Genomic DNA, 48538 nt, shown 5'->3' with positions numbered 1-48538 from the left:
AAGAAACAAGAATTGAACAGTTTTATGAATATCTGCATTTAATAACAATGGTTTTATTAATTGCAAATATGCCGTTATCGGCACAAATGTATTGAAAATAATTTTAAATTTATTGATGTTGTTCCTGTAATGTGGTATAATATAAATAGATGTTAGGAGTGATTTTATGAACTATTTATCTGTATCGCAAATGGCGAAAAAATGGAATATGTCCGAGCGTGGTGTTAGAAAATACTGTGCCGAGGATAAAATACCCGGTGCATTCCTAACGGGTAAGACTTGGAATATTCCCGAAAACGCAGAAAAACCCAAAAGAAAAAATAAAAAAAGCAATGAGCATCAAACATTGCTTGAACGATTGAAATCAGAGAAAGCATCTTATATTTCCGGCGGAATATATCATAAAATACAGATTGAACTTACCTATAATTCAAATCACATTGAGGGAAGCAAGCTTACCCACGACCAAACGAGATATATTTTTGAAACCAATACAATCGGAGTGGAAAATGATGCACTTAATGTTGATGACATTATTGAAACGGCAAATCATTTCAAATGTATCGATATGATAATTGATAATGCAAAATATAAGCTCACAGAAAAGTTTATAAAACAGTTACATTATACTTTAAAATCCGGTACATCTGATTCAAGAAAAGATTGGTTTAATGTGGGCGAGTATAAAAAGCTTCCCAATGAAGTCGGCGGAAAAGAAACCGCAAAACCAGAAGATGTTGCAACTAAGATTAAAGCACTTTTAAAAGACTATAATCAAAAAGAAGAGCATACGCTTGAAGAAATCATAGACTTTCATTATACTTTTGAAACAATACATCCGTTTCAAGACGGCAACGGCAGAGTCGGAAGACTTATTATGTTTAAAGAATGCCTGAAAAATAATATTGTTCCGTTTATAATTGATGAAGATTTAAAGATGTTCTATTACAGAGGTCTGTCCGAATGGAACAATGAAAAAGGTTATTTGACCGATACCTGCTTTACGGCACAGGATAAGTTCAAAAAGTATTTGGATTATTTTAAGATACCGTATATCGAGTAATACAAAATAGCGATTTATAAATTTAGGAGTTTACTTATGAATAAAAAAATTGGTCGTAATGATCCGTGTCCGTATGGAGGTGGAAAAAAATATAAAAATGTTGTGTTGACAAAGATTTAGATACAGACGTGGGTGCGGACATAGCCTTGGATTATCAGCATAAAATAGTCCAAGAATATGTCCGCACCCCCGACTCAAATCTTGAATTTTCACAATGGACACAGCTTTTTGAAAACGAAATGCTGCTTGCTGCACTCATAGACAGAGTCACCTTCAGATCCTTCGTTCTGAACATGAACTGTAGCTCATCTTACCGTATCGACTCGACTGTGAATCACGATTAGTGGCTCAAAATTTTTTTATCACAACTGGCTCACTTTTTTATTAGCGAGGTGGCTAAGTTTTTTATTGACAAAGGCAAAAAAGCTGTTGATTGCTGATAATGCAGCATTAATTGTAGCTGTTTTATACATATTCATCAGTGCACTTTTGTACTCGAGTACCGTATTTTTATTTATCTTGCTTTTACCTATAAATTCTATAAATCTTTTAACATTTCTTCTATATCCTTCGATTGTAGAATTTGATTTTTCCTCATCTATCAAATACTGCGTAAAAGCTCCTATTTTACCTTTTAATTCTTCTCCATCTATAATTTTGCTGTTATTCATTTAACTCACATCTCCAATCATACATTTTATTTTACAACTTTTCTTATCAAAATATCAGTATATGTTTTATTATTTTACATTTCTTTAAAAAATACACTTAACTCAGTGGCATTTTCTTGGTTTGAAGATGTGTCGCAAACAAAAAACAAGTCTTGCAAAAGACTTGTTTTTACTATCAAATGCTCTTTAATAATTCAATTTAATCAACTACTAACGCTTTAGCCAACGCCTCAAGCTGTGCTCTGCTCATCAATCGCCGATTTAACATGTACCTCTTCCTGAATAAATGTGAGATTTTTCGATGATGAGAGCTATGCCATACCGTTCTATACAGCATACTGACCTTCAAACAATTCAATATCATAGTCATTTACTCCCACATATTTTATATCTTTTGTTATTTCCATCTTAATATACTCAATCCTTTTTTTATTGATTTATAATCGCATTTATTGTAGGCGCATTTTTTTCATCCCAAAGCATTATCTTTGATGATTCACCGTCTTTAAGTGTCAAAGGTGCAAATATGAATACGCTGTTTCCACCTACCATGTTAGGTTTCATTTCCTCCAATGTTCCAAGTAGTTTATTGTCCTTGTATATTGCACGATAAAGTTTTAATTCAGGCATTGTAACATTTTCTTTTGCCATGACTGTAACTGTTGTATTGCCTTGTTCATCAATAAGTTTTGTGACATCTACCTTATTTTTGAACGCGTCCAAAACCTCAAGGTTTTCTACAATACTTTCTTTACGCCACTTAGCATAGAAAACTTTATCTCCTATTGCTCTATCCGAAATTTCAGTGAGAGCTGTACCTGTAAATTCAGCATTATCATACCAACCTTCAAACTTATAGCCATTCTTTGTCGGCACCGGTAATGTTGCGGTTGTTCCATATATGTAACTTGAAATAGGTGTTTCTACAAATACTCCACCATCTGTATTAAATGTAATGGTATATTGCTCTGCTACCCATTTTGCATAGTATGTTTTATCTCCTGTTGCCGCCGCAGAAATTTCAGTAACCGTAACACCTGTAAATTCAGCGTTATCATACCAACCTTCAAATTTATATCCTTTCTTCGTCGGCACTGGTAATGTTACAGCAGTTCCATATGTGTAGTCTGTTACATTTTCTCCGATAGTACCGTCATTCACATTCAGTGTTACTTGATATACTCTTGAAGTCGAAGTATATGTCGCTGTATATGTTGCCGGACCTGTTACACTTGTCAATTCCGGAACCCATTTATCAAACACATATGTGTACCTGTCGTCTTGTTCCTTTGTCGGAGTTGCTCCTGCATACACTGGCATTGTATCCTTTTCCACGTCTCCACTTTGCAATACTGTTCCGTCTGCATTTTCAAATGTAACCATATACTTATCCGGCTCATTTTTAGTCCATTTCGCATAGAATATCATGCTATTGCCTGTTTCAGGAACTTCTTTTATAGTAATTTCTGTTATTGGTGTTCCTGTAAATTCAGCATTATCATACCAACCATTAAAATGATAATCTGCCTTTGTTATATCTTCACTAGTTGGGAGCTTGACAGTAGTTCCATATTCATAACTTGTTATATTTTTATCATCTGCAATGGTTCCACCATGTGTATTCAATGTCACTTTGTATGTATCCGCTATCCACTTTGCATAATATGTCTTAGCACCGATTTCATTAGTTCGTATTGTTTTCACTGATTCACCGCTAAAATCAGATTTTTCATACCAACCGCCAAATTTGTAGTGAGCTTTTGTTGGTGTTGGTAGTGTAGCACCAACTCCATATGTGTAGCTAGTCACATTTTCTCCATCTGCAATAATTCCATCATTAAGCTCATAACTGATTGCATATGTTTCAGCTATCCATTTCGCATAATATACCTTATCACCTTCTGAATCAGCCGTAATCATTGTAACTTTATTGCCGGTAAAATCTTTATTTTCATACCAGCCTTCAAATTTATAACCCACTTGAGTTGGTGTTGGAAGTGTTACGACTGTTCCCTGTGTATAATTAGTTATATTATCACTCTCGTTTGCCAAAACGCCTCCATTTGTATTTAATGTCACATTATATACAGCATCTAATATTGTGATTTCACCACTTGCATCCATATATCCGTTATGTTTTACTGTTACCTTTATTTTGTCCCCTGATACCTTATTAGCAAAATTTTCGTGTTTTACTGTAAGTATCAGTTCATTTTCAACCTTCTCGATTTTATATTTATCTGTTGCCAATGCCGTCGAACTGTCATCAATATAAACACTAAATCCAGTATAATCTTCTCCTGTAAAACTTGTAGGTGTAACAACAAATGTAGCATCCGCTATTTCGTTAGCTTTTATGATATTATTCTTTCCAGTCAATGTCATTGTCTTGTCTTCTTCTTTGACCATATAATGGAATGTTGCCGCTTTTTCTGCGCCTGTCGCACCTGATTTTGCAATAAAAGATCCTTGTCCTACTGACTTTCTCGGTCTGAACTTGAATGTTGCAGTATTATCTTCACCTATTGCTTTTTGTGCGACATATTGCACCGTCGCATTACTAATATCTTTATTATTTGAATTAGATAAAAACGAAGCATATACCGATTCCATTTCGTCGCCCTTTACCGAAACTGTTACTTGTAGCATTTGTTCAGGAGTAAGCTGTATATTTCCGTCTGTCGGCTCAAAAGTTGCAACAACCTTATCATTTTCCAATACAGATATCCCCTTAATCTCTACGTTATTCGCCGCCAAAACATTGAATGAACTGCTCAACATTGAAGAAATTATCATTCCTGTCAATAATTTTTTAACACTCTTTTTCATAAAATTACACATCTTCCTTATGGTACATATATTGATATTTCATTTTCCAATGCATTAGTTGATACGTTTGGATAAAGTTCTTGAACTAAAGATAGTGGTATATATATTCTGCCATTTATTTCAATGGCATGCTCCTTTCCATTCCACAATGCTGAATTTATATATATTTTATCACCTTTAATAGAAACTTTAAGATTTTTGTTTTCACCATAAGCACAAGCAGTGGCTTTTTCTGCATTCCACTCTACCTTCATGTTTGTCGCCTCTGCAAAGTATCTCATCGGTAACATCCACATTCCATCAACAACAAATGGTACAGCATCAGTTGATATAACTTCACCATTCACCTGAACATCTGACTTCCTGAGCGAAAATACCATACTCTTATTGACTGATACCTGTTCCAACACAAGAGGTTTATTATATGCTCCAACTTTACCATCTATCCCCTCAATATTATAAAACGGTTCTGTTGTTTCGTTGTATGTATTTACAGAAATAGAATCTTCCACAAATCGTATTGGATAATAGTCAAATGAATTCCATAACGCATTAACATTGTTTGCAATTAGTATAAATCGGCATAAAGTACCATCATATTTAATTAAATCTTTATCATCGTTGTAACTTATATGTATTACACCATTTTCAACTGTTGCATGAATTTTAGAACTGTCCTTGATTAATGTATTTTCATCAGTAATTATAACAACCTCTCCGTTATTGTTAGTAAGCACATTAAATACATTATCATCATATTCAAAATCAAAATTCAATCCACATATACTGCCTTTATCTTGTGGAATTGCTAAATCAACATTTTTTAAGTTTATGCCTGTTAATACATCTCCTGTTATGTCGTCCATAATAGCCGGTTGAAAAAACAGTTGCAATTTGTATTCTGATGTTTTTGCAAGAGCAACTGTTGAAAGCAACAACAAACTCACTACAATGCTTAATATGATTCTTTTTATTTTCATTATATCTCCTTATCATAGATTTATTTTTCAAAAGTTATATTTTGCTACTCAATTCCATTTCTGCACTGCACCGGTCATTGCATCAAGCTCTACATCATATTCAAAGCCATCAACATAGATTTCAACACCAATAACTGTTTTGCCTCTTTCATAATCGTAACTTGCTTTTTTCGCTAAAATCTTGTTTGTATCTATATTTTTTTCAGCAACAACAATTTCTATTGCCTTGTCTAAAGAAATTACTCCGTTTAAATTAATATATGAATTTACTCTTTCATCCTTCGAATTCCATTCAAGCACATTTCCACTCACTGCATCTATTTTTGCATCATATTCTGTGCTTTTTGTATCTATTTCCACTTCAACGATATATTGTCCATGATCATAATCATAATTTGCATTTTTTGAATACAAGTCGTTTTCCGAAACTCCAGCTTTGTTTACCACAATTTCTATTGCTTTATCAAGTGTTATTTTCGTGCTATTTGTAATGTCATATCCTCCTTGTGACGGTTGTGATGTCTGTCTTGGTACCGGTGTTTGTTTACTAATATCACCATTTACGATTTTATCAGCATCTGTTACTGTAGAATTTGTTTTATCCACAATATCTATAGTTTTTGTGTCTTCATACCATACAACTTCTTTGTTGTTCAATTCAGCAATAGCTCTAACCGGAAGATACGTTGTTCCTTCATAAAGCATAGGATATACAGTTTCACCATCTACACTTTTTAATGTTTGAATCTGTCCATTTGTCTTTATTACAAAATCACCTCTAATTTCCGATTGTACTTTTTGTACAATCCCATTTGCCGATACTCCTATAGCAATACCTAGTGTAATTGCCCCTAATGTAGTTAATAAAGTTACCTTCTTAATCATAATAATACATCTCCATTTCTATTAATCTCTATCAATTTTCCACTTATAGAATACTCCTGTCTGAGCATCTATCTCTGCCTCATATTCTACATTGTCTTGCATAAACTCAATTTCATATTTCCATCTTCCATCTTCAAAATCCAACTTTGCTTCTTTAAAATATACTTGCTCAGATACACCTGCCTTCTGTAACGCTATATCTTTTGCCTGTTCAAGTGTTATATTCAATTCTTTATTTTCATCAGTTTGTTTTTGTTGAATATGGTCTGAACTATTCTGCGTCGAATCTTGTTTTCCAGGTTCTCCTATCGTATTTGTAACTGTCGGAATATTTATGCGATGAAATATCATATTGCCACCTTTCTTTTTTCTACCATTCTATCTCTGAACACTCAGGAGATATATTCTCAAAATTATCCCATAGAAATGCTTTATAGCGTATATTTTCTATCCTTATCCATCCTGATGGCAATGTCACTATTTTTTCTTTATTCTCATCAAAATTTATAGATTCAACATAAAAATCTTTTAATTCTTCATTTTCGGACATGGTGATAATTAACTGCTTTATACCACCATTTCCTCTTACCTTAACTTGTCCTTCATCCATAAACTCAATAGAATTCTGATTTTTTTCATCGTTTTTGGTAAATACCTTTATTCTCACTGCCTGTGATGGTGTCCAACCTCCGCGGTATACATAAGATTCCCCCTCATTTTCACTTAGCGTTATGTACGCGTTATTGACTTTAACAACAACTGCAAATGTACTGCCTTTTTTTACTTCTACAGGTTTATCAAGTTCAATGCAATTAAATCCACCATATTCAAGATAAACTGTCTTTGTTGTTTCAAGCTTTGCATTTTGAGGATTAAAACTTCCGTCTTGTACATCGCTATAAACTTCAACCGTACAATCAGTATTTTCTCCAACAATACCTACACCTACTGCCTTAATCCATTCATTTTCAGTATCTCCTTTGACTTTAAATACATTGGCTGCCTGTTTAATTTTCAAAAGACTTCCTATGCCACTATCAGTTGCTGACGCATCATAAAAATAGTTATTATCATACTTATCATTCATTACATAATCAAAAGCATATATCTGTTCACAGGTTACTTCATAAGACAGATAAAAGTAAGGCAACGAAGAATAGCTGTTCTTGACCAACCACCCTCCGTCAGTTGTTGTTTTGCTCGGATAAAAATTTTCTGCCGGAATGGTATCATCCCATCCGATTATAGTACAAGCATGCGGTGAACTTCCGCTTTCTTCGCTTGGATTATAATAATATGCTTCTCTCACATTATTATACGAAAATGTAACTGCACCATATTTGACTATAGCTCGTTTCATTTTTTCTCTTGCCGCCGCATCCTTATTAAGATTCTTACCATCAACAGATATTGCACTTTCCAACTTATAGGCGGCATTACTCCAACCATTCACATTATACGCCTTATCGGATTTAACAGGCCCACACCATGTAGAAAGCAAAGCCGCGGCATATTTAGTTCCTCCACCTGCATAGCTCCAATTTCCTGAACTGCTTGTTATTTCACCAGTTGTATTATTAAGAGGGTCACTTCCTCGATTATGTCTTGCATATCCAATCTGTTGTGGGGAAAGTGATAGAGAACTCTTATCTACACTTTTATCAATACCACTTCTAAGTATTGATGTCTCTGATGCACTTGCTGTAGAATACGCCCAGCAAAGCGAAGTATCCCCTTGATCTCTAACCGGAGTAACAATGCCATAATCCCTCGAGTCAAATTTTGATTGTTTCACTAGTTTTGATATGTCACTATTTCGCAAATCCTCCGCTGTTTGTGTTGCATCAGCAGCTGTTGATGACATTAAAAACAAGGAAATGCTTATGGCACAGGTTAAAATATTTTTTATTTTTAACATCACTATTTCCTTCTTTCTATTTCATAATGTTAAATCTCTTCTGGCTTGCATAATGGCTTTACATTTTCTAAATTTTCAAATATAAATGCTTTTATCCTAACTCCATTTGATACTTTATTTTCAGAAACTGAAATACTCTCTGTTTCTTTTACTGTGTAATTTTCATTTGTTATTACATTTGCGCTGTATATTCTTATCTTCTTCAACTCATCACCATTGTATTTTGCAATCATAACAGTTGATTTATTTGTTTTGGTTGGAATCACTGCTTTAGCCGAAAAACTGTCGGCATTTATCGTTGTTACAGAATTTCCGGTACTATCCGTTATAGTAATTAACGAACCGTTTCCTTCTTCAGAATTTTCATTAGAATTAGGAGCTGTTATATATGTATGCCCTGCTTGTGCAATTCCGGACTCGCCTCCGAATCCTCCTGCTGTTTCAAATGCAGTTGTTCCTGTCACACTTCCTGTAATAGTCAACATATCAGAATTTGAAATTACGATTGTTCCGCCACCATTAAAATCAGATACGACAGGTCTATATATATTTTTCAAATTTAGCTTAGCACCATTATGAACATTTATCTTGAATCCGTTTTTCGCAGCTGTAAGTGATTGTAATTCTATTGTTCCACTTTCAACTGTCAGTTCAGAAATATTACTTAGTTATTCAACTTCCCGAAACTGCTCTTTTCCGACTGCACATAATGGGCAAACCCAATCTTCCGGCAACTCTCCCCACGCTGTACCTGGTGCAATGCCACCATCAGGATCACCCAGTTCCGGATCATATATGTATGCACATACTTCACATTCATACTTTTTTATCAATCTACACCCCTTTCTTTATTTATTATGTTATATATTGAAAAATCATATATCGCATTAAGTATTTAACAACTATATCTACCGCAATTCCAACATATTATCGAAAGATATGAGTCATTTCTTCCACATCTTTCGAATATAAATGAAAAGCAAATTAGCAAAATTATCGTTGGGTACGATATAGCATTGCTACAATTTGAGCACGATTGCAATCCATATCCGGCTCGAATTTTCCATTGCCTGTACCGACTGTGATACCGTTCTTCGTCGCCCATGATACAGCCTTAAAGTAATAACCATTACTATTTACATCATTGAAAACGTCTTCTCCGGTTTCAAACGGTGATCCTGCCTCACGATATAGGAACGCAACCGTCTGTCCTCGAGTTACATTTTCATTTGGTGAGAATGTTGTATCGCTTGTACCGACTGTGACACCTTTTTCAACAGCCCAAAGAACTGCTTTATAATAATATGCACTGTTATCCACATCTCTGAAATCACACTTCGTAATCTTTGGTTCCGGACTACCTGCTACTCGCCATAGGAAAGTCACCATCTGTGTGCGTGTGCAAATCACATCAGGACTGAAAGTATCTTTTCCACTACCTTCTGTTATGTTATTCTTAACTGCCCACTGAACGGCATCAAAGTACCAGTCACCCTTCTTTACATCTTTAAACTCGATTGATTTTTCAATTTCTGTTACAACATCTTTCGCTAGCTCAGTGTCAAACTTAGCCGAAACCGTTACATTGCTAGATGGCATAATGAAAGTATAAGTGCCATCAGACTGCTTTGTAACTGCAAATTCCTTATCATTACTATCTTTGACTATTACAGAATCCAATACATAACCATTGTTAGGCTTTACAATGACTGACACTTTCTTACCATTTGAAGCACGGCTTGGATTGACTGAAAGAGAACCATTTGTAATCTCTGGTGACACTTTGATATTATATGTAGAACTACCAGAGCTCCCCGAACCGCCTGAACTTGGCTTTCTGGTTACTACAGGTATGGCATTCTCTGTAAATGTCCATACACCGGTAAACTTTACTGTTGTTCCTTCTACTGTTGCAGTCCAACCGCTAAATGTCCACGTACCGTCTTTGTCATTCTTCTTAACTGTAGACGTTGAGTTCTCATCATATTTCTGATTTTTCACCGCCTCTTTGGCTTTTTCTATGTTTTCGTACTTTGTATCATCTTTAGGCAATGTTACATCTGTTGGATAATCGCTTCCCCAATCATAAACTACGGTGTATTTGACAGATTCCTTAACATTGATAATTGCCATAGAGCTTGTGACACTGGCAGTTTTTTTACCTGTTGCATCTGCCTTGGTGTTAGTAGCAATTACATAATAGTAATAGGTTCCCTCTTTGCTCGTATCCGGCACAAATGTCTCGCCGTTCTGACCGTCTATGGCTGTTCCGTTGAAGTTGTCTGCCTTATCAGATTTATACCACTGATAAGATAGTACACCATTATCACTGACAGTAGCCTTGCCGTCCAACGCTGTAGCTTTATCACCAATCTTATATTCGTCACTCACCAATTTAATGTTGGTCGGAGTATCCGCATCTACCACCGGTGCATCCGGAGTAAACGTCCACATACCATTAAACTTAACTGTTGTTCCTATCAATGTTGCAATCCAACCTGAGAACTTCCAAGTTCCACTCTTGCCGTCTTTCTCAGCTGTCGAGGTTGATGAACTTGTATACTTGCCATCCATTGCAGCTTTAGCCTCTTCCTCGCTCTTATATGTCTTACTGTCAACCGGCAACATTTCACCAGTCGGGAAATCAGTACCCCAGTCATATGTAACAGTATAAGTAATAATTGGAGTTGCTGTAAATGTCCATGCACCAGTAAACTTTACTGTTGTTCCTTCTACTGTTGCAGTCCAACCGCTAAATGTCCACGTACCGTCTTTGTCATTCTTCTTAACTGTAGAAGTTGAGTTCTCATCATACTTCTGATTCTTTACCGCTTCTTTTGCATTTTCGATACTGTCGTATTTTGTATTATCTGTAGGCAATGTCGTGTCTGTCGGAAAATCTGTTCCCCAGTCATACTCCACTTTATATTCAACAGGTAGTTTGCCAGATGGATCCTCATAATAGCAAATAATGTTCAGACCATCATCACCAACAATCTTTCCCAAACCTTCTGCCTTAACAAATTTGTATCCATACAGCTCCTCAGGCGGTTCAATATCCATCTTTGTACCAATCGGAACAGGGATTACAGCAGTCTGTGTATTTGGAACTGCGTTGCTATCCTCAAGCTGATAGCTAATTGTAACATTTGCATAATTCTGTGTCTCTGTGTTATCATCAGCCAAAGTTTTACCCATTTTGTCTATTACTGAAAACTTAATAGTGTCCCCATCCTTCAAGTCTGCATTTTCCGGAATCTTATATATAAGAGAGCAATTCATAAGACCTGAATCAAATTCCGTACCACTATAGTTTCTCATCCCCTTGATGTAGAAGTTTTCCTTTTCATCCCAGACAGGAACGGTAAAAGTTTGCTCCTTTAAAATTTCCTCACCATTTTCTGTGACGGCCCTTGTCCCATCCTCATGTTCCACCCACAGTTGTAGTGTAATCTCTTGTTCTTCAATACCCGAGAGATTCTGAGCGATTGTCCTTAGTTCAACCTCCTGACCTTTCATATCTTTGGTAAACTTATTTTTGCTTGTTCCACTCAAAAGACGTTGTGCCCGATCGCTCGCATAGGCCAAATATCCATAATATTTAGCTTCAGTATAAGCTGAATAATCCTCAAAAGGATTTTTGTAATTGCCGGTATACAACTTAACCTCCGGGATTGCTATATAGATGTCATCCGTATCTTTAATCAACTGGCTCATGACTTTAAATCCCTGCAACTGGCACACATCACACAGTTCCTGATTTTGCGTCCTCATCATACACTGCCAGCTAGAATTAACCATGTTACTTGAGTCCGAAGTATTACTATCGCGGCAGGTATATGTTTTTCGAAAGCCTAGCATATCTTTCCATTTTATTGTTATAGGACTTCCCCTTAGCCCTGCTATATTTAACGACTGTTTATCTTGCTGTTCTGGCATTGTATATGCTCCACCATATGCATTATACTCATCGCCAAGATGTAGCAGACCATGGCCCAATTCGTGAGCCAAAGTATATTCAGATTGTATATTATCTACCGTTGCAGTAACATAATGTAGACCAACATCAAGATTATTCATTGATGCTCCTCCATATTGTCCACTGTTTACCAGTACAACGAACTGACTGATGTATTCATTGACATAATAATAAGGAGCATATTCGTCGCCTATTGTTATTTCATTAGGATTTGTTTTTTCTTTGATATGTGCATCGTGAATTTTTTCAATAAATGCAGGTCCAATACAACGTGTGAGAATCTGGTTTTTCAGCACACTCTTATAAAGTGATATCATTGGGCTTCTACTAGTTGTTGACATTGTTATATCAAAGAATGTGTTTTCACTGGCAAACCCACTGGTCTTTGATGCCGTGCAGAGAGCATAAACATTGAATCTATCTGCCATACTACGGTAAGGCTCATGTTTCAAAACACCTGCCCATATTCGCTTAACATCATTTATAAACTTCTGCTGCTGATCTTTAGTGTAGCCCTCACCACAAATGACGATAACCATGTTTTCCAAATCGCTACGTGTCTTTTGAATCACTTGCACTGGTATGGTCGAGTTTGCATACTCGCCATCCGATGAGTACCATGGGCCAAGATTTAGTTGAATACTCTGATCTGTATCAATATCCCAGTCTCCATCTCCACCTTCCTCATCAGGTCCTGAAATACTAATGTCATCTCCGGGTTTATCTGCAGCATCACCGACATAGGGTGAATTCACTTCGCCATTTCCTTCCGAAACGATATAATAATCTGTATCGAGATAGAATGCAGGACGAACACCGATATGTCCAAAGTACGGTGCAACACGATAAATATTTCCATCAGTTTCCACATACCTCATATCATGATTACAATCCGTAATCGGAGTACGTAGCCAATATGACCACCTGATCCCATCCTTATTCTTCGCAAGATAGTAATTTCCCAGTATGTTACTGTTATTATAAATTGTGTTTAGTTGTTTAACATCAGGCAAAAACACCTTGTCTATAATATTTTCATAATACGCCTTTTCAAAGCCATATGCTACTGACGCAATATCTGTATTATACGGAAGATCAGATCCCGGTCCTGCTATATAACCAGCACTATACTCCGGATGAGACACAATAGAACGCTGTGTCACAGTTTTGATAGCGGCTATTTCAGCTTTACTGAAACCATTTAAAAATCCGGCTTTTTTGTCATATTCACTTCCATATCCAACGTAATCACTCTTCGGTGGATTGCCACAAAGCCAATCTACCTTGCCTGCATCAGCATCTGAGTTAAGCCACGAACGCATATTGCTATCCCTCCAGTGGTTGGAACCGTAACTACTTCTAAAACTATTACGGCTATGGGATCTTGTCGCACTGTTCTCGCTGGTTTTGGCATCATATGGCATACTTCCCAACACCTTATCCATAAGCATTAGCGGACCGTTGTCATCTATGTCCACACAACGCCACAAAATTGGTTCATTCTCATATGTACCTAGTTTAATATAATCTCCAATTTTGATATTCGGTTTTGTTCCCTCCGCCTTAGCAATTAAAGGGCATAAGCTCAATACCATAACAACAGAAAGTAGCAAAGACAGAGTTCTGTTAATTTGTTTATTTTTCATTTTTACGCCTTCTTTCGTATAATATATTTGTAATAAAATCATATAAAATCTTTGTTGTATAATAAATCATTTATATTTCAGCCGCTTTGCAAAGTGGTGAAATATCCTCTAAGTTATTCCATAAAAGTGCTTGAATTTTATTTGATCCGATATTCAGTGTTGACACTGTATTCCATTTATTATTTGAATATTTTTTCAGTTCGCATTTCCCTTTGAAATCGACAAAGAGTACATATACTTCATTGTTAAATATCACTATTGCTCCATTTCCGGCAGACGTTGAACACTTACCAAGATTCGTCCACTTATCTCCACTATACTTTACTACAGTTGATGACGAAAAGTCCTGCGCAAGTACATACATGTTATTTTTATCCGCTGTTGTTTTTACTTCCGATGCCATAATGTTTGACAATAGATTACTTCCGTCTGAATTTGAAACTGATTGCCACATATCCATATTGTCATAATCCGGAAATTCAATACTAAATTTAATTGAATCCGCCGTCTGCTCTGTTACTTTAATATGTATACCGGAATTTCGACCGTCTGAATAACAGATAGCATTATCTGTTATTGTTTTATACAAATCAAGACTTCCTATTTCTTGCCTTGTTGCAAGATATTGCGACAATCCTACCTGTGCATTTCTAATTTAACCTGCTGATGCTGTAATACTTGTATCATTTGTACGATACACATAGATATAATCATTACCTCTCAGATTACCCTCATCCTTATATGTCGGATTTACTCTATATACAATAATACCATCTGCAGGTGCTGTCTGGTCAAATGTATCAAACTTATATCTTTCTCCCTTTTTACGATATTCTATAGCAAAATATTCAGTCGGAGAAAACGGAGTTTTTACCTTTATCGCCTGTCTCTTATTTTCATCCTTATATGCAGCCGATGCCTCATACAACGTATATTCACCATTCTGTGGTTGAATTTCATCAACTTTCGTCCATCCAATCACTTCACGAGTTACTGCCAGAGGCCAAGGTCTTCCTCCCGGAATACACATCGGATCCCATATTCCAACCGGTGTGTCACTCGCCTCAGATACATAACTTTGACGCTAATAATCCGGTACTCCGAATGTATGTATTCATGTGCTGCTGTATGAATATTAAATCCATAATAACCTGATGTATCGCTAAATGTTGTTTTTATCAAATTATATGGTCCTATTCCTTTTCCTGCGAGTTTCGTATCATTTCCTGCATTTGTCGCATGTGATACAAAATGTCCATAAGACTGTACCGATGCTATAATCATAAGATTATCTACAACACCGTCATTATCTTTATCTATCATCTTTCCGTCAAGATTCGGATACTTTGTGTTCAACTGATTTGCAATTTCTTTAATAAGCTGTATTTCCTGTACAGAACCTTTGTATTCATCAACCGTTTTATCCATAGTTAAATAATACACTGTACCATCATTACTATTTGTCTGAGGAAATACAGACTCTACCATATGTTGTCCACCGGACATATCTCTCAAATATTCTTTAAATGAACCCCCAGCAAATGTGTCATTTACACCGTTAAACTTACGTATTAAACTTTCCCAATATGTTCTCGGTGCATTTGTTATGGTGCTATTATACGGTTTATTAAACCCAGTGCCGTTATCACCTTGTGTATCACCATTAAACCTTACTAATACTACTACATTTGCAAATTCACCAATAGCACTTGCAGCATGCATTGGTCCTGTAATAAATGAACTACCTATAATTCCTACGGTGGTTGCAGTACATATTTTTCGATACCATGAATATATACTGGCACGGCTGTAACCAATATCTCTTGATACATATTCTACACCTTCGCCAATAGAAAAGCAACACTTAATTGCATCTAATTTTAAACTTGTATCAGGAATACGAGGATGATTAGGTGCATTAATGATTTTTTCCTTAATTATATATGGTTTATCAAGCGAACCATGATAATTTGTTTTTTTCTGCAAGTTTTCTTTCATACCATCGGTACAGGGTACTACTTGATGGATATTCCAATAAATTTATGACCGCTTGGACAGAACCTAAGCGTTCATATTCTTTTTATGCAATTTCTATCTGTTCTTATGTATACATTTATTTTACTACTTTAGGAGTCCAAGAATATGTCCTCACCTCCTACTCACATTTATCAATAATAATATTTCAAGCAAAAATTTATAATTTTCAATGTCTATAAATTGCATTTTCACACACGCTATATATACCCCAAATCTGTTTGAATGAGTCAAAATTGCTTCACCGAATCTTTGGAAATGTACTACTTCACGCTGGCGCAAGAATTTAATTACTTCATTAACGTCAGGGTCATCTGACAATTTAAGTATGTTATCATATACGGCACGTGCTTTTTGTTCCGCAGCCAAGTCTTCATAGAGATTTGTAAGCGGATCACCGGTTACGGCGATGCTTGCGGCGTTAAAAGGTGAGCCTTGTGAGCTTTGTGGGAACACTGACGCACCGTTATCCGAATAATACTCCCACGAGCCCATTTCGCTCCACTCTTTAGGCGGAGCATTTTTTGAAAGCTGTGCAACAAGTGAGCCGACAATTTCCAAATGAGCAAGCTCCTCCGTACCTATATCCGTAAGCAACCCCTTTGAAACTTCATCGGGCATAGTATATCTTTGCGACAAATATCTAAGTGACGCGCCGAGTTCACCGTTTGGACCGCCGTATTGAGTTATAACCACATTTGCAAGACGTGGATTTGGTTTTGAAACCTTTACCGGAAATTCAAGAAATTTATTATAACTAAACATTACTTATTAGCCTCCTTTTCCCACGGCCACGGATTATCAAGCCAGTTAAACTCATCCTGCATAGCGGTTGAAAACTGGTTTAGCGGGCCGAATTTTTCTTCATATTCACATTTCAATTCCTTGGTTTTCTTAACAAGTGCCTGAAACATTCTGAATGCCTTTTTATCGTCCGAATGGGTATCAAGATACAAAAGCATATCATAAGCGGCAAAATTACTGCACTGAATTTTTTTCAGCATTTCAACTCTTGAACATTCCATCACATACCGCCTCCCCACTGTTTACAAACCTTACCGTATTCACACATATTCAAATCAAGTTCAGGGAATATCGTACCTTGCATAAGCCCTGTACAATCATCATAAACTTCTTCCATTTCCTGCACAGGAACATAACCGTAGCCGACACAACCGCACTTCGGATAAGGGCAGCTCGGTTTATTTGATTCTGACATTTATAACAACTCCTTTTTTCAAATTCGGATTTACATATCCGTAATATATAGTATGATTTTATACCAATAAAGGTGAAATTTATTTACATATTCTTTGATTTAAGTTATAATAATGAAAAAGGAGTGAATGAATATGAAACGATTACTTATAGTAGTAGATTACCAAAATGATTTTGTATGCGGAAGTCTTGGTTTTGACAAAGCAAAAGAGCTTGAAAAAGGCATTTTAGAAAAAATCGCCGAATACCAAAATGACGAAATAATATATACTTTAGACACTCATTTTGACGACTATCTCACCACAGCAGAGGGTAAAAGTCTGCCTGTTCCCCATTGCATTAAAGGAACCGTCGGTCACAAGCTTTACGGCGGATTAGCCGACGCTTTAAAAGGCAATCTATGTTTTGAAAAAAATACATTCCCATCGCTTGAAATGGCAAAGTATCTTGAAGGCAAAGACTTCGATACAATAGAGCTTTGCGGACTTGTGAGCAACATATGCGTACTTTCAAATGCCGTTATGGCAAAATCGGCTTGTCCGAATTCCGAAATAATTGTCGACTCATCTCTTACCGCCGCGGCAGACGAAGAAATACATCAAAAATCGCTTGACGTTATGAAAGGTTTATTCATAAAAGTACTTTAAAAATCAGAAAAAAACATTAAATATCAGAGTATTTTTTTTAACATATTGCATTTAAAATTCGGTCATAGTATAATCAAAATGGATATTTTTTGTATGTGAAAGAGAGGAAATGAAATGGCAAAAGCAATAATAAATACAGCAAGAAATCAAGGAAAGATAAGCAAATATATTTACGGTCAATTTGCCGAACATCTTGGCAGATGTATATATGAAGGATTATATGTTGATGAAAATTCGGACATACCTAACAAAAACGGTATGCGTTGTGATGTTGTAAACGCTTTAAAGGAGCTTGAAATACCGGTATTGCGTTGGCCGGGCGGTTGTTTTGCGGACGACTATCACTGGCGTGACGGTATAGGCGAAAAATCACAGCGTCCTTATATGGTTAATACAAATTGGGGCGGTGTTATCGAAAACAACCACTTCGGTACACACGAATTTTTTGAGCTTTGCGAACAGCTCGGAACAGAGCCGTACATATGCGGAAATGTCGGCAGCGGTACTGTACAGGAAATGCGTGACTGGGTTGAATATATGACATTTGACGGTGATTCACCGCTTGCAAACGAACGCCGTAAAAACGGTCGCGAAAAGCCTTGGAAGTTAAAATTCTTCGGTGTCGGCAATGAAAACTGGGGTTGCGGCGGTAATATGCGTCCCGAATATTACGCCGACCTATACAAGAGATATGCAACATTTATAAGAAACTACGGCGATGAGCCAATCTACAAAATTGCAGGCGGTCCAAACGTTGACGATACTCGTTGGATGGAAACATTAATGCAGAATATCCGTCATATGACAGAGGGTATTTCTCTGCACAACTATACTTTTGAAAGTGCTTGGGAAAACAAAGGCAGTGCAACCGAATTTGACAATGACGGTTGGTATAAACTTATGGCTAACGCTATGAAGATGGACAAAGTTATAAACGTTCACACTGCAATTATGGACAGATACGATCCGGAAAAGAAAATCGACCTTATCGTAGACGAATGGGGCAACTGGTTTGATGTTGAAATCGGAACTAATCCGGGATTTTTATATCAGCAGAATACTATGCGTGACGTTATAAGCGGTATGCTTATACTTCACATTTTCCACAAGCACAACGACCGTGTTAAGATGGCTAACATTGCACAGATGGTGAACGTACTTCAGGCAATGATTCTTACGGACGGTGAAAAAATGGTGCTTACACCTACATATCACTTGTTCAGAATGATGAAAGGTCATATGGACGGCGAAAGAGTTGACGTTGACTATGACTGCGAAGAACAGGGAATCAACGGCTTGAAGTTCCCTAAAATCAGCATTTCCGCTTCAAAGAAAAACGGTGAAATGACTGTTTCAATCTGCAACACAAGTCTTGACGGTGACGAAGATATGGAGCTTGATTTGCGTGACGGTGAATTTTCTGTTGCAGACGGAGAAATTCTTGTATCGGAGCATATGAACGACTGCAACACATTTGACGCACCGAACACTGTTGAGCCGAAAAAGTTTGATGTATCACTTGAAAACGGTAAACTTTCATTCAAGCTGCCTAAAATGAGTGCTTGTGTAATAACATTAAAGTAATGGCAAAATGTAAACGGTGCGGATTAAAAACCGTTCTTTCCGAAGACGATATTCAAAAAATGGTTGAGCAAGTCACTTCAATGAAAAGTGTACGGCTTGTAAGCAGTGATGTATATGAAAACAGATTTGATATTTGTCAAAACTGCGATGATTTTATGTACGGCTCAACGTGCGGTGTATGCGGCTGTGTTATGCAGGTAAGAGCGAGATTATCGGACGGCAAATGTCCGAAGAAAAAGTGGTAATATGAGTAAGTATATTTGTGTATTTTGTGACGAACGAAAAGAGAGCGACACCGCTCACCTTATAAACGGTAAAATCGGCATATGCCGTCACTGTTTTGAAAATCTTGACAAGACGGCATACGCCTCACCTTATCAAGGTACGGAACATATCGCTTTCACAATGTCACCCTTTGAATACACAAAAAGTATGCGTAAAGTTATACTTGATTTAAAATTCTCAAATTGCAAAGCCTATGCAAAATTACTTGCCGATATGATGAAAAATTATCTTGATTCATATGATATATGGGATACATTTGATTATATCGTTCCGGTGCCTCTGCACAAGAAACGTTTAAGGGAACGCGGTTACAATCAATCCGAACTTATAGCAAAAGAAGTTGCGGAGTATTTAAAAATACCTATGCGTACAGATTTGCTTATCCGCACAAAAGCAACTAAAAAACAAAGTTCACTTGTACGAACGGAACGTGTTACAAATGTTCAGAGTGCATTCAAATGCACAGAAAAATGTGACGGTAAGAAAATATTGCTTTTTGACGATATTTACACCACTGGAAACACCGCTCAGTCTTGTGCAAGAGAATTGGCGAATAACGGTGCTGAACAAATATGTGCTTTGACGCTTGCAATTCACGTTCAAATAAAATTACCTATAATTGCGTATTAAAAACAAAATATCCGTTAAAAATAGATATATATTACATCAAGAAAGAAAGGATTTCTTATGAAACATATATCTAAACGAATATCGGTAATTTTATTGTCAACAGTGATATGTTGTGTGTTTTGCGAAAGTACCGTTTTCGCATTGTCAAAGATAGGCTCGCAAGGTCAGGAAGTCACAAATATTCAAACAAGGCTTAAGTCTTGGGGATATTACAGCGGAAGTGTTGACGGAATATACGGTTGGCGTACCGCCAATGCGGTGAAAGAATTTCAGCGTAAGAACGGTCTTACCGCCGACGGTATCTCAGGTCCTGCAACACTTTCAAAAATAGGTTTGCCGACAGGCTCATCATCAAGTTCATATTCTAATGATACAACACTTCTTGCAATGGTTATAAACGGTGAAGCAAGAGGTGAAAGCTATGAGGGGCAAGTGGCAGTAGGTGCTGTTGTTTTAAACCGCGTACGTCATTCCTCGTTTCCGAACACAATCGCAGGAGTTGTATATCAACCCGGTGCATTTACCGCCGTTGATGACGGACAGATTAACAAAGCGATACAATCATCTTGCTATAATGCCGCGCGTGACGCTTTGAACGGCTGGGATCCGACAGGCGGTGCAATATATTACTACAACCCATCCACAGCAACAAGTTCATGGATCCGTACAAGACCTATTATTAAAACTATCGGAAAACACGTTTTCTGTAAATAAGGAGAATAAATTATGTCTGCAAAAGCTATTGTATTGACTGTTCTTATTGTAATATTTCTGCTTTTGGTCGTTATAGACGGCCGCAGAAAATTAAAGAAGAATAACAATAATGATAATGATTAAAAAAGACTGTCGGCGATTTTTTGCCGACAGTCTTTTATTGTTTGGTTTCTATTCTGAAAACTTCCACTTTATCGTCATACCACGCACTTACGCCGTCAATATATGACGCTATCGCGCTGACTTCCATAACGAATTGTCCGCTGTCCGAAATATACGGCTCACCGTCCATAAGATTTTCATTTCCGTTTACACGTAAATGAGTACGTCCGCACTCTGCCGTAACGACATATTCACCGCTTTTCAGTGTAAGTATTTTTTCGTCCGAATTATATTCAAAGTCGAAATGTTCGCTCCACTCGGTTTTAAGACGTTCAAGAATACAAATCACCGCACCCCATATACGACCGTTTTTATTAAGGCTTCTTACTCCCCTTGTATCAGGCTCTTGACCGTTCACAAGTATTTTGCAGTAAGGCTCGGATTCGGGAATGTACTTAATCTTATCGATTTCTTCTATCGCCTCAAATTCCGCTCTGTCTGCGTCATTTTTGCAATCTTCGTATATTCCGTCAAACGTACATTCCGTAAGAGTATAATTTTTAGTTTCAACACTTTCAAATTTAATTTCCGCCGTTATGCCGTTCATATTCGCCTTTAGCTTTAGCTTTCCGACATTTTCTGTCGAACGAATAAACACTCTGTTCGTACCGCACTCGGCATAGACGTAATTTTTATGTATAACACTCTCGTACTTATCTCCGAAATCAAATTTACCGCTGTTATATCCGCCCAAGAATACACCGTCACCGCTGAATTCAAAGTCAATTTTATCATAACACAACGGACAAATATCGCCGTTTTCATCGGTTACTTCAATATCAACGTATGCAACGTCATTGCCGTCAGCTTTAAGTCCGTTTGTATCGGTGTGAAGTGTTAAGTGAATTTGTGACGGTTCACCGACTGTTTTAATCGTGTCATTTGCAACAAGATTGCCGCCGCAGTCATATCCGTATGCGGTTATCTCACCGCTTTCGGTTATGTCGATATTCGGAAACGGGAACACAAATGTGTAAATCGTTTTATCGCACACCCCGACTTCTCTGCCGTTGACTTTTAAAACAATTTTCGCAATATCATAACTGCCGATTACATACACCGTCTTATTATGTGCGTCACGAAAATTCGTTTCGCCTGTTTCTTCCCAATATGTGCCGTTGAACTTTTTCACATTGTATTTATAATTGTCACCGTCAGCTTTAGGATAATTCCGGTGACCGAAAATTTTAACCGCACTTTTCGGTGACTGCATAACGCGGAACACGTCGAAGCTCTGCTTTTTATTACGCACTGCGTCAACTCTGCCACTCATTCTTGCGTTTTCACTGTACGCCTGTCTGCCGTGTTGTGCCGAATCTGTCCAGCACAAAGCCGCACAACCGCTGTAATAATCCTTTTTTGACGCACCGCCTATTCTGTCATTGAAAAATTCGCCATAGCCTTTAGCCGAAGCAAGTGCCAAGTCCTCCGACGTCATATCGTAAAAATCAATACCTACCTGCTTACGGCCGCCCTTTCCGCCCCACTTTGTCTTATAATCAAAATCAGGCGGTGAAAAATCGTCCCATATTCTTCTCGGTGCTTCTTCACGCAAATATTCAGTTTCCATAATCGGTCCATGCTCGGCGGTAAATCTTGCGGCATGGCGGTTAAGCATAGTTCCGACAAATTCGGATTCTTCTATAACGTCCTCTGTATTCAATGTACGGCAACCCATAAATCTTCCGCCGCTTGGGTCAAGTTTTTCTTTAATCGCACGCATTTCAGCCATATGCTCTTTATTTATCGAATTGTTGCCCGCCTCCCAAAACAGGATTGACGGACTGTTTCTAAACGCAATTATCACATCACGCATAAGTTCAACTCTTTGTTTCCACTGTCTGCCGAAATTCTCACGTTCTTTGTCACCTGCAGGTTGTGTACACACAATACCGTGACGGTCAAACGAACGAACATCTGCTTTTGAGCCTGCAACGTGCATAAAGCGAATGTGGTTTGCATTACTTTCTTTTATAAGCATTGCGTCAACGTCTTTCAGCCATTCGGGTGCAATGCCGATTGTCGCCCATTCATTCGTTGCCCTTTGTGCGTAACCCCTAAGCCAAACAGGAACATCATTCAAAAGCACGCCCCTATCCTTGTCGTAACCGACCTTTCTGAAACCCGTTTCGATAACTTCACTGTCGCACAATTCGCCGTCCGCAAAAAGTCTTACTTCCGCTCTGTACAAAAACGGATTGGATATGCTCCAAAAATTCAGCTTTGTTGTATCCGAAACGGCACTTACTTCCGTTACGTTAAGCGACTTTGTAACCGTTTCGCCGAGTTTGCTTTCATCATTAACCGCTGTATAGTGCTTTCTCCCGTCAGGCAAAATCTCCGCAATATATGCGTCTGTCGGCGTTATTGACAACGGCGGTATTTTAGCACTTGTTGAATTTACAACACATTCGTCCGATTTAAAACGCATTACTTCTTCGCCGTCAATATTTTTTACGATTATCTCAATATATGCCTTAACATCTTTTCCGCTTTCGTTTCTGATTTCCGACTCAACATTTATTTTCGACGTACCGTTTTGTATATCAAAATCACTGCCGTAAATATATGTACCCTTTGTCATAAGATTGCTGTAAAGCGGCAAAGTCAAATGCACCTTTGGTTTAAAATGAATTTTTACAGGTCTTGTTATACCGCCGACAGACGGATTGAAGTCATTGCAATTCCAGAAATATCCCACACCCTCACACGCTTTATCGACCTCTTTGTCCTGCGGAAACAAGTACGAACCAGGTATAACGTCAGGCTTGTTCGGTGTTTCTGCAATACAAAAATCCGTTTCACGCGTGGCGGTGTTGTCAGTCGCAACAGCGATTAAATTCGGTTTATCGTAATCGATAAACGGCGTCAAATCAAACCCAAACGGTGCAACACCGTTTTCGACATATCCGACCATTTTACCGTTTACGTACAAATAGCACGTCTGACGTATTCCCTCAAATTCGATAAGTACCTTTTGACCGCAATATTCTTTCGGAACGGTCAAATAATTTCTGTAAAATGCCGCAGTACGTTTTTGACCGCTGCCGGCGTCCTTTATTCTGTCACGAAACAAATCGGTATCGTTAAACGTATGCGGAAGCGTTACTCTCTCCCAATTTTCTTCTATATAATCAAGTTCATAAAAACAGCGTCCGTTTTTATCCTTATGCTTTTCAAGTGCTTTTTGCATAGGAAACTCATCCGCAAGCAGGAAATGCCAGCCGTGATGAAAACAGAAAACTTTACCCTCTTTCATAAACAAAATTCCTCCATTATAATGTTATTTCTATTTTACCACATCACACACATTTTTGTTATTCAATAATTGTCTTTTAAATTGCAAAGATTGCTTTTTATGTTGAATGTGGTAAATCTATATGATATAATTTAAGAAAACTTGATTTAAAGAGGCGAAAACATATGGATTATGTAACTTTAGGAAGGACAAAAATTAAAGTCTGTAAGAACGGATTCGGTGCATTGCCGATACAACGTATAAGCTTTGATTCCGCAAAAGAAATACTTCTTCATGCGTATAACAGCGGAATTAATTTTTTTGACACCGCACGTTTTTACACAGACAGTGAAGAAAAAATCGGTTATGCGCTGTCTGACGTTCGTGACAAAATATACATTGCCACAAAAACCGCCGCACAAAATGCCGATGATTTTTGGAAAGACCTAAATACAAGTCTTAACAATATGAAAACGGATTACATAGATATTTACCAATTCCACAATCCGTCATTCTGTCCGAAAACGAATGACGGTACAGGACTTTATGAGGCAATGCTTGAGGCAAAAGCACAAGGCAAAATTCGTTTTATCGGTCTTACAAATCACCGTCTTGCAGTCGCACAAGAGGCTATCGACTCCGGACTTTACGACACAATTCAGTTCCCGTTCTGCTATCTTGCAACGGACAAAGATATTGCGATAGTTGAAAACTGTAAAAAGAATAATCTCGGTTTTATAGCAATGAAAGGACTTTCGGGCGGTCTTATAACAAATTCCGCCGCCGCTTATGCGTTTATGGCACAATATGATAACGTACTTCCTATTTGGGGTGTTCAGCGTATGAGTGAGCTTAACGAATTTTTGAGTTACAACACAAACCCACCGTCTGTGACAGGTGAAATTAAGGAACTTATTGATAATGACAGAAAAATGCTTGCAGGCGAATTTTGTCGCGGTTGCGGATATTGTATGCCTTGTCCTGTCGGTATAGAAATAAATAACTGTGCAAGAATGTCACTTCTTCTAAGACGTTCACCGTCCGAACTTCAGCTTACTCCGGCTGTTCAGGCTAAAATGAAAAAGATAGAAAATTGTCTGCACTGTAATCAATGTAAATCAAAATGTCCTTACGGACTTGATACCCCAAAACTTTTGGAGGAAAATTATAAAGATTACGTTGAAATTTTAAACGGAAAAGAATTTTAAAAAAAGCGGTTTGCTTGCACATAACCGAAAAATATGATATATTATAAACAGCCTAACGGCTCGGATATTGAGTTTGAGCGGTAGGCGGTTGTTTCGGAAAGGATTCAGCTATGAGTGAAACAACGGTACAATTATTGTTGATTTTGCTTATTGTATGGGTAATAAAGAAATAACCGCCCTACTGGCATAGGGCGGTTGAATGTAGATTTCTTCTACTAAAACCAAACTACATGAGTAGAAACAATCGTTTTACTGCTCCTACTCTCTATTTGAATTATAACACTTAACAAATGTCATGTCAAGCACTGTTACAGTGAAAAATCCTCAGGATTAAAATTCGTTTTCAATTTACGCATACGTCTTACATGACGTTTTAAAATATCGTATTTGAATTTATCACAAGCGGTATCGGTAACGGACACCGCTTGTTTTTTTATATCACAATACATTTCATCTTCGCTTTTTTTATGTGCCATCTGACAGACGGCACACACTTTATTTATATTTTGCGAATATATCATTGCACATACAACACCCTTTTATAAATTACATACTTTCAACAGTTTCAATTCCAAGCAAGCCCAATGCTGTCTTTATAACCTTTGTTGTTGCGTCAACTATTGCAAGACGTGCTTTCTTTGTTTCTTCGTCAACATCGTCTTTCATAATAGGATTGGTGTTATAGAATTTGTTGAATGACTTTGTAAGATTTGTAACGTATCTGTTTATATAGAACGGCTCGTTCTTGTCTGCCGCATCTTTTACCGCGTCACCGAATCCGTTAATTTGCTTTACAAGCGAATATGCCTCATCAGATGCCGCTTTTGAAAAGTCTGCGTTTGAGTAATCAATACCCTCTGCTTTTCTCAAAATACTTCTGCCGCGCGCATAACCGTACTGACAATACGGAGCAGACTCGCCCTCAAAGTCAAGCATAGTATCCCAACTGAATATAATATCCTTTTCACGCGAATTTTTAAGGAATGTATAAAGTATTGCGCCGATACCGATTTTCTTTGACGCGTCCTCGATATCCTCAACATTTGAGCCGTTTTTCTCGATAATTTCCTTAGTCTTTTCGATTGATTCGTTTAAAACGTCCTCAAGGAATACAACGTCACCGTGACGTGTTGACATATTCTTACCCGGAAGTTTTACAAGACCGAAACCAACGTGAACACAATCATCTGCCCAATCCCAGCCGGCTTTTTTCATTACGGCAAATATCTGCTTAAAGTGAAGTGACTGCGGAATACCGACAACGTATATATTTTTATAGAAATCATACGTTCTGTGACGATATAGAGCCGCCGCAATATCACGTGTTGCGTAAATTGTCGCACCGTCCGATTTAAGCACGATACAAGGCGGTATATTAAGCTCCGACAAGTCAACAACCTGTGCGCCGTCACTTTCGGTAAGCAATCCTTTGTCACGAAGTATATCGACAACTTCGTCCATTTTATCCGAATAGAATGCTTCGCCGTTATATGAATCAAACTTAACGCCAAGCATATCATATACTCGCTTGAACTCAACAAGACTTATATCTCTGAAATATGTCCACAGAGCCGTTGTTTCCTCGTCACCGTCCTCAAGTTTTTTGAAATATCCTCTTGCTTCATCGTCAAGTTCAGGGTGCTTTTCAGCTTCTTCGTGGAATTTTACATATATCTTTAAAAGCTCGTTTATAGGGTCTTTTTCGATAACCTCTTTAACACCCCATCTCTTGTAAGCACATATAAGCTTACCGAACTGCGTACCCCAGTCGCCAAGGTGATTAAGCGACTGAACGTCATATCCAAGGTGCTTGTAAATCTTTGAAAGTGAATTTCCGACAGCTGTTGAGAAAAGGTGACCGATATGGAACGGCTTTGCTATATTCGGTGACGAATATTCGACAAGCACAGTCTTGCCCTTACCCATATCCGACTTGCCCCAATCCTCGCCTGCGTCAAGTGCAGAAGAAACTGTTTCGGAAATAAACTTTTCACGGTTTAAAAAGAAGTTTAAATAACCGCCGGCAGCCTGTGCTTTTTCAATCATATCGTCACCCGACATTTTTTCGGCAAGCTCCTGCGCAATAATAGGAGGTGCTTTTCTCATAACCTTTGCAAGCGGAAAGCACGGAAATGCGATGTCGCCCATTTTTTCATCAGGCGGAACTTCGACGGATTTTTCCACAACTTCTCTTTCAAGTCCTGTTATATCAACAATTTTTTCAATTATATGTTCTTTAAAATCCATTATCTTTACTCCTCATTTATTAAATCACTTGTTATTATAACATTTAAACAGTGTTTATGCAAGGTCGGTTTTGTACATTATTCTGTTTTTTCGGCAAAAATATTGTAATAATTGCAAAACGGGTATATAATAAAGAGGTTAGAGTAATAAAATGAGGAGATTAGGAGATTAATTATGATAAAACGTGAAAATATAAGAAATATCGCAATTATCGCCCACGTTGACCACGGTAAGACAACGCTTGTTGACGCAATGCTTGCACAGAGCGGTACATTCAGAGAAAACGAACAAGTGGACGAAAGAGTTATGGACTCAAACGACCTTGAAAGAGAAAGAGGTATCACAATCCTTGCAAAGAATACTTCTCTTTACTACAAGGGTGTTAAAATAAATATTATCGATACACCGGGACACGCCGATTTCGGCGGTGAAGTTGAACGCGGTCTGGAAATGGTTGACGGCGTACTTTTGCTTGTTGACGCATTTGAAGGCTGTATGCCGCAGACACGTTTCGTATTGTCAAAGGCATTGGCACTTGACCTAAAGCCCGTTATCGTTGTAAACAAGGTTGACAGACCGAACGCAAGACCTTACGAAGTTGTTGATGAAGTGCTTGACCTGTTTATCGATTTGGGTGCAACAGAAGAACAGCTTGACACTCCTGTTATATATGCGTCGGGACGTGACGGCTGGGCAACCGCAGAATACAATCCGGAACAACCGAACAATGACCTTACAGAATTGTTTGAACTTATCGTAAATTCAATTCCTTGCCCTAAATGCGAGGACGACGCACCGTTCCAAATGCTTGTTTCAAACATTGACTATGATGATTATACAGGCCGTATCGCAGTAGGTAAAATCGAAAGAGGCAGTATAAAGGTTAATATGCCGCTTTCGATCTGCCGTCATGACGGTAAAGTAACAAGAGGAAAAGCTACAAAGCTATTTACTTTTGAAGGACTTAAAAAGGTTCCTACAGACGAAGTCGGTGCCGGTGACGTTGTCGCAATTTCGGGTATCGCTGATATTAATATCGGTGAAACGGTTTGTGACGTTGACAATCCCGAAGCACTTCCGTTCGTAAAAATCGATGACCCTGTACTTTCAATGACTTTCAGCGTTAATGACAGTCCGTTTGCAGGTCAAGACGGTAAATTCGTTACTTCCCGCCATCTTCGTGACAGATTGTTCAGAGAACTTGATTCAAACGTAAGTCTTAGAGTTGACGAAACAGATTCGACAGAAAGCTTTATCGTTTCTGGACGTGGTGAACTTCACCTTTCAGTACTTATCGAAAATATGCGCCGTGAGGGTTATGAATTCCAAGTTTCAAATCCTGTTGTTATTTATAAAGAAATTGACGGCGTTAAATGTGAGCCTATCGAAAGACTTACAGTTGACGTTCCGGATGAATACACAGGTACTGTAATGGACGGTGTTATAAACCGTAAAGGTGAAATGACAAATATGGCACCGACTGCACAGGGATACACAAGGCTTGAATTTTTAATTCCGTCAAGAGGTCTTATCGGTTACAGAAGTGAACTTCTTACCGCAACAAAGGGTACGGGTATCATAAACAGTATTCTTGAAAAATACGAGCCGTACAAAGGTGACTTTAACGGCAGAACCCGCGGTACTCTTATCGCTTGGGAGGACGGTACAACTATTACTTACGGTCTTTACAACGCACAGGAAAGAGGTACTTTGTTCGTAGGTGCGGGCGTTAAGGTTTACGAAGGTATGATTGTCGGTGAAAACGCAAGACTTGAGGACGTTGTTGTTAACGTATGTAAGAAAAAGCACGCAACAAATACCCGTTCATCAGGTTCTGATGATGCATTAAGACTTGTTCCTCCAAGAGAAATGAGCCTTGAACAGTGCCTTGACTTTATCGCCGATGATGAATTGTTGGAAGTAACTCCAAACCACCTTAGAATGAGAAAGAAAATTCTAAGCACAAGCCTTCGAGCAAAAGCAGGCAACAAGAAGAAATAAAAAACATAACATAAAAATAGGATTGCATTAATCGCAATCCTATTTTTTTATAGCAAATGCCTTTCTTGCAGAGCATTCATTTTTTCAAGCGAAATATTTAAAAGTCCCTGTCTGTATTTTTCACGAATCGGATCACCGAAACCTGAAAGCAGTTTCATAACAGATATGTCAAGTGCAATAGCCAAATCGGTAAGCATATCGACATTCGGTTGTGATTCGTCATTTTCATACTTGGTAAGTGTCGAAACACTTATCCCTACTCTTTTCGCAAGTTCTTTTTTGGAAAGTCCCGCTCTTTTACGGTAAATCATAAGTCGTTCACCAAATGAAAAGATTTCCATTGAAAATCCTCCTATTTTATCTTTTGTAATAATGTATCGGCGATATTTGCAAATTCTTCAAGTGAAAGTGTTTCACCGCGTCTTGACGGTGCAATTCCTATACTTTCAAGAAGTGTTGATATTTCATCTTTCGGAATAGCAAAATTTGCCGAAAGGCAATTTAAAAGAGTTTTTCTTCGCTGTGAAAATGCCGCTTTCACCACTCTGAAAAATACTCCCTCGTCCTTTACTTCCACCGACGGTTTATCAAGTACCTTTAATTCTAACACCGCACTGTCCACCTTTGGCGGCGGAACGAACAGTGACGCAGGAACATTTGCCACGATTGACTGCTCCGTATAATACTGACAAAGCACCGTTATCGCACCGTAATTCTTTGTTGACGGCTTTGCCGACATACGCTCGGCAACCTCTTTCTGCACCATAACCACTATATTTTTAATCGGTAATTTTTCCTCAAGCAATTTAGTGATAATCGGTGTAGTGATGTAATACGGCAAATTTGCCGCTATACTGACTTTTTCGCCGTTAAATTCATCGTCAATAACTTTTTTCAAATCAAGTTTTAAAATATCTTCGTTTATGATTTTTACATTGTCATATTCCGCAAGTGTGTAGTCAAGCACATCAATCAAACGTTCGTCTATTTCTATCGTAACGACCTTATCGCTGTTTTGCGCAAGCTCGCTCGTAAGCACGCCGAATCCCGGTCCGACCTCTATAACACCGCTTTCAATCTCTGCGGCGTCAACTATTTCTTCAAGTATGTTTCGTGCAGTCAGGAAATTCTGTCCAAGACCTTTTTTAAACGTAAAACCGAATTGTTCCTGAATATTTCTTATCGTGCGTGGTGAAGTTAAATCCATATTATAATATCCCTTCATAAATATTATCGAGTCTGGCGACAAGATGTCGCCAGCTCCAAAAATCACATCATAGATGTAATTTTTGAGTATTTTCAGAGAAAAAATCATAAAGTTCCTCCAAAGTCGAAACTTTAGATTTTAAGCCATTTCTGCCGCGCATGTCGTCAGAAATGATTATAACTTGAGGTTGCACCTCAAACTCCCAAAAATAAGGTAGACAAAACCGTAGCGGTTTTGTCTACAGTCTAATATCATTATATCCCACTTTGCAAATTTAGTCAATATAAATGCTCGACAAGTGTTTTTACGCCTATTAATATAAGAATAATTCCGCCGATACATTCTGCCTTTGAGCCGAGAAAACCTCCGAACTTCTTACCGATAAAAACACCGCCGAACGAAAACAAAAATGCTGTAATTCCGATAACCGCGGACGAAAACAAAATCGGCGTATCAACCGCCGCAAGCGTAACGCCTGCCGCAAGTGCATCAATACTTGTTGCGATTGCCGCAAGCAAAAGCGATGAATTTTTTAAAGGATTTTTCGGTATTTCCTGTTCGGTGCGTGACTCCCATATCATATGCAGTCCCAAAAATCCCAAAAGCACAAACGCAATCCAATGGTCAAACCGTTCCACAATATCAGTTGCAAACCCCGACACCAAATTTCCGATACAAGGCATCAGAAACTGAAACACACCGAAAAACAATCCCACTTTAATCGCTTCATAAAATCGTATTTTTTTCACAATCATTCCGTCCGTAACCGCCGCCGAAAATGCATCCATCGCAAGTGCAACAGCAAGGAACAATAAAGACAGTATATCCATAAACCAATCCTCCTACGTCCAATATATGCTCCGTCTATTCCTTTAATGTATAAAAAATCACTATATAATCCGCAATTTCACCCTATAAATTCTATATATTAATTTTCAAAATAATATTGACAAAGCCTTGATTTTATTGTAGAATAGCCATATAGTATAGAAAGGGGTACGGAATTATGGATAAATTTTCAAAGACAAATTTGAATAACCTCCTACTCCTAAGCTGAATCGACAATGTGGTCTTCAGTTTTGTTTTTCTGTACTGAACTGTATTGAAATTATGCTGGGTCACATTGTGGCTCAGCTTTTTTAGTTAGAAATTTCATATATTATTTTAGGCGTATTCGCCGGAAAGGCAGTGTTCATTATGAATTATAAAAAATATCAAAAAATGTACCATCCGATTCCGCTTGAGGATCGTCAGTGGCCGAACAATGAAATAACTCATGCTCCGATTTGGTGCAGTGTTGACCTTCGTGACGGTAATCAGGCACTTTACTCACCTATGACGACAGAAGAAAAAATCGAATTTTTCAAATTCCTTGTAAAGCTCGGTTTTAAGGAAATCGAAGTAGGTTTTCCGGCAGCGTCGCATACAGAATTTGAATTTGTTCGCCGTCTTATTGACGAAAATCTTATTCCTGATGATGTCACAATTCAAGTGCTTACACAGGCAAGAGAACATATTATAAAGAAAACCGTTGAGGCTCTGAAGGGTGCTAAAAACGCAATTATTCACCTTTACAACTCAACTTCAACACTTCAACGTGAAGTTGTTTTCAGAAAGAGCAAGGAAGAAATCAAACAGCTTGCCGTTGACGGTGCAAAGCTTGTAATGAGCCTTGTTGACGGTCAGCTTGACGGAAATATTCGTTTTGAATATTCACCGGAAAGTTTCACTTGTACAGAGCCGGACTACGCGGCAGAAGTTACAAATGCCGTACTTGATGTATTCAAGCCGTCTGAAACAAACAAAGTTATCGTAAATCTTCCGTCAACTATCGAAGTTGCGACAGCAAACGTATATGCCGACCAAATCGAATATATGTGCAAGCACCTTAACAATCGCGAACATCTTGTTATCAGCGTTCACGCACATAACGACAGAGGTACAGGCGTTGCGTCAAGCGAACTTGCATTGCTTGCAGGTGCGGACAGAGTTGAGGGTACAATATTCGGTAACGGTGAAAGAACAGGTAACACGGACGTTATCACCGTTGCACTTAATATGTTCTGTCAAGGTATCGACCCCGAACTTCATCTTGAAAATATTGATGAAATCATCGAAGTATACGAAAAGTATAATCGTTTGCCGATTAACCCAAGACACCCATACGCAGGTGAAATGGCATACGTTGCATTCTCGGGTTCTCATCAGGACGCAATCAAAAAGAGTATGGATAAATTCGGTTCAAGTCCGTCAAATAAATGGGCTAACCCATACCTTACAATCGACCCTACCGACATCGGCAGAAAATATGAGCCTATTCTTATCAACAGCCAGTCGGGCAAAGGCGGTGTAAGCTATATTATGGAAAACAAGTACGGCTACACCCTACCGAAGCCAATGCTTGCGGAATTTTCTTCACTTATCACAGATATGTCTGACGAAAAGAAAACCGTACTTACAAATCACGAAATACATCAAGCATTCAAGGATACATATGTGAATGTGGCAGAGCCTATTAAAACCCGTTTCTATCGTTCAACGGAGGAAGATGACTGTACAATTCTTTCGGCTACTATCGAAAAGGGCGGAAAAGTTACCTCTATCGAGGGCAAGGGTAACGGTCCTTTGGACGCACTTTGCAACGGTCTAAGACAATTCTTGGGTCAGCAGTTTGAAATCTGCAACTACACAGAACACGCCCTAACACGTTCATCAAATTCAAGAGCGGCAACATATATTGAAATCAATGATCACAACCACCACAAAACTTATTGGGGTGCAGGCGTTGACGCAAATATTAACACCGCGTCAATCTATGCACTTATTTCGGCAGTAAACAAAATGCTTGCAGATAACTAAACATCATTATAAAAAAAGTGGCAGTTTTTCTGCCACTTTTTTTATAATATATTTACTGATTAGAATTAAATTATACCAATTTTCCCGTTTAAATTACAATTCAATAAAAATATATTGACAAAAAGGATTTTTTTTTGTAAAATTAAAATGTACTAAATAGTTGGTATATTTGTAAATTATTTAGTACATTAATACTTTTAATAACATCAGTTTAGTGAACTTACTCACCTATAGCTCTATGCTATCTTTTATGTTATATTAATTACTCACAAGGACATTCTCCAATACCCGACTCTATTGAGTATTATTATGATTTTTCAACCGAAACTGTACAAGCACTAAAAAATGCTTGTAGTGAATGGAATTCAGCTGATAGTAATCGCAATTTTTTGTATGTGGGCAAATTCCATACCAATACTACCGCTTTTTATAATAATAAAGCTAATCAAATCACCAGTGGAAAACGAGGAACTAACACTTATTTAATGGAGCACCGTATGGTACGAGGTATTAGTGGAAATGTTTCATATGAGGGTGATATTGATATAAATGTTTCACATCCTTTTGGAACTGCCAGCACATCGTATGATACTGAAACGGCACTTTTACATGAATTGGGGCATTTTTTAGGATTGGGACATTCTGGAACGACATATTCTGTTATGTCTACTCCTCAAGCTAAAGGGCAACGAAAAAGATCTTTATTTGAAGATGATATAAACGGTATAAATGCTATTTACAATAAATAAAAAAGGAGAAATATTATTATGAAAAAATCTATTTTAAATATAATCAGTTTAATGTGTTGTCTCACAATAATGCTCACTGCAACATCTTGCGGAAATAATGCAAAAAAAGAAGAAATAGTCGTTGACGGTATTATACCGTTAATATCTGAAAGTGAGCTTATTTTGCGTTCAGACTTAATAATAGAGGGTACTGTTTCAGAAATTATGGACAGTAAATGGAGTAATCCCAATAATGAAAAAGGTGAAAATTTCAGAAATGTTCTTCAGACAGACATAGTTGTAAACATTGATAATTACCTTTTCGGCGAACGTGACGATAATCAAGCTATAGTAAGAATAGATAAAGGCGAAGATGAAAACACAATCGTTTCTTCCGACGGTTATCCCGACTTTGAAGTTAATGAAAAAGTTTTATTATTCCTTTCAAGAGATGACAGCGACATTGCAACCGATGAAGACTATTATGTTTTAACAGGTATGCGACAAGGAAAATACGACCTATCAGAATCAGAAAACTCACGTTCGAGTAATACTATCAATACTTATATAAGTTCTATGGAAGTCGATAACGAAAGAGATACCGAAGTTATAGATGAGTTAAAAGACAAGATTGAAAAAGAACATAATATGCACCCTAACTATTCGGAAGAACAAAAGCAAAGACAGATTGAAATTGATAACGAAAACAAAAAATTGTTTGGAGAATAATTTTAATTTGAATATAATTTAAAACTATTGACAAAATAAATTTATTGTATATTATATATTTATCATATAAAAGTAATTAGTGATCCAAACTGTTCACAAAATGACCTAAAAAAATCTCAAGAGCTATATTCTTGAGATTTTTTATTTTGTCGAAAAAGCAATATTTAATCTCGCTATGCAAATTCACTTATAAAAACTGTTGAATTTTATCGGAAAACAGTATATAATATAATATGTATCAAAATTTTAATACAAAGCGTATTTTAAGAGAGGATAAAGATTATGCAAAATGACAACAGAATCGGTGAAGAATGTGGTGTATTCGCCATTTATGATCCTGACGGTGATTGTGCAAGAACGACCTATTACGGACTTTATGCACTTCAGCACAGAGGACAGGAAAGCTGCGGTATCGCGGTAAATAACAATCGTGACATTACTCATTACAAGGATATGGGACTTGTCAACGATGTATTTAATGACGAAATATTGACAAAACTTGACGGTAAAATGGCTGTCGGTCACGTTCGCTATTCGACAACAGGCGAAAGTATGCGTGAAAATGCTCAACCGCTTGTACTTAGATATGTAAAAGGTAATATCGCCATTGCCCACAACGGCAACCTTGTAAATAAGGACGAATTGGCACAAGAACTAAGCGTTACAGGTGCTATCTTCCAAACAACAACCGACACAGAAATGATTGCTTACACAATCGCCAAAGAACGTCTTAATTCAAAGAGCGTTGAAGAGGCGGTTGAAAAGACTATAAATCACCTTGTAGGTGCGTTTTCACTTATCGTTATGAGTCCGCAAAAACTTATTGCCGCTCGTGACCCTTGGGGTTTCAGACCGCTCTGTATGGGTAAAAAGGGCAATGCTATTGTTTTCGCCTCGGAAACTTGTGCACTTGACAGTGTGGGTGCGGAATTTGTCCGCGACATTGAGCCGGGTGAAATTGTTGTCGTTCAAGACGGTAAAATTTCCACTATCAGAACTCACGTCGGCAAACAGCCACATACAATGTGTATCTTTGAATACTTATATTTTGCACGTCCTGACAGTATTATCGAAGGACAGTCTGCACACGATTCACGTATGCTTGCAGGCAAATACTTGGCACAGGAATTTCCTGTTGAGGCTGACGTTGTAATTGGTGTACCGGATTCGGGACTAAGTGCCGCAATGGGTTATGCAAAGGAATCGGGAATTCCTTACGACATCGGTTTTGTAAAGAATAAATATATCGGCAGAACTTTCATTCAGCCGTCACAGGCAATGCGTGAAAATTCCGTAAGAATTAAACTTAACGTACTGAAAAGTACAGTTGAAGGAAAGCGTGTCGTTATGGTTGACGACTCAATCGTAAGAGGTACGACTTCAAAGAGAATTGTAAGCCTTTTACGTCACTTCGGTGCAACAGAAGTTCACGTTCGTTCATCTGCTCCGCCGTTTATGTTCCCTTGCTACTTCGGTACAGACGTACCGTCAAAGGATCAGCTTGTAGCCTGTAACTACACCATGGACGGAATTAAAGAACTTATCGGTGCGGACAGTATCGGATTTTTGAGCGTTAATTCTTTGGAAAAGATCATTCCTAACGCAAACTGTCAATTCTGTGACGGATGTTTCTCGGGTAAATATCCAGTTGATGTTGACTGATAAAATTTAATAAGAAAGAATGAGGTAAATGATTACTGACTTGACAGAGGGCAAACCCTCAAAAATATTATGGAGTTTTTCGATACCTATGCTTTTGAGCGTGGTATTTCAGCAACTCTATAATATAGTAGACAGTATCGTAGCCGGAAAATTTGTAGGCGCCCAGGCATTAGCTGCTGTGGGCGCCTCTTATCCGATTACGATGATTTTTATGGCAATAGCCACAGGTGCAAACGTCGGTGCGGCTGTTATTATTTCGCAGTTGTTCGGTGCGAAAAATTTTGAAAAACTCAAAACTTCCATTTTCACTTCAATAATTTCAATGACTGTACTTGCCGCAATTCTTACAATCTTCGGAATTGTTTTCTGTTCGGGAATGTTAAAAATGTTATCCACTCCCGAAAATATTTTTTCCGACTCAATGACATATCTTAATATTTACATAGGCGGATTGATTTTTCTGTTTCTGTACAACATATGCACAGGTATTTTTACCGCTATGGGGGACAGTAAAACTCCGTTGTATTTTTTGATTATGTCGTCAGTCGGAAATATAATTCTTGACCTTGTTTTCGTAATTGTATTTAATATGGGCGTGGCCGGAGTAGGCTGGGCAACGTTTATTGCACAGGGTATATCTTCCCTGCTTGCATTCGCCGTACTTTTAAAACGCATTCACGGTATAAAATCGGGGACATATAAAAAATTTTCAATCCGTATGCTCGGACATATTTCAAGAATTGCAATACCGAGTATCTTGCAGCAAAGTTTTGTATCGGTAGGAAATTTATTTATACAAAGTCGTGTAAACAGTTTCGGCTCTGACGTTATCGCCGGTTACAGTGCGGCTATAAAGCTGAATACATTCGCTATAACAAGTTTTTCAACGCTCGGAAATGCAATGTCAAGCTATACGGCACAAAACACAGGTGCACGAAAGCTTCTCCGCATACCTGAAGGACTTAAAGCAGGTATTGTTATGCTTATCGTTGTTTCTCTGCCGTTTTTCATTGCGTATTTCGTATTCCCGAATACTATGATGAATATATTCGTAAAAAGCAGTGAGACAGGTATTATAGACGTCGGAAGAATATTTTTAAAAATCGTCACACCGTTCTATTTTGTAATTTCCGCAAAGCTTACATTTGACGGTATTCTTCGCGGTGCGGGACGTATGAGGGCGTTTATGGCAAGCACGTTTACCGACTTGCTTTTAAGAGTTATTCTTGCATATGTTTTCTCATACGCACTTAATTCAGAAGTCGGAATATGGCTATCTTGGCCTGTCGGCTGGACTATCGCCGTTGTTATTTCGGCAGTATTCTATTTTATTTATTATAAAACAACAATCAAAAACGGTGCAAATTAATTGCACCGTTTTTTAGTTTTCCTCAATATGAATAAGCATTTGTTCTATAATCTTTTTAACGTGGTCGTCATCAATCGAATAAAAGGCATTTTTACCGTCACGGCGTGACTTTATAAGCCTTGCCTGTTTTAAAGTTTTAAGCTGATGACTGATAGCCGACTGGCTCATACCGAGCGCGTCCGCTATATCATACACACACAATTCCTTATCAAACAACGTCCATAAAATTCTTATTCTTGTACTGTCGCCGAACACTTTAAACATTTCCGACAATTTATCCGTTACATCTTCATCGGGAAGTTGATTTTTCAATCTATCTAAAATCTGCGGATTATATTGACAGGTACTGCATTTATCCATTTATCTTCTCCTCTTTTCGGTCATATGTTCATATATTCATATTATACCCTTTTAATCTTGATTTGTCAAATCGCTTAAAAAATCAGATATTAATTTATAAAAATCAGAATTCATTATTAAATTTTCCCAAATTCTTTTTATAATATGATAAAATATAGTTTAGATACTTTGAAAAGGAGGATTTTAATACACTATGAATAAAAAGAAAATCATTTCGGCTATGCTTACAGTTGCAATGCTTGCAAGTTCGGCTGTTTCCGCACTTGCCGCAGAGGTAGGCGAAAGCCTGAAAGTCGGCGATTACACAGAATCCGCCGCCGAAACACAAAAATTAATCGACTCACGACCTGATATTCAGCGTCCTATGGAAAATCTAAACAGAGGTGCTATTGCCGTAAGAATGGACGGCTATACATATATTTCGTGGCGTTGGCTCGGCACTGAAAGTGCGGATACGAAATATAACATTTATCGAAGTTTAACAGAAATGTCCTCATACGGACAAAAAATAAATAACGAACCTCTAAATGCAACAAATTTCACCGATTTATTTATCGCAAGTGACGATACACAGTATTTCATTGTACCTGTTGTAAACGGCGAAGAACAATGGGACAAAGTTGGAGCAGTTCAGCTTTGGGACAACAATTATATGGATATTCCAATCCAAAAGCCTGAAAACAATAAAGTAAACGGTGAAGAATATTCATATACACCGGGTGACGCGTCTGTCGGTGACCTTGACGGTGACGGCGAATATGAAATCGTATTGAAGTGGGACCCGTCAAACGCAAAAGACGCCGCACAGGCAGGTTTTACGGGTGAATGTATTCTTGACGCGTACAAGCTTGACGGTACACGTCTATGGCGTATAAATATGGGACCTAACATTCGTGCAGGCGCACACGACACGCAGTTTATGGTATACGACTATGACTGTGACGGCAAAGCCGAAGTTGCTTGCCGTACAGCTGACGGCACAATCGCAGGTGACGGCTCTGTTATCGGTGACGCAAACAAAAACTATGCCGTTGTAAGCAACGGTAAAAACCTTACAGGCCCGCTTTATCTTACAGTATTCAAGGGTGAGGACGGCTCTGTAATTGATACAGTTGACTATGACCCGCAAATCACAGGCAAAACCGCAAGCGGTCAAAAATGGGATATAAGCTCTTGGGGCGATACATTCGGAAACCGTTCCGAAAGATACCTTGCCGCCGTTGCATATCTTGACGGTACAAGACCGAGTATGGTTTTCGCAAGAGGTTATTACACAGGTCCGGAGGGTGAAACAGGCGGCAGAACCGTTATCGCAACATACGACCTTGTAGACGGCAAACTTGTTAAGAAGTGGCGTTTTGATACGATGGATTACAACAATCAATACATTGGACAGGGCAACCACTCAATGAGCGTTGCGGACGTTGATTATGACGGTTGCGACGAACTTATATACGGCTCGCTTGCAATAAACAATGACGGCAAGCCTATGTATTCAACAGGTTTGGGACACGGTGACGCACAGCACGTCGGCGATCTTGACCCGTCAAGACCGGGACTTGAAGTTTACTCTTGTCACGAAGATACAAATTCAAAATACAGCTATGAAATGCGCGACGCACGCACAGGTGAAATACTTGTCGGCGGCGAACAAATGGGCAGTGACAACGGTCGCGGCACATCTGACGACATAGACCCGCGTTATCCGGGTTGCGAAGGCTGGTCAGCCGCAGGAATACTTACCGCCGCAGACGGTACCGTCATTTCAACAAAATACACTATGCCGGCAAACTTCCTATGCTATTGGGACGGCGATTTGGGACGTGAAGTTCAGGACAACATTTATATCAGCAAGTGGAATCCCGAAAAAGAAAAGGTTGAAACTATCTTCACCGCTTCGGGTTGTACTTCTGTAAACGGTACAAAAGCTAATCCGTCACTTACCGCCGATCTTTTCGGCGATTGGCGTGAAGAAGTTATGTATCCGCTAAAGGACGGCAGTGCTTTGAGAATTTACACCACCACTACACCGACAAGCTACAAAATTCCTACACTTATGCACGACATTCAATACAGAATGCACGTTGCATACCAAAACGACTGTTACAATCAGCCTACGCACCTAAGCTATTATCTTGGTTTTGACACTAAAAATGTGCCTGTACCGCAGATTTATACAGTAGGCAACAATGAAAAAAATCCCGACCTTGCAAAGAAGTCTTGGAATATAAACGATTTATACAGCGGTGAAAAGGTTGAGCTTGTACTTGACACACCGACAGCACTTTCAAACGGTGTTCCGAAACGTGTTGATAACGACAGCACGGACGTTGTACCATACCTTGACGAAAACGAAAGAACTCTTGTTCCGTTGAGATTTATTTCTGAGTCATTCGGCGCAGACGTTGAATGGGTGGCAGATACACAGGAAATCAAAATCAACGGTGACGCCGTTACAATGAAAATCGGCAGCAACGATTATACTGTAAACAACGAAACAAAAACAATGGACACTGCACCGATTTTGAACAACGACAGAACAATGGTTCCGCTTCGTGCAATCGGTGAAGCACTCGGAAAGATTGTTTACTACAATGATAAATATATCTGCATAAGCGATATTGACTTAAATATGTCGGACGATTTCGCAATGTCAAGAAAATCTACAATCACATCTGCAAAAGTACCTGACAAAATTGAAGTTGTCGCAATAAACGGAACAGGTCAAAAATATTATCCTAACCAACTTGACGTTTTTGCCGTTGAGGCAAGCGACAATGACGGTAACGTTGAAGCAGGTGCGGTTGACCTTGATATAAACACGCGTTGGTCAAGTTACGGTAAGAGTACGCTTACGCTTGATTTAGACGAAGAAAAGGACGTTTCGGGTGTTGCAATCGCAATGTGGAAAGGCAGTGAAAGAATTTATCCGTTCACAATCGAATACTCGGTTGACGGCAAGACTTGGGAAACTGCACTTCCAAAAACTCAAAACACAGGTGAATCAAGCGAATTTGAAAAGTATATGTTCCCTGAAACGGTAAAAGCACGTTATATCCGCTACAACGGTGACGGTGCAACAGACCCTGACAAGAATTACTGTCATATCAGCGAAATCGCTGTTCTTGGCGCTGAAGAATAAAGCAAAAATGGTGTTGCAATGCAACACCATTTTTTATTTAATAATTGGATTTGCTTTCTGTTTTGTCTTTTTAGCCTTACCTTGAATTTCAGACACAGGCTCCATTTCATTTTTCGGCATTCTGTCCTCAGTTTTTCTTGTTCCGTGTATATCGCCAAATCGCTCTCTCCTCATACCCTGTTTAGCCATTTTTTCGCCTCCTTTTTTATTATTCTTTTCACAAATACAAAATAAATACGCTGATTGGACAAAACATTTCTATTATGATATAATTAAAATAATATATACTGTAAAGGTAGAGATGATATGAACAGAGTTGTAATTGGAATACTTGCACACGTTGACTCGGGTAAAACTACGCTATCTGAGGGAATGTTATACAGTGCAGGTGAAATACGAAAAATCGGTCGTGTTGACCATGGTGACGCATTTCTCGATTCACACGAAATTGAACGCGACAAGGGAATTACGATATTTTCAAAGCAAGCCGTTATGCGTTTTCGTGACACCGAATTTACTTTACTGGACACTCCCGGTCACGTTGACTTTTCTACCGAAATGGAGCGTACTTTGAGCGTGCTTGATTACGCAATCCTCGTTATAAGCGGTACGGACGGAATACAAAATCATACAGAAACACTATGGCGGCTTTTGGCACGATACAATGTACCTACATTTATATTCGTGAACAAAATGGACTTAAACGCCGACAAAAACGCCGTTCTTGATGAATTGCATACAAGATTCTCGGACGGTTGTATTGATTTTACGCAAAATTATGAAAATGAAGATTTCAGAGAATCGCTCGCTATGTGTGACGAATCTATAATGAATACATTTCTTGCGGACGGTACTGTCAAAAATCAAGACATAAGAAATGCCGTTGTACAAAGAAAAATATTCCCATGCTATTTCGGCTCTGCACTTAAAATGGAAGGTGTATCGGAATTTCTTGAAGGACTTGAACTGTACACCAGACAAATTATTTACGATGACAAATTCGGTGCAAAGGTATTCAAAATTGCCGAAGATGAGCAAGGCACACGTCTTACTTATATGAAAATTACCGGCGGTACTTTAAAGGTAAAAACACTTTTAACGGGTAACAAGAAAAATGAGTGGTCGGAAAAAGTAAACCAAATCAGAATTTATTCCGGTGCAAAATTCCAAGCGGTTGACGAGGCATTCCCCGGTACGGTTTGCGCCGTAACGGGTCTTACACAGACATATTCGGGCGAAGGTATAGGTTGTGAGCCCGATTCAAAAAATGCCGTTCTTGAGCCTGTTTTAACCTACCGTATGGAGCTTACTGACGGTATTGACGTGCATACAGCACTTACCGAATTACGTCATTTGGAGGACGAAGACCCACAGCTTCATATAATATGGAACGAACAGTTGCAGGAAATTCACGTTCAAGTTATGGGCGAAGTTCAGCTTGAAGTTTTAAAACGAATTATAAAAGAGAGATTCGGTATTGATATTGAATTCAGTCACGGCGGTATTGCGTATCGTGAAACAATAGCCGCACCTGTTGAGGGTGTCGGACATTATGAGCCGTTAAGGCATTATGCCGAAGTGCATTTACTTATGGAGCCGACCGAAAAAGGCAGCGGTATGCAGTTTGCGGTAAATTGCAGCGAGGACAGTCTTGACCGCAACTGGCAACGACTTATTCTCACCCATCTAAAAGAAAAAGCACATATCGGTGTTCTGACAGGCTCACCGATTACCGATATGAAGATAACACTTATCGCAGGACGTGCACACCAAAAACATACGGAGGGCGGCGACTTCCGTCAAGCTACTTATCGTGCGGTACGTCAAGGCTTGAAAATGGCTGAAAGTGTTTTGCTTGAGCCGTGGTACGAATTTCATCTTGAAATACCTACCGAAAACGTAGGACGTGCAATGACCGATATTCAGCAAATGGGCGGTACATTCAGTCAACCCGAAACAATCGGGGATATGACGCGAATTTCAGGCTCTGCACCCGTTGCGACAATGCGTGACTATCAAATGGACGTAACAGGTTACACGCACGGTAAGGGCAGATTAAACTGTATTTTAAGCGGTTATGAGCCTTGCCACAACACCGAAGAAGTGATTGCCGAAATCGGTTACGACAGCGAAACCGATATTGAAAATCCCGCCGATTCGGTTTTCTGTTCGCATGGTGCAGGCTTTGTTGTAAAGTGGGATAAGGTTTACGACCATATGCACATTGACGGCATAAAGCTTGACCAAGACGATGATGAAGAAGAAAACGTCTATCAGCGTGCAAACGACTACATCAATATGGTTGCCGATGATAATGAGCTTATGCAGATTTTTGAACGTACATACGGTCCTGTACGCCGTAAAGTAGCGTCATACACTGTAAAGAAATCCGCTCCAGAACAGAAAAAACATCAAAAATCAAAGCCTGTTAAATTAGGTGACGAATATTTGCTTGTTGACGGTTACAATATAATTTTTGCGTGGGACGAACTGAAAGAACTCGCCAAAGATAACCTTAATATGGCGCGTGACCGACTGATTGATATTCTTTGCAATTATCAAGGCTTTAAGCAATGCAATTTAATACTTGTTTTTGATGCGTATAAAGTTAAAGGAAATGTCGGCAGTGCCGAAAAAATTCACAATATAAACGTTGTGTACACAAAAGAGGCTGAAACCGCCGATATGTATATTGAAAAAATCACACATGAAATCGGTAAAAAACATCGTGTGCGTGTTGCCACTTCGGATAACCTTGAACAAATTATCATTCTCGGCAACGGTGCGACACGACTTTCCGCAAATGAACTGTTGCAGGAAGTAAAACTCGCCGAAAAAACTATTATGGATATTATAAATTCAAACTAAAAAAGGAAGTTTTCAAAACTTCCTTTTTTAATATTTCGCATTTTAGTAATTGTATGATCCGAGAAATTTATAGAAAAATGTATTCTGTCTTACTTTATCAAGTGCAAAGTAAATTGACGCATCATCAATATTGCCGTCTATATCAATGAAGAACACATACTTACCAAGTTCCTTTTTCATAGGACGTGACTCAATTTTAGTCATATTAATTCCGGACTTCGCCAAAAGCTCAATCGCACTGTACAAGCTGCCCGGTTTATTATCAATCGCAAATACGATTGATGACTTATCGTGACCTGTAACCGTCTTATTCGGTGTTTTTTCAATAATAACAAATCGAGTTGAATTATTTGCGTCGTCACCGCAGTCGTGACACAAAATATCAAGGTCATAAATTTTTGCACTGTTCGGTGAGCCGATACACGCCACAGAGCCGTCCGATTCTTTTACACGTTTTGCCGCAGACGCAGTTGAATCGGCAAATTCAATTTTCACATCCGCAAATTCGTGCGACAATAATTTTGAACACTGTCCTATCGGTTGAGGGTGGGAAGTGATAATTTTTATATTCTCTTTCTTTACACCTTTTTTAACCATAAGATTTTCGCTTATATGAAGAATGTATTCACCTGTTATATATAAATCCACATCAAAAGCAAGAGTATCCAAAGTTGTGTTGATACTTCCGTCAATAGAATTTTCAATCGGCACGATTGCCCTGTCAATTTCGCCTTTTTCAACCGCCAAAATTACAGAATAAATCGTTGAAAACTCCTTTATTTCTTCTTTACCCTCAGACCATTCCATAGCCGCCTGATGTGAAAATGTCCCGTTCGGACCAAGATAACCTAACATATTAAGTCAATAACTCCCTTCAATAAAACGAAAGGCTGAAATAAAATTGTTCACACAATGTGGGCAACTTCATCCAGCCTATAAATTTCTTATAATAGAATCTTATTTACTGCCTTCGCGATTGGATCAAGCTCTTTCATAAGCTTGTCAAACTTTTCAGGTGTAAGCGATTGTGCGCCGTCTGACGCAGCCTTTTCAGGGCAGTTATGTACTTCAATCATAAGACCGTCAGCACCTGCCGCAATAGCACCCTTTGCAATAGCCGGAACATACTTATATGTACCTGTTGCATGGCTCGGATCGGCAATAATAGGAAGATGAGAAAGTTCCTTTGAAACCGGAATTGCCGAAATGTCAAATGTATTTCTTGTAGCAGTTTCGTATGTTCTGATACCTCTTTCACAAAGGATTACCTTTTCATTACCCTCAGACATAATATATTCGGCAGCCATTAGCCACTCTTCCATAGTACAAGCAAGACCTCTCTTTAGAAGTATAGGCTTGTCGCACTTACCGACTTCACGAAGAAGTTTGAAGTTCTGCATATTTCTTGCACCTATTTGCATAATATCAGCATACTTTGCAACAAGTTCAACATCTCTTGTATCAAGTACTTCAGTACAGATAGGCATATTAAGTTCCTGACCGCTGTTGTACATAATCTTCAAGCCGTCACCCTCAAGACCTTGGAATGAATATGGTGATGAACGTGGCTTGAACGCACCGCCGCGAAGAATGTTTGCACCCGAGGCCTTAACAGCCTTTGATACAGTTGTGAACTGTTCCTGGCTTTCGATTGCGCAAGGACCTGCAAATACTGCAAGCTGCTTGCCACCGACTGTTATTCCGTGACCGATTTCGATAACTGACGGTTCTTTGTGAAGCTCCTTAGATGCAAGTTTATATGGTTTCATAATCGGAACAACGTTTTCAACACCGTCCATAGTAAGAATTTGATTCATACTCAAAAGACGCTTGTCACCGATTGCGCCGATAACTGTTTTCTTTTCACCTTGAATAGGGTGCGTTTGGAATCCGAACTCGGCAAGTAGTTTTTCAACACTCTCGATTTCCTTTGCCGATGCGGATTCTTTCATAATAATAATCATTTATGTTCACATTCCTTCTTTAATAATTACAACATATACAGTATAGCAAAAAAGGACAATTTTTGCAAGTTAGTTTTAAATAATTTCAGAAATATCTGCAAAAACAGCTACCGTTCTGTATGTTCCGTTGTAACATTTGCACTGTTTATTAAAGTACAGGCGCTTTCCGTCACGCGAAAACGACGGATTTGGATGTACCTGAAGTTTCCATGTGGTGTATTCGTCCTTCGATATTTCAAAAGTTGCAATCGGATTTTTGTCACCGCGCTTGTACAAATAAACATTCGGTGCGAAGTCGGGATAACATCTGTCACCAGCAAAATATTTTCTGTCAAAACTTCCGTCCATATGATTTGAAATTCCGCCAAGCACTTCTAATTCCTCTCCGTCCTTTGAAAAACGTGCAATATAGCTTGTTTCCATTTCAATGTGTCTGCCTTGATTAAACTGACGCGTTGCCATATATGTGTCGTCGTCATACCAAAGCTGATGTACAGGCTTGTCCGCTATCATATGCGTTTTTTTAGTGTCTAAATCTATACAACCCAATGCACCGAATACAGGGCAGTCCTTTACGCCCAAACGCATCATAACTGCCGTTGCGGACGGATTTAGCTGAACGTGGCTGACAGACGCGGTATGCTCGTTCGGAGTAAGACCGTGTTCCCTTACCATATTTAAAATATCTTCCTCTGTTGCAACAAGCGTTATTTTTCCGCTTTCAACATCAAGTATGTAAATTCCGCACGAATTAATTTCGGGATAATCTGGATTTTTGTCAAGATATTCTGTCGATATTGAAAACGGATACTTGCAGTTTTCCGCACAATGACTTTCTTTGCCGCGAATTTTGTACTTAACCTCACCCGTATCAACATCGAGTATACGGAATACACATATAGACGGTTCTTTGCCGGCTATTCCCTCAAATTCCACATCACGAAAAACTATAAGGCTATTTGTTATAAAGGTTGCTGACGGGCCGTTGTGATTGCCGCAGTGTACATCATATACCTTGCGATGATTTTCAAAATCCCTGTTGCATATCCATATTTCCGTTTCAGACTTTGTCAAATCTGCTTTGCGTGCATATATAATTCTTTTTGAATCGGGACTCTCAACCATTCCGCCGTTCATTCCAAGCAATGTCGAACCCGAATAATCACATATTTCCTTTACTTTCATCTCTCTCACCTCATTATATGAATTATACCATAATATTGAGATGTTTTCAATATTGGTTATTTTTTCTTTTTAGGTGTCGGTAAATCGTCATATATCGCCTTAAATAATTCGGTTAAATATTCTTTGTTGTCAACTTCTTCTATTAAAATCATTTCTTTCGCACCCTCATAAGGTACTTCGTATCGAATGTCAGAAACATAGTCAATAGCCTATTTAACAGGTTTTATAAGCAGTCGGTCATCATATATTCCGCCGGCAATTCTGCCTTTGTAGTAAATAATGTACTCCCCCATCATCGCCCTGTACGTTATTTCCTCTACCTCCGATAATTGCTCTAATATGTATTCTAAAAATTCTTTACTCGATGCCATCTGTTTCTCCTTTTTCTTATATATCACTTTCATATACAAATTTTAAAATATAATTGTTATCAACGCATTCCACAACCACATTGTATTTTTCATTTTCTGATAATTCATATCCGTTTGTGTTTAACTCAAAACTGTAATTTTCCGTACCATTGTAT

The 48538-nt window shown here is 38.4% G+C and carries 42 protein-coding genes and 2 pseudogenes; 16 read left to right on the top strand and 28 right to left on the bottom strand.

The genetic code is table 11. The features are described from left to right. Window positions 1-166 precede the first annotated feature (166 nt). Window positions 167-1063, top strand: coding sequence for a Fic family protein (locus ACLTU0_RS00930; RefSeq protein ID WP_022229805.1), 897 nt, complete (start codon window positions 167-169; stop codon window positions 1061-1063). A 128-nt stretch (window positions 1064-1191) separates the two neighbouring features. Then, the gene (locus tag ACLTU0_RS00925; RefSeq protein ID WP_412321027.1) at window positions 1192-1407 is read left to right on the top strand and encodes an ATP-binding protein; all 216 of its coding nucleotides are present in this window, start codon (window positions 1192-1194) and stop codon (window positions 1405-1407) included. Between the two features lie 18 nt (window positions 1408-1425). Here ACLTU0_RS00925 and ACLTU0_RS00920 read toward each other — a convergent pair whose 3' ends face one another. The 16 genes and pseudogenes from ACLTU0_RS00920 to ACLTU0_RS00845 all read right to left on the bottom strand — a co-directional run bounded on the left by ACLTU0_RS00920 (window position 1426) and on the right by ACLTU0_RS00845 (window position 17224). After that, a complete protein-coding gene (locus ACLTU0_RS00920; protein ID WP_022229804.1) occupies window positions 1426-1734 on the bottom strand; it encodes a site-specific integrase in 309 nt (102 codons plus the stop codon). A 429-nt stretch (window positions 1735-2163) separates the two neighbouring features. Continuing rightward, window positions 2164-4563 carry an InlB B-repeat-containing protein gene (locus ACLTU0_RS00915; RefSeq protein ID WP_022229803.1) on the bottom strand — a complete coding sequence of 800 codons (2400 nt, stop codon included), beginning with the start codon at window positions 4561-4563 and terminating at the stop codon, window positions 2164-2166. 17 nt (window positions 4564-4580) lie between these two features. After that, entirely contained in the window at window positions 4581-5543 is a 963-nt protein-coding gene (locus ACLTU0_RS00910) for a stalk domain-containing protein (protein WP_022229802.1), read from the bottom strand. A 48-nt stretch (window positions 5544-5591) separates the two neighbouring features. After that, window positions 5592-6428 carry a PepSY domain-containing protein gene (locus tag ACLTU0_RS00905; RefSeq protein ID WP_022229801.1) on the bottom strand — a complete coding sequence of 279 codons (837 nt, stop codon included), beginning with the start codon at window positions 6426-6428 and terminating at the stop codon, window positions 5592-5594. Between the two features lie 21 nt (window positions 6429-6449). Then, window positions 6450-6779, bottom strand: a complete 330-nt coding sequence (locus tag ACLTU0_RS00900; protein WP_022229800.1) for a PepSY domain-containing protein — start codon at window positions 6777-6779, stop codon at window positions 6450-6452. Between the two features lie 19 nt (window positions 6780-6798). Continuing rightward, on the bottom strand, window positions 6799-8346 hold the full coding sequence (locus ACLTU0_RS00895) for a lectin like domain-containing protein (RefSeq protein ID WP_022229799.1): 1548 nt from the start codon (window positions 8344-8346) through the stop codon (window positions 6799-6801). Between the two features lie 29 nt (window positions 8347-8375). Further along, window positions 8376-8903 carry a hypothetical protein gene (locus ACLTU0_RS00890; protein ID WP_022229798.1) on the bottom strand — a complete coding sequence of 176 codons (528 nt, stop codon included), beginning with the start codon at window positions 8901-8903 and terminating at the stop codon, window positions 8376-8378. Between the two features lie 111 nt (window positions 8904-9014). Then, window positions 9015-9176, bottom strand: coding sequence for a rubredoxin (gene rd / locus ACLTU0_RS00885; RefSeq protein WP_412321031.1), 162 nt, complete (start codon window positions 9174-9176; stop codon window positions 9015-9017). Window positions 9177-9339: 163 nt separating this feature from the next. After that, complete coding sequence (locus ACLTU0_RS00880; protein ID WP_412321029.1) at window positions 9340-12642, bottom strand: SHIRT domain-containing protein; 3303 nt, start codon at window positions 12640-12642, stop codon at window positions 9340-9342. 60 nt (window positions 12643-12702) lie between these two features. Further along, a pseudogene (locus ACLTU0_RS00875) lies at window positions 12703-13749 on the bottom strand (DUF6273 domain-containing protein); the annotation flags it as partial. 292 nt (window positions 13750-14041) lie between these two features. Beyond that, window positions 14042-14560 (bottom strand): hypothetical protein, encoded by a 519-nt coding sequence (locus ACLTU0_RS00870; RefSeq protein WP_412321025.1) that lies wholly within the window; start codon window positions 14558-14560, stop codon window positions 14042-14044. Window positions 14561-14626: 66 nt separating this feature from the next. After that, complete coding sequence (locus ACLTU0_RS00865) at window positions 14627-14953, bottom strand: hypothetical protein (protein WP_412321023.1); 327 nt, start codon at window positions 14951-14953, stop codon at window positions 14627-14629. 8 nt (window positions 14954-14961) lie between these two features. Further along, the gene (locus ACLTU0_RS00860) at window positions 14962-15969 is read right to left on the bottom strand and encodes a hypothetical protein (protein WP_022229793.1); all 1008 of its coding nucleotides are present in this window, start codon (window positions 15967-15969) and stop codon (window positions 14962-14964) included. A gap of 150 nt (window positions 15970-16119) precedes the next feature. Continuing rightward, on the bottom strand, window positions 16120-16770 hold the full coding sequence (locus ACLTU0_RS00855; RefSeq protein WP_412321021.1) for a manganese catalase family protein: 651 nt from the start codon (window positions 16768-16770) through the stop codon (window positions 16120-16122). Next, entirely contained in the window at window positions 16770-17030 is a 261-nt protein-coding gene (locus ACLTU0_RS00850) for a spore coat protein CotJB (protein ID WP_117968139.1), read from the bottom strand. The genes ACLTU0_RS00855 and ACLTU0_RS00850 overlap by 1 nt, the downstream gene beginning before the upstream one ends. Further along, window positions 17030-17224 (bottom strand): spore coat associated protein CotJA, encoded by a 195-nt coding sequence (locus ACLTU0_RS00845; protein WP_022228918.1) that lies wholly within the window; start codon window positions 17222-17224, stop codon window positions 17030-17032. The genes ACLTU0_RS00850 and ACLTU0_RS00845 overlap by 1 nt, the downstream gene beginning before the upstream one ends. 133 nt (window positions 17225-17357) lie before the next feature. Here ACLTU0_RS00845 and ACLTU0_RS00840 point away from each other — a divergent pair, with 133 nt between their 5' ends. The 5 genes from ACLTU0_RS00840 (at window position 17358) to sleB (ending at window position 21083) form a co-directional block, all read left to right on the top strand. Beyond that, entirely contained in the window at window positions 17358-17870 is a 513-nt protein-coding gene (locus tag ACLTU0_RS00840) for a cysteine hydrolase family protein (RefSeq protein WP_337599743.1), read from the top strand. Between the two features lie 114 nt (window positions 17871-17984). Continuing rightward, window positions 17985-19454 (top strand): alpha-N-arabinofuranosidase, encoded by a 1470-nt coding sequence (locus tag ACLTU0_RS00835; protein WP_412321019.1) that lies wholly within the window; start codon window positions 17985-17987, stop codon window positions 19452-19454. Continuing rightward, window positions 19454-19699 carry a DUF6171 family protein gene (locus ACLTU0_RS00830; RefSeq protein ID WP_118446219.1) on the top strand — a complete coding sequence of 82 codons (246 nt, stop codon included), beginning with the start codon at window positions 19454-19456 and terminating at the stop codon, window positions 19697-19699. Before ACLTU0_RS00835 ends, ACLTU0_RS00830 begins: the two co-directional genes overlap by 1 nt. Window position 19700: 1 nt before the next feature. Further along, window positions 19701-20369: a ComF family protein gene (locus tag ACLTU0_RS00825; RefSeq protein WP_412321017.1), complete on the top strand. Its 669-nt coding sequence runs from the start codon at window positions 19701-19703 to the stop codon at window positions 20367-20369. Between the two features lie 57 nt (window positions 20370-20426). After that, window positions 20427-21083: a spore cortex-lytic enzyme gene (gene sleB / locus ACLTU0_RS00820; protein ID WP_412321015.1), complete on the top strand. Its 657-nt coding sequence runs from the start codon at window positions 20427-20429 to the stop codon at window positions 21081-21083. Window positions 21084-21240: 157 nt separating this feature from the next. On the opposite strand, the gene ACLTU0_RS00815 is transcribed toward sleB, so the two are convergent. Next, window positions 21241-24504 (bottom strand): glycoside hydrolase family 2 protein, encoded by a 3264-nt coding sequence (locus tag ACLTU0_RS00815; RefSeq protein WP_412321014.1) that lies wholly within the window; start codon window positions 24502-24504, stop codon window positions 21241-21243. A gap of 164 nt (window positions 24505-24668) precedes the next feature. Here ACLTU0_RS00815 and ACLTU0_RS00810 point away from each other — a divergent pair, with 164 nt between their 5' ends. Beyond that, window positions 24669-25691, top strand: coding sequence for an aldo/keto reductase (locus ACLTU0_RS00810; RefSeq protein ID WP_412321013.1), 1023 nt, complete (start codon window positions 24669-24671; stop codon window positions 25689-25691). A 308-nt stretch (window positions 25692-25999) separates the two neighbouring features. On the opposite strand, the gene ACLTU0_RS00805 is transcribed toward ACLTU0_RS00810, so the two are convergent. After that, window positions 26000-26167: a hypothetical protein gene (locus ACLTU0_RS00805; RefSeq protein ID WP_308456532.1), complete on the bottom strand. Its 168-nt coding sequence runs from the start codon at window positions 26165-26167 to the stop codon at window positions 26000-26002. Window positions 26168-26237: 70 nt separating this feature from the next. Then, window positions 26238-27938, bottom strand: coding sequence for an arginine--tRNA ligase (gene argS, locus ACLTU0_RS00800; RefSeq protein ID WP_147514367.1), 1701 nt, complete (start codon window positions 27936-27938; stop codon window positions 26238-26240). Window positions 27939-28112: 174 nt separating this feature from the next. On the opposite strand from argS, the gene typA reads away from it, so the two are divergent. Beyond that, entirely contained in the window at window positions 28113-29939 is a 1827-nt protein-coding gene (gene typA, locus ACLTU0_RS00795; protein ID WP_022228908.1) for a translational GTPase TypA, read from the top strand. A 47-nt stretch (window positions 29940-29986) separates the two neighbouring features. Here the strand turns inward: typA and ACLTU0_RS00790 are convergent, their stop codons facing one another. The 3 genes from ACLTU0_RS00790 to ACLTU0_RS00780 all read right to left on the bottom strand — a co-directional run bounded on the left by ACLTU0_RS00790 (window position 29987) and on the right by ACLTU0_RS00780 (window position 31976). Further along, a complete protein-coding gene (locus ACLTU0_RS00790; protein WP_022228907.1) occupies window positions 29987-30280 on the bottom strand; it encodes a helix-turn-helix domain-containing protein in 294 nt (97 codons plus the stop codon). A gap of 11 nt (window positions 30281-30291) precedes the next feature. Then, a complete protein-coding gene (gene rsmA / locus ACLTU0_RS00785) occupies window positions 30292-31146 on the bottom strand; it encodes a 16S rRNA (adenine(1518)-N(6)/adenine(1519)-N(6))-dimethyltransferase RsmA (protein ID WP_412321011.1) in 855 nt (284 codons plus the stop codon). Between the two features lie 278 nt (window positions 31147-31424). After that, window positions 31425-31976, bottom strand: coding sequence for a manganese efflux pump MntP family protein (locus ACLTU0_RS00780; RefSeq protein ID WP_412321010.1), 552 nt, complete (start codon window positions 31974-31976; stop codon window positions 31425-31427). Window positions 31977-32343: 367 nt separating this feature from the next. Between ACLTU0_RS00780 and leuA the strand changes: the two genes are divergently transcribed. The 5 genes from leuA to ACLTU0_RS00755 all read left to right on the top strand — a co-directional run bounded on the left by leuA (window position 32344) and on the right by ACLTU0_RS00755 (window position 38493). After that, window positions 32344-34005 carry a 2-isopropylmalate synthase gene (gene leuA / locus ACLTU0_RS00775; protein WP_412321008.1) on the top strand — a complete coding sequence of 554 codons (1662 nt, stop codon included), beginning with the start codon at window positions 32344-32346 and terminating at the stop codon, window positions 34003-34005. Between the two features lie 230 nt (window positions 34006-34235). After that, on the top strand, window positions 34236-34754 hold the full coding sequence (locus ACLTU0_RS00770; RefSeq protein ID WP_147514371.1) for a matrixin family metalloprotease: 519 nt from the start codon (window positions 34236-34238) through the stop codon (window positions 34752-34754). A gap of 18 nt (window positions 34755-34772) precedes the next feature. Further along, window positions 34773-35462, top strand: coding sequence for a hypothetical protein (locus tag ACLTU0_RS00765; protein WP_147514372.1), 690 nt, complete (start codon window positions 34773-34775; stop codon window positions 35460-35462). 282 nt (window positions 35463-35744) lie between these two features. Beyond that, window positions 35745-37124 (top strand): amidophosphoribosyltransferase, encoded by a 1380-nt coding sequence (gene purF / locus ACLTU0_RS00760; RefSeq protein WP_412321007.1) that lies wholly within the window; start codon window positions 35745-35747, stop codon window positions 37122-37124. Window positions 37125-37152: 28 nt separating this feature from the next. Continuing rightward, a complete protein-coding gene (locus ACLTU0_RS00755) occupies window positions 37153-38493 on the top strand; it encodes an MATE family efflux transporter (RefSeq protein WP_412321005.1) in 1341 nt (446 codons plus the stop codon). 12 nt (window positions 38494-38505) lie between these two features. On the opposite strand, the gene ACLTU0_RS00750 is transcribed toward ACLTU0_RS00755, so the two are convergent. After that, complete coding sequence (locus tag ACLTU0_RS00750) at window positions 38506-38853, bottom strand: ArsR/SmtB family transcription factor (protein WP_412294150.1); 348 nt, start codon at window positions 38851-38853, stop codon at window positions 38506-38508. Window positions 38854-39046: 193 nt separating this feature from the next. Between ACLTU0_RS00750 and ACLTU0_RS00745 the strand changes: the two genes are divergently transcribed. Further along, window positions 39047-41995, top strand: coding sequence for a stalk domain-containing protein (locus tag ACLTU0_RS00745; protein ID WP_412321003.1), 2949 nt, complete (start codon window positions 39047-39049; stop codon window positions 41993-41995). A gap of 33 nt (window positions 41996-42028) precedes the next feature. Here the strand turns inward: ACLTU0_RS00745 and ACLTU0_RS00740 are convergent, their stop codons facing one another. After that, window positions 42029-42184: a hypothetical protein gene (locus ACLTU0_RS00740; RefSeq protein ID WP_412321001.1), complete on the bottom strand. Its 156-nt coding sequence runs from the start codon at window positions 42182-42184 to the stop codon at window positions 42029-42031. A 117-nt stretch (window positions 42185-42301) separates the two neighbouring features. Between ACLTU0_RS00740 and ACLTU0_RS00735 the strand changes: the two genes are divergently transcribed. Continuing rightward, entirely contained in the window at window positions 42302-44863 is a 2562-nt protein-coding gene (locus tag ACLTU0_RS00735) for an NYN domain-containing protein (protein ID WP_412320999.1), read from the top strand. Between the two features lie 42 nt (window positions 44864-44905). Here ACLTU0_RS00735 and pheA read toward each other — a convergent pair whose 3' ends face one another. The 4 genes and pseudogenes from pheA to ACLTU0_RS00715 all read right to left on the bottom strand — a co-directional run bounded on the left by pheA (window position 44906) and on the right by ACLTU0_RS00715 (window position 48383). Further along, a complete protein-coding gene (gene pheA / locus ACLTU0_RS00730; RefSeq protein WP_118446213.1) occupies window positions 44906-45718 on the bottom strand; it encodes a prephenate dehydratase in 813 nt (270 codons plus the stop codon). An 89-nt stretch (window positions 45719-45807) separates the two neighbouring features. After that, window positions 45808-46827, bottom strand: a complete 1020-nt coding sequence (gene aroF, locus ACLTU0_RS00725) for a 3-deoxy-7-phosphoheptulonate synthase (RefSeq protein WP_117968171.1) — start codon at window positions 46825-46827, stop codon at window positions 45808-45810. 75 nt (window positions 46828-46902) lie between these two features. Next, window positions 46903-48012 (bottom strand): hypothetical protein, encoded by a 1110-nt coding sequence (locus tag ACLTU0_RS00720; RefSeq protein WP_412320997.1) that lies wholly within the window; start codon window positions 48010-48012, stop codon window positions 46903-46905. 56 nt (window positions 48013-48068) lie between these two features. Continuing rightward, a pseudogene (locus tag ACLTU0_RS00715) lies at window positions 48069-48383 on the bottom strand (TfoX/Sxy family protein). Between the last annotated feature and the right edge of the window lie 155 nt (window positions 48384-48538).

Source organism: Hominilimicola sp. (genome assembly GCF_046972485.1).
GTDB classification, from domain to species: domain Bacteria; phylum Bacillota; class Clostridia; order UBA1381; family UBA1381; genus Hominilimicola; species Hominilimicola fabiformis.
Note: the sequence above shows the minus strand (reverse complement) of the source record. Positions and strands in the feature narration are given on the sequence as shown.

Coding starts and splice junctions, on each gene's coding strand:
- pheA (WP_118446213.1), bottom strand. CDS start 45,718: ATGTTAGGTTATCTTGGTCCGAACGGGACATTTTCACATCAGGCGGCT.
- ACLTU0_RS00825 (WP_412321017.1), top strand. CDS start 19,701: ATGAGTAAGTATATTTGTGTATTTTGTGACGAACGAAAAGAGAGCGAC.
- ACLTU0_RS00780 (WP_412321010.1), bottom strand. CDS start 31,976: ATGGATATACTGTCTTTATTGTTCCTTGCTGTTGCACTTGCGATGGAT.
- ACLTU0_RS00915 (WP_022229803.1), bottom strand. CDS start 4,563: ATGAAAAAGAGTGTTAAAAAATTATTGACAGGAATGATAATTTCTTCA.
- rsmA (WP_412321011.1), bottom strand. CDS start 31,146: ATGGATTTAACTTCACCACGCACGATAAGAAATATTCAGGAACAATTC.
- ACLTU0_RS00750 (WP_412294150.1), bottom strand. CDS start 38,853: ATGGATAAATGCAGTACCTGTCAATATAATCCGCAGATTTTAGATAGA.
- ACLTU0_RS00740 (WP_412321001.1), bottom strand. CDS start 42,184: ATGGCTAAACAGGGTATGAGGAGAGAGCGATTTGGCGATATACACGGA.
- ACLTU0_RS00840 (WP_337599743.1), top strand. CDS start 17,358: ATGAAACGATTACTTATAGTAGTAGATTACCAAAATGATTTTGTATGC.
- ACLTU0_RS00905 (WP_022229801.1), bottom strand. CDS start 6,428: ATGATTAAGAAGGTAACTTTATTAACTACATTAGGGGCAATTACACTA.
- ACLTU0_RS00745 (WP_412321003.1), top strand. CDS start 39,047: ATGAATAAAAAGAAAATCATTTCGGCTATGCTTACAGTTGCAATGCTT.
- typA (WP_022228908.1), top strand. CDS start 28,113: ATGATAAAACGTGAAAATATAAGAAATATCGCAATTATCGCCCACGTT.
- ACLTU0_RS00860 (WP_022229793.1), bottom strand. CDS start 15,969: ATGAAAGAAAACTTGCAGAAAAAAACAAATTATCATGGTTCGCTTGAT.
- ACLTU0_RS00895 (WP_022229799.1), bottom strand. CDS start 8,346: ATGTTAAAAATAAAAAATATTTTAACCTGTGCCATAAGCATTTCCTTG.
- ACLTU0_RS00845 (WP_022228918.1), bottom strand. CDS start 17,224: ATGTCAGAATCAAATAAACCGAGCTGCCCTTATCCGAAGTGCGGTTGT.
- argS (WP_147514367.1), bottom strand. CDS start 27,938: ATGGATTTTAAAGAACATATAATTGAAAAAATTGTTGATATAACAGGA.
- ACLTU0_RS00930 (WP_022229805.1), top strand. CDS start 167: ATGAACTATTTATCTGTATCGCAAATGGCGAAAAAATGGAATATGTCC.
- ACLTU0_RS00880 (WP_412321029.1), bottom strand. CDS start 12,642: ATGATATCACTTTATAAGAGTGTGCTGAAAAACCAGATTCTCACACGT.
- ACLTU0_RS00855 (WP_412321021.1), bottom strand. CDS start 16,770: ATGTTTAGTTATAATAAATTTCTTGAATTTCCGGTAAAGGTTTCAAAA.
- ACLTU0_RS00805 (WP_308456532.1), bottom strand. CDS start 26,167: ATGGCACATAAAAAAAGCGAAGATGAAATGTATTGTGATATAAAAAAA.
- ACLTU0_RS00810 (WP_412321013.1), top strand. CDS start 24,669: ATGGATTATGTAACTTTAGGAAGGACAAAAATTAAAGTCTGTAAGAAC.
- sleB (WP_412321015.1), top strand. CDS start 20,427: ATGAAACATATATCTAAACGAATATCGGTAATTTTATTGTCAACAGTG.
- ACLTU0_RS00835 (WP_412321019.1), top strand. CDS start 17,985: ATGGCAAAAGCAATAATAAATACAGCAAGAAATCAAGGAAAGATAAGC.
- ACLTU0_RS00900 (WP_022229800.1), bottom strand. CDS start 6,779: ATGATATTTCATCGCATAAATATTCCGACAGTTACAAATACGATAGGA.
- ACLTU0_RS00720 (WP_412320997.1), bottom strand. CDS start 48,012: ATGAAAGTAAAGGAAATATGTGATTATTCGGGTTCGACATTGCTTGGA.
- leuA (WP_412321008.1), top strand. CDS start 32,344: ATGAATTATAAAAAATATCAAAAAATGTACCATCCGATTCCGCTTGAG.
- ACLTU0_RS00755 (WP_412321005.1), top strand. CDS start 37,153: ATGATTACTGACTTGACAGAGGGCAAACCCTCAAAAATATTATGGAGT.
- ACLTU0_RS00790 (WP_022228907.1), bottom strand. CDS start 30,280: ATGGAAATCTTTTCATTTGGTGAACGACTTATGATTTACCGTAAAAGA.
- ACLTU0_RS00830 (WP_118446219.1), top strand. CDS start 19,454: ATGGCAAAATGTAAACGGTGCGGATTAAAAACCGTTCTTTCCGAAGAC.
- ACLTU0_RS00815 (WP_412321014.1), bottom strand. CDS start 24,504: ATGAAAGAGGGTAAAGTTTTCTGTTTTCATCACGGCTGGCATTTCCTG.
- ACLTU0_RS00850 (WP_117968139.1), bottom strand. CDS start 17,030: ATGGAATGTTCAAGAGTTGAAATGCTGAAAAAAATTCAGTGCAGTAAT.
- ACLTU0_RS00920 (WP_022229804.1), bottom strand. CDS start 1,734: ATGAATAACAGCAAAATTATAGATGGAGAAGAATTAAAAGGTAAAATA.
- ACLTU0_RS00735 (WP_412320999.1), top strand. CDS start 42,302: ATGAACAGAGTTGTAATTGGAATACTTGCACACGTTGACTCGGGTAAA.
- ACLTU0_RS00765 (WP_147514372.1), top strand. CDS start 34,773: ATGAAAAAATCTATTTTAAATATAATCAGTTTAATGTGTTGTCTCACA.
- ACLTU0_RS00910 (WP_022229802.1), bottom strand. CDS start 5,543: ATGAAAATAAAAAGAATCATATTAAGCATTGTAGTGAGTTTGTTGTTG.
- aroF (WP_117968171.1), bottom strand. CDS start 46,827: ATGATTATTATTATGAAAGAATCCGCATCGGCAAAGGAAATCGAGAGT.
- purF (WP_412321007.1), top strand. CDS start 35,745: ATGCAAAATGACAACAGAATCGGTGAAGAATGTGGTGTATTCGCCATT.